This is a genomic window from Streptomyces sp. DSM 120436 (assembly GCF_055778765.1).
The window spans coordinates 1,290,265-1,346,297 of the sequence record NZ_JBSKBS010000002.1; the positions used below are offsets into that span (position 1 = coordinate 1,290,265).

53 protein-coding genes and 3 pseudogenes (2 of these 56 only partly in view) are annotated in these 56,033 nt (G+C 73.6%); 20 read left to right on the forward strand and 36 right to left on the reverse strand.

All coding sequences use genetic code 11. From position 1 onward, the window contains the following. The 3 genes from ACWH4W_RS27895 to ACWH4W_RS27905 all read right to left on the reverse strand — a co-directional run. On the reverse strand, nt 1–169 hold the start of the coding sequence (locus ACWH4W_RS27895; protein ID WP_473078580.1) for a molybdopterin oxidoreductase family protein. 2,096 nt of this gene lie to the left of the window's left edge; only the first 169 of its 2,265 coding nucleotides appear in the window; its start codon is at nt 167–169; its stop codon lies off the left edge, out of view. 89 nt (nt 170–258) lie between these two features. Continuing rightward, nucleotides 259–876 (reverse strand): TetR/AcrR family transcriptional regulator, encoded by a 618-nt coding sequence (locus tag ACWH4W_RS27900; protein WP_473078581.1) that lies wholly within the window; start codon nt 874–876, stop codon nt 259–261. After that, entirely contained in the window at nt 873–1,448 is a 576-nt protein-coding gene (locus ACWH4W_RS27905) for a hypothetical protein (RefSeq protein ID WP_473078582.1), read from the reverse strand. Before ACWH4W_RS27905 ends, ACWH4W_RS27900 begins: the two co-directional genes overlap by 4 nt. A 181-nt stretch (nt 1,449–1,629) precedes the next feature. On the opposite strand from ACWH4W_RS27905, the gene hmgA reads away from it, so the two are divergent. Genes hmgA through ACWH4W_RS27920 form a run of 3 tightly spaced genes read left to right on the forward strand, consistent with a single transcriptional unit; the run spans nt 1,630 to nt 4,954 of the window. Further along, nucleotides 1,630–2,982, forward strand: a complete 1,353-nt coding sequence (hmgA, locus tag ACWH4W_RS27910; RefSeq protein ID WP_473078583.1) for a homogentisate 1,2-dioxygenase — start codon at nt 1,630–1,632, stop codon at nt 2,980–2,982. Between the two features lie 27 nt (nt 2,983–3,009). Beyond that, a complete protein-coding gene (locus ACWH4W_RS27915; RefSeq protein ID WP_473078584.1) occupies nt 3,010–3,759 on the forward strand; it encodes a GntR family transcriptional regulator in 750 nt (249 codons plus the stop codon). A gap of 25 nt (nt 3,760–3,784) precedes the next feature. Next, nucleotides 3,785–4,954: a type ISP restriction/modification enzyme gene (locus tag ACWH4W_RS27920; protein WP_473078585.1), complete on the forward strand. Its 1,170-nt coding sequence runs from the start codon at nt 3,785–3,787 to the stop codon at nt 4,952–4,954. Nucleotides 4,955–5,485: 531 nt separating this feature from the next. Here ACWH4W_RS27920 and ACWH4W_RS27925 read toward each other — a convergent pair. Continuing rightward, the gene (locus ACWH4W_RS27925; protein ID WP_365416591.1) at nt 5,486–5,755 is read right to left on the reverse strand and encodes a hypothetical protein; all 270 of its coding nucleotides are present in this window, start codon (nt 5,753–5,755) and stop codon (nt 5,486–5,488) included. A 126-nt stretch (nt 5,756–5,881) separates the two neighbouring features. Next, a pseudogene (locus ACWH4W_RS27930) lies at nt 5,882–6,262 on the reverse strand (anti-sigma factor); the annotation flags it as partial. Between the two features lie 186 nt (nt 6,263–6,448). On the opposite strand from ACWH4W_RS27930, the gene ACWH4W_RS27935 reads away from it, so the two are divergent. Beyond that, nucleotides 6,449–6,622 (forward strand): hypothetical protein, encoded by a 174-nt coding sequence (locus tag ACWH4W_RS27935; protein WP_473078586.1) that lies wholly within the window; start codon nt 6,449–6,451, stop codon nt 6,620–6,622. A gap of 10 nt (nt 6,623–6,632) precedes the next feature. Here the strand turns inward: ACWH4W_RS27935 and ACWH4W_RS27940 are convergent, their stop codons facing one another. Further along, a complete protein-coding gene (locus tag ACWH4W_RS27940; protein WP_473078587.1) occupies nt 6,633–7,439 on the reverse strand; it encodes an SGNH/GDSL hydrolase family protein in 807 nt (268 codons plus the stop codon). A 236-nt stretch (nt 7,440–7,675) separates the two neighbouring features. Here ACWH4W_RS27940 and ACWH4W_RS27945 point away from each other — a divergent pair, with 236 nt between their 5' ends. Continuing rightward, the gene (locus ACWH4W_RS27945; protein WP_473078588.1) at nt 7,676–8,770 is read left to right on the forward strand and encodes a DUF5925 domain-containing protein; all 1,095 of its coding nucleotides are present in this window, start codon (nt 7,676–7,678) and stop codon (nt 8,768–8,770) included. 192 nt (nt 8,771–8,962) lie between these two features. Here the strand turns inward: ACWH4W_RS27945 and ACWH4W_RS27950 are convergent, their stop codons facing one another. After that, entirely contained in the window at nt 8,963–9,331 is a 369-nt protein-coding gene (locus ACWH4W_RS27950) for a GntR family transcriptional regulator (protein WP_473078589.1), read from the reverse strand. A 125-nt stretch (nt 9,332–9,456) separates the two neighbouring features. Between ACWH4W_RS27950 and ACWH4W_RS27955 the strand changes: the two genes are divergently transcribed. Further along, entirely contained in the window at nt 9,457–10,389 is a 933-nt protein-coding gene (locus ACWH4W_RS27955; protein WP_473078590.1) for a GNAT family N-acetyltransferase, read from the forward strand. Continuing rightward, nucleotides 10,370–10,870: a ribonuclease FAU-1 family protein gene (locus tag ACWH4W_RS27960; protein ID WP_473078591.1), complete on the forward strand. Its 501-nt coding sequence runs from the start codon at nt 10,370–10,372 to the stop codon at nt 10,868–10,870. Before ACWH4W_RS27955 ends, ACWH4W_RS27960 begins: the two co-directional genes overlap by 20 nt. A gap of 23 nt (nt 10,871–10,893) precedes the next feature. On the opposite strand, the gene ACWH4W_RS27965 is transcribed toward ACWH4W_RS27960, so the two are convergent. Beyond that, on the reverse strand, nt 10,894–11,514 hold the full coding sequence (locus tag ACWH4W_RS27965) for a class I SAM-dependent methyltransferase (RefSeq protein WP_473078592.1): 621 nt from the start codon (nt 11,512–11,514) through the stop codon (nt 10,894–10,896). A gap of 98 nt (nt 11,515–11,612) precedes the next feature. On the opposite strand from ACWH4W_RS27965, the gene ACWH4W_RS27970 reads away from it, so the two are divergent. After that, on the forward strand, nt 11,613–11,786 hold the full coding sequence (locus ACWH4W_RS27970) for a hypothetical protein (RefSeq protein ID WP_473079304.1): 174 nt from the start codon (nt 11,613–11,615) through the stop codon (nt 11,784–11,786). Between the two features lie 14 nt (nt 11,787–11,800). Here ACWH4W_RS27970 and ACWH4W_RS27975 read toward each other — a convergent pair whose 3' ends face one another. Then, nucleotides 11,801–12,229 (reverse strand): GNAT family N-acetyltransferase, encoded by a 429-nt coding sequence (locus ACWH4W_RS27975; protein ID WP_473078593.1) that lies wholly within the window; start codon nt 12,227–12,229, stop codon nt 11,801–11,803. A 230-nt stretch (nt 12,230–12,459) separates the two neighbouring features. Between ACWH4W_RS27975 and ACWH4W_RS27980 the strand changes: the two genes are divergently transcribed. Beyond that, nucleotides 12,460–13,500 carry a lytic polysaccharide monooxygenase auxiliary activity family 9 protein gene (locus ACWH4W_RS27980; protein ID WP_473078594.1) on the forward strand — a complete coding sequence of 347 codons (1,041 nt, stop codon included), beginning with the start codon at nt 12,460–12,462 and terminating at the stop codon, nt 13,498–13,500. Between the two features lie 115 nt (nt 13,501–13,615). On the opposite strand, the gene ACWH4W_RS27985 is transcribed toward ACWH4W_RS27980, so the two are convergent. Continuing rightward, nucleotides 13,616–14,479 carry an esterase/lipase family protein gene (locus ACWH4W_RS27985; protein WP_473078595.1) on the reverse strand — a complete coding sequence of 288 codons (864 nt, stop codon included), beginning with the start codon at nt 14,477–14,479 and terminating at the stop codon, nt 13,616–13,618. Between the two features lie 174 nt (nt 14,480–14,653). After that, nucleotides 14,654–15,100: a MarR family winged helix-turn-helix transcriptional regulator gene (locus ACWH4W_RS27990; protein WP_473078596.1), complete on the reverse strand. Its 447-nt coding sequence runs from the start codon at nt 15,098–15,100 to the stop codon at nt 14,654–14,656. An 83-nt stretch (nt 15,101–15,183) separates the two neighbouring features. Here ACWH4W_RS27990 and ACWH4W_RS27995 point away from each other — a divergent pair, with 83 nt between their 5' ends. Beyond that, complete coding sequence (locus tag ACWH4W_RS27995; RefSeq protein WP_473078597.1) at nt 15,184–15,558, forward strand: cupin domain-containing protein; 375 nt, start codon at nt 15,184–15,186, stop codon at nt 15,556–15,558. 257 nt (nt 15,559–15,815) lie between these two features. Then, nucleotides 15,816–16,871 carry a DUF3533 domain-containing protein gene (locus tag ACWH4W_RS28000; protein ID WP_473078598.1) on the forward strand — a complete coding sequence of 352 codons (1,056 nt, stop codon included), beginning with the start codon at nt 15,816–15,818 and terminating at the stop codon, nt 16,869–16,871. 77 nt (nt 16,872–16,948) lie between these two features. Here the strand turns inward: ACWH4W_RS28000 and ACWH4W_RS28005 are convergent, their stop codons facing one another. The 3 genes from ACWH4W_RS28005 to ACWH4W_RS28015 all read right to left on the reverse strand — a co-directional run bounded on the left by ACWH4W_RS28005 (nt 16,949) and on the right by ACWH4W_RS28015 (nt 20,864). Then, nucleotides 16,949–18,031 (reverse strand): S1 family peptidase, encoded by a 1,083-nt coding sequence (locus tag ACWH4W_RS28005; protein ID WP_473078599.1) that lies wholly within the window; start codon nt 18,029–18,031, stop codon nt 16,949–16,951. Nucleotides 18,032–18,483: 452 nt separating this feature from the next. Beyond that, entirely contained in the window at nt 18,484–19,389 is a 906-nt protein-coding gene (locus tag ACWH4W_RS28010) for a S1 family peptidase (protein ID WP_473078600.1), read from the reverse strand. A gap of 314 nt (nt 19,390–19,703) precedes the next feature. Continuing rightward, nucleotides 19,704–20,864 (reverse strand): DUF5685 family protein, encoded by a 1,161-nt coding sequence (locus ACWH4W_RS28015; RefSeq protein WP_473078601.1) that lies wholly within the window; start codon nt 20,862–20,864, stop codon nt 19,704–19,706. A 291-nt stretch (nt 20,865–21,155) separates the two neighbouring features. Between ACWH4W_RS28015 and ACWH4W_RS28020 the strand changes: the two genes are divergently transcribed. Then, a complete protein-coding gene (locus ACWH4W_RS28020) occupies nt 21,156–21,593 on the forward strand; it encodes a cell division protein SepF (protein ID WP_473078602.1) in 438 nt (145 codons plus the stop codon). A gap of 40 nt (nt 21,594–21,633) precedes the next feature. Here ACWH4W_RS28020 and ACWH4W_RS28025 read toward each other — a convergent pair. Beyond that, nucleotides 21,634–22,825: pseudogene (locus tag ACWH4W_RS28025) on the reverse strand (acyl-CoA dehydrogenase family protein). 115 nt (nt 22,826–22,940) lie between these two features. Continuing rightward, complete coding sequence (locus tag ACWH4W_RS28030; RefSeq protein ID WP_473078603.1) at nt 22,941–24,713, reverse strand: MFS transporter; 1,773 nt, start codon at nt 24,711–24,713, stop codon at nt 22,941–22,943. Nucleotides 24,714–24,989: 276 nt separating this feature from the next. Between ACWH4W_RS28030 and ACWH4W_RS28035 the strand changes: the two genes are divergently transcribed. Both ACWH4W_RS28035 and ACWH4W_RS28040 read left to right on the forward strand, forming a co-directional pair. Then, nucleotides 24,990–26,270, forward strand: coding sequence for a glycosyltransferase family 39 protein (locus ACWH4W_RS28035; RefSeq protein ID WP_473078604.1), 1,281 nt, complete (start codon nt 24,990–24,992; stop codon nt 26,268–26,270). Nucleotides 26,271–26,499: 229 nt separating this feature from the next. Then, complete coding sequence (locus tag ACWH4W_RS28040) at nt 26,500–27,504, forward strand: phosphatase PAP2 family protein (protein ID WP_473078605.1); 1,005 nt, start codon at nt 26,500–26,502, stop codon at nt 27,502–27,504. Nucleotides 27,505–27,565: 61 nt separating this feature from the next. Here the strand turns inward: ACWH4W_RS28040 and ACWH4W_RS28045 are convergent, their stop codons facing one another. After that, entirely contained in the window at nt 27,566–27,781 is a 216-nt protein-coding gene (locus ACWH4W_RS28045; RefSeq protein WP_290008236.1) for an I78 family peptidase inhibitor, read from the reverse strand. A 746-nt stretch (nt 27,782–28,527) separates the two neighbouring features. Between ACWH4W_RS28045 and ACWH4W_RS28050 the strand changes: the two genes are divergently transcribed. Both ACWH4W_RS28050 and ACWH4W_RS28055 read left to right on the forward strand, forming a co-directional pair. After that, nucleotides 28,528–29,385 (forward strand): hypothetical protein, encoded by an 858-nt coding sequence (locus tag ACWH4W_RS28050; RefSeq protein ID WP_473078606.1) that lies wholly within the window; start codon nt 28,528–28,530, stop codon nt 29,383–29,385. Between the two features lie 160 nt (nt 29,386–29,545). Continuing rightward, complete coding sequence (locus ACWH4W_RS28055; protein ID WP_473078607.1) at nt 29,546–29,920, forward strand: hypothetical protein; 375 nt, start codon at nt 29,546–29,548, stop codon at nt 29,918–29,920. Between the two features lie 71 nt (nt 29,921–29,991). On the opposite strand, the gene der is transcribed toward ACWH4W_RS28055, so the two are convergent. The 5 genes from der to aroH form a co-directional block, all read right to left on the reverse strand. Continuing rightward, nucleotides 29,992–31,482 carry a ribosome biogenesis GTPase Der gene (der, locus tag ACWH4W_RS28060; protein WP_473078608.1) on the reverse strand — a complete coding sequence of 497 codons (1,491 nt, stop codon included), beginning with the start codon at nt 31,480–31,482 and terminating at the stop codon, nt 29,992–29,994. 75 nt (nt 31,483–31,557) lie between these two features. Next, a complete protein-coding gene (locus ACWH4W_RS28065; RefSeq protein WP_473078609.1) occupies nt 31,558–32,205 on the reverse strand; it encodes a lysophospholipid acyltransferase family protein in 648 nt (215 codons plus the stop codon). Beyond that, nucleotides 32,202–32,888 carry a (d)CMP kinase gene (gene cmk, locus ACWH4W_RS28070; RefSeq protein WP_473078610.1) on the reverse strand — a complete coding sequence of 229 codons (687 nt, stop codon included), beginning with the start codon at nt 32,886–32,888 and terminating at the stop codon, nt 32,202–32,204. The genes ACWH4W_RS28065 and cmk overlap by 4 nt, the downstream gene beginning before the upstream one ends. A 159-nt stretch (nt 32,889–33,047) precedes the next feature. After that, nucleotides 33,048–34,133: a prephenate dehydrogenase gene (locus ACWH4W_RS28075; RefSeq protein WP_473078611.1), complete on the reverse strand. Its 1,086-nt coding sequence runs from the start codon at nt 34,131–34,133 to the stop codon at nt 33,048–33,050. Then, on the reverse strand, nt 34,130–34,492 hold the full coding sequence (gene aroH, locus ACWH4W_RS28080) for a chorismate mutase (RefSeq protein ID WP_473078612.1): 363 nt from the start codon (nt 34,490–34,492) through the stop codon (nt 34,130–34,132). The genes ACWH4W_RS28075 and aroH overlap by 4 nt, the downstream gene beginning before the upstream one ends. A gap of 192 nt (nt 34,493–34,684) precedes the next feature. Between aroH and ACWH4W_RS28085 the strand changes: the two genes are divergently transcribed. Further along, nucleotides 34,685–35,104, forward strand: a complete 420-nt coding sequence (locus tag ACWH4W_RS28085; protein WP_473078613.1) for a Rieske (2Fe-2S) protein — start codon at nt 34,685–34,687, stop codon at nt 35,102–35,104. 22 nt (nt 35,105–35,126) lie between these two features. Beyond that, nucleotides 35,127–35,870 carry a nucleotidyltransferase domain-containing protein gene (locus ACWH4W_RS28090; RefSeq protein ID WP_473078614.1) on the forward strand — a complete coding sequence of 248 codons (744 nt, stop codon included), beginning with the start codon at nt 35,127–35,129 and terminating at the stop codon, nt 35,868–35,870. On the opposite strand, the pseudogene ACWH4W_RS28095 reads toward ACWH4W_RS28090, so the two are convergent. The 12 genes and pseudogenes from ACWH4W_RS28095 to ACWH4W_RS28150 form a co-directional block, all read right to left on the reverse strand. Then, nucleotides 35,796–36,549, reverse strand: a pseudogene (locus tag ACWH4W_RS28095) (nucleotidyltransferase domain-containing protein). The gene ACWH4W_RS28090 and the pseudogene ACWH4W_RS28095 overlap by 75 nt on opposite strands. A 3-nt stretch (nt 36,550–36,552) precedes the next feature. Continuing rightward, on the reverse strand, nt 36,553–37,575 hold the full coding sequence (locus ACWH4W_RS28100; protein WP_473078615.1) for an ADP-ribosylglycohydrolase family protein: 1,023 nt from the start codon (nt 37,573–37,575) through the stop codon (nt 36,553–36,555). Then, a complete protein-coding gene (locus ACWH4W_RS28105; protein ID WP_473078616.1) occupies nt 37,572–38,303 on the reverse strand; it encodes an NUDIX hydrolase in 732 nt (243 codons plus the stop codon). The genes ACWH4W_RS28100 and ACWH4W_RS28105 overlap by 4 nt, the downstream gene beginning before the upstream one ends. Nucleotides 38,304–38,400: 97 nt before the next feature. Then, entirely contained in the window at nt 38,401–39,516 is a 1,116-nt protein-coding gene (locus ACWH4W_RS28110) for a pseudouridine synthase (RefSeq protein WP_473078617.1), read from the reverse strand. Next, nucleotides 39,516–40,169, reverse strand: coding sequence for an SMC-Scp complex subunit ScpB (gene scpB, locus ACWH4W_RS28115; protein WP_473078618.1), 654 nt, complete (start codon nt 40,167–40,169; stop codon nt 39,516–39,518). Before scpB ends, ACWH4W_RS28110 begins: the two co-directional genes overlap by 1 nt. Further along, nucleotides 40,166–41,386: a segregation and condensation protein A gene (locus ACWH4W_RS28120; RefSeq protein ID WP_473079279.1), complete on the reverse strand. Its 1,221-nt coding sequence runs from the start codon at nt 41,384–41,386 to the stop codon at nt 40,166–40,168. Before ACWH4W_RS28120 ends, scpB begins: the two co-directional genes overlap by 4 nt. 597 nt (nt 41,387–41,983) lie before the next feature. Further along, nucleotides 41,984–42,487 (reverse strand): hypothetical protein, encoded by a 504-nt coding sequence (locus tag ACWH4W_RS28125; protein WP_473078619.1) that lies wholly within the window; start codon nt 42,485–42,487, stop codon nt 41,984–41,986. 41 nt (nt 42,488–42,528) lie between these two features. Continuing rightward, nucleotides 42,529–43,665 (reverse strand): ParA family protein, encoded by a 1,137-nt coding sequence (locus tag ACWH4W_RS28130; protein WP_473078620.1) that lies wholly within the window; start codon nt 43,663–43,665, stop codon nt 42,529–42,531. A 412-nt stretch (nt 43,666–44,077) separates the two neighbouring features. Next, nucleotides 44,078–45,202, reverse strand: coding sequence for an alanine dehydrogenase (gene ald, locus ACWH4W_RS28135; RefSeq protein WP_473078621.1), 1,125 nt, complete (start codon nt 45,200–45,202; stop codon nt 44,078–44,080). Nucleotides 45,203–45,338: 136 nt separating this feature from the next. Beyond that, nucleotides 45,339–47,396, reverse strand: coding sequence for a tetratricopeptide repeat protein (locus ACWH4W_RS28140; RefSeq protein WP_473078622.1), 2,058 nt, complete (start codon nt 47,394–47,396; stop codon nt 45,339–45,341). Nucleotides 47,397–47,611: 215 nt separating this feature from the next. Further along, nucleotides 47,612–48,238, reverse strand: coding sequence for an NUDIX domain-containing protein (locus ACWH4W_RS28145; RefSeq protein WP_473078623.1), 627 nt, complete (start codon nt 48,236–48,238; stop codon nt 47,612–47,614). 107 nt (nt 48,239–48,345) lie between these two features. After that, nucleotides 48,346–50,013: a CTP synthase gene (locus ACWH4W_RS28150; protein WP_473078624.1), complete on the reverse strand. Its 1,668-nt coding sequence runs from the start codon at nt 50,011–50,013 to the stop codon at nt 48,346–48,348. 464 nt (nt 50,014–50,477) lie between these two features. Here ACWH4W_RS28150 and ACWH4W_RS28155 point away from each other — a divergent pair, with 464 nt between their 5' ends. Both ACWH4W_RS28155 and ACWH4W_RS28160 read left to right on the forward strand, forming a co-directional pair. Beyond that, nucleotides 50,478–52,277 carry a glycoside hydrolase family 15 protein gene (locus ACWH4W_RS28155; RefSeq protein WP_473079280.1) on the forward strand — a complete coding sequence of 600 codons (1,800 nt, stop codon included), beginning with the start codon at nt 50,478–50,480 and terminating at the stop codon, nt 52,275–52,277. 87 nt (nt 52,278–52,364) lie between these two features. Next, nucleotides 52,365–53,996: a PucR family transcriptional regulator gene (locus ACWH4W_RS28160; protein WP_473078625.1), complete on the forward strand. Its 1,632-nt coding sequence runs from the start codon at nt 52,365–52,367 to the stop codon at nt 53,994–53,996. A 25-nt stretch (nt 53,997–54,021) separates the two neighbouring features. Here ACWH4W_RS28160 and ACWH4W_RS28165 read toward each other — a convergent pair whose 3' ends face one another. Both ACWH4W_RS28165 and recN read right to left on the reverse strand, forming a co-directional pair. Then, nucleotides 54,022–55,161 carry a glycosyltransferase family 4 protein gene (locus ACWH4W_RS28165; protein WP_473078626.1) on the reverse strand — a complete coding sequence of 380 codons (1,140 nt, stop codon included), beginning with the start codon at nt 55,159–55,161 and terminating at the stop codon, nt 54,022–54,024. Between the two features lie 207 nt (nt 55,162–55,368). Beyond that, on the reverse strand, nt 55,369–56,033 hold the final stretch of the coding sequence (recN, locus tag ACWH4W_RS28170; protein WP_473078627.1) for a DNA repair protein RecN. The gene runs 1,078 nt beyond the window's last position; the window shows 665 of its 1,743 coding nt (coding positions 1,079–1,743); its start codon lies beyond the right edge, outside the window — the gene reads right to left on this strand; the stop codon is at nt 55,369–55,371.

Genomic DNA, 56,033 nt, shown 5'->3' on the forward strand with positions numbered 1-56,033 from the left:
GGTCGGAGTCCAGCTCCGCGAAGGCGGCGCCCTTGGGGCAGATGAACCCCTTGCTGAACACGTCGTCGCGGTCACCGCGGGCGCCGGTGACCTTGCCGTCGTCGACGGTGAGGACCAGGCCGCAGGTGGCCTCGCACAGGGGGCAGATACGCAGGGCGGTGCGGGACACGGGTCCTCCCCGGGACGGCGGCGGTGGCGCACGGACGGGCCGAGCATACCGACCGGTACGCATGGAGGGGAGGGCGTGCGGGGGACGGGTCAGTCGAGCACTCGGGCCAGGTACGCCCTCAGCAGCGCGCGCAGTTCGGCGATGATCTTCTCGTCCCCCTCGGGCGCCGTCCGGAACGCCAGGCCGACCAGGGTGTCGGCGGTCTCCACGGCGACCAGGAAGGTACGGCGCAGGCCGTCGTCGGCCGGGCGGCCCAGGTAGCCGGAGAGCAGCGCGGTGAGCCGGTCGGCGACCCGGTGGTTGGGCTCGGCGCGCCGCGCCCCGACGGGGATCTGGTTGCCGAACTCGACGAGGGAGAAGCCGGGGGCGGTGCGCTTCATGTCCAGGTACGTGTCGAGCACGACGTCCATGGCGTGCCGCCAGCCGCGGTCGCCGGCGACGGCCAGCCGTTCGGTGACGCGTTCGGTGAAGCGCTCCAGGTTGCGCCGGGCGAGCGCGTCGGCCATCTGGCGTTTGTCGGTGAAGAAGCGGTAGACGGAGCCGACGGGCACCCCGGCGCGCTCGGCGACCGCGCGGGTGCTCAGGTCGTCGTAGCCGACCTCGTCGAGGAGGCCGGCACAGGCGTCGAGGATCCTGGCCAGCCGTTCGGCGCTGCGCCGCTGCACGGGCGCCCGGCGGAGCGATGCCGTGGAGGACACGGGTCTCATCCCGCCCGCCCGGGGCCGTCCGGCGCACCCGACCCTTCCGCGACCGGTCCCGCGCTCGGCCCGGCGCTCGGCTCCTGCTCCGAGACGGTGATGTCGGCGGTGCTCTCCACGGGCTCTCCGTCGACGGCCCACACCGAGCCGTCGTCGGCGTACAGGCGCGCGGTGACCTGGTGGGTGCCGCGCGGGAAGGCGCCGGGGGCGAGGTGGTGCTCGGGGCCGCGCAGCACGGCGACGCGGCGGCCGTTCACCTCCAGGTGCGCCACGCCCCGGCCGGCCCGGGCGCGGCGGCCCGTCCCGTCGGGCGAGAAGCGGAAGTCGCGCACCCGCAGCCGTACGTCCCAGCCGCCCTCGGCGTCGGGCGTGACCTCCACGCCGACCTGGGGCGCGTCCTGCTCGTCCACCTCCCGGTAGGGGCGGCCCTCCGCGTCGCGCTCGTCGAGGAGCCGGCCCACGGGTGAGGACGACACCTCGTCCCGCCCCTGGCCGCCCGGGGTGTCGCAGCCCGCGGATCCGGCCAGCACGACGACACAGACCACGAGCGCGGGGATGATCGGCCTCCGCGTCCACGTCATGCCGGGGAGCGTAGAACAGCGCTTCGAACGTGCGAATCCTCCTGGAGTCTGGTTCCGGGTACTCCGTGGAGGGGACGGGAGGGCCGGCCCGGGTACGGGACCGCGCGGCGCCCTTGCGCCGGGGTAACCGCAATCCTACGGTGTCCTATAGGAATCGGCTCGGTGCAAGGGAGCAGCGGACATGAGCGACGGGGCCACCGCCCGCGGGAGCGCGACGGAGCGCGAGCAGGCGCGCAAGACCGCCGAGGGTCTGGAACACCTCTCCGGCTTCGGCAACGAGCACAGCTCGGAGGCGGTGCCGGGGGCCCTGCCCGTCGGCCGCAACTCCCCGCAGCGCGCGCCGCTCGGGCTGTACGCGGAGCAGCTGAGCGGGTCGGCCTTCACCGAGCCGCGGGCGGTCAACCGCCGCTCGTGGCTGTACCGGATCCGTCCGTCCGCCGCGCACCCGGCGTTCACCCGCACGGGCAACGGGGCGCTGCGCTCGGCGCCGTTCACCCAGACGGTGCCCGACCCCAACCGGCTGCGCTGGAACCCGCTGCCGGAGCCGGCGGAGGGCACCGACTTCCTGGCCGGCCTGTGGACCCTGGGCGGCAACGGCGACGTGACCCGGCGCAGCGGCATGGCGGTGCACCTGTACCACGCCGACGTCTCCATGCAGCGGGTGTTCAGCGACGCCGACGGTGAGCTGCTGATCGTGCCGGAGCGCGGCGGACTGCTGCTGCGCACGGAGTTCGGTCTGCTGCATGTGGAGCCCGGACACATCGCGCTGATCCCCCGTGGGGTGCGGTTCCGTGTGGAGCTGCTGGACGAGACGGCCCGCGGTTATGTGTGCGAGAACTACGGGGCGCCGTTCCGGCTGCCCGACCTCGGCCCGATCGGCGCCAACGGCCTGGCGAACGCCCGTGACTTCCGCGCCCCGGTCGCCGCGTACGAGGACGTGGAGGGCCCGGTGGAGGTGGTGAACAAGTTCTGCGGCAACCTGTGGGCCGCCACCTACGACCACTCCCCGCTGGATGTCGTCGCCTGGCACGGCAACCATGTGCCGTACGCCTACGACCTGCGCCGCTTCAACGTGATGGGCACCATCTCGTACGACCACCCGGACCCGTCGGTCTTCACGGTGCTGACCTCGCCGAGCGACACGCCCGGCCTGGCGGGTGTGGACTTCGTGGTGTTCGCCCCGCGCTGGCTGGTCGGCGAGGACACCTTCCGGCCGCCGTACTTCCACCGGAACGTGATGAGCGAGTACATGGGCCTGATCGAGGGCGCGTACGACGCGAAGGCGGAGGGGTTCGTGCCGGGCGGCGGCTCGCTGCACAACATGATGTCGGCGCACGGCCCGGACCGGGAGACGTTCGACCGCGCCAGTGCGGCGGAGCTGCGCCCGCAGAAGGTCGACGACGGCCTCGCCTTCATGTTCGAGACCCGCTGGCCGGTGTCCCTCACCCCCCAGGCGGCGCGGGCGGAGCACCTGCAGCAGGGGTACGACGACGTGTGGCAGGGACTCGAGCGTCACTTCCGGCCATTGCACTGACCGTTCTCCGACCGGTACGGATAGCGCGTGACCTCCTTCGCCCCGGACTCGATCGTCCTCAACCGCAAGCTGCCGCTCTGGTACCAGGTGTCGCAGTCGCTGCGCGCCTCGATCCTCGGCCGCTCGCCCCACGACCCGCTGCGCCTGCCCACCGAGGAGCAGCTGGCCGGACACTACGGGGTGAGCGTGCTGACCATGCGGCAGGCGCTGAAGGAGCTGGAGGACGAGGGGCTGATCACCCGGCACCGGCGGCGCGGCACGTTCATCGAGCCGGACGCGCGGCGGGGCGCCCCGGTGCGGCTGCTGGGCTCGGTCGACGCGATCGTGGCCCAGCAGTCCGGCATGACGACGGACCTGCTGGAGCACGGGGTCGCGCCGGTCCCGGCCGAACTGGCCGAGCACTTCCCGGACCTGGCGGAGACGGCCGCCTTCCACCGGCTGCGCAGCGACGAGAAGACCGGCGAGCCGACCAACCACGCCCGCAACTACGTGCGTCCGGAACTGGCCGAGCGGATCGATCCGCAGGACCTGGTGCGCTGGCCGATGACGAAGGTGCTGCGGGACGTCGTCGGCGCGGACATCAGCCGCATCACGGACACCGTGGAGGCGCGGCTCGCGGCCCCGGAGACGGCGCGGCTGCTCCGGGTCCCGCTGCTCAGCCCGATCCTGCACTACACCGGCGTCACCTACGACTCCGCCGGACGGGTCCTGGACGTGGCCGTGATCCACTACCGGGGCGACCGCTTCTCCTTCACGGTGACCCTGGACGCCACCTGATCCGGCCCCGCCGGCACGTCGTACGATGCCCGGCGTGACGCACGACGACGCTCCGCTGCTGGCGGACCTCATGCCGTGGTCCGTCGCACCGCCGCGGCTCGGCCGGGGGTGGCCGGCGGCCCCCGACGCGGCGTCCCTGAAGGCCCGTTGGGACGCCCTGGTCAAGGCCGAGGGCCCGGACCGCGAGGCCCTGTTCCGGTCCACCCGGTCCCGCACCCCGCACACGGCGGTCGGGCAGCTCCCCGGGCGGGACGGCGGCACGGAGCGGCTGGCCCGCGCCACGGGACCGTGCCCGGAGCCGGTACGGGTGCTGCACGGCCCGTTCGACGAGCAGTGGCTGATCCCCGACCAGCGGCTGATCGACGCCCCCCGGCCGGAGTTGTGGCGGGTGGCGGACGAGCGCCAGATCTTCGCCGTCGAGACGGCCGGCGGCATCCCGCCGCTGCTCGTCACGTCCCTCTTCCCCGTCCTGCGCACGGGCCGGATCCGCCCGCTGTACCGCCGTCCGGGCGCCGCCGAGCCCAACCTGGCCCCGGGGCTGACGGACCACCTCGCCGACCGGCTGGGGCTGGAGGTCTCCCCCGTCGACGTCCTCGCCTGGGCGGCGGCCGTGGCCCGTCCCGCTCCGGGCGGGCTCGCCGTGCCGCTCACCGGCGACCCGGACGCCTGGCGGCGGGGCGTGGCGCTGGGCCGCCGGACGCTGTGGCTCATGCGCCGGGACGGTGAGCGCCCCAGACTGCCGGGCGGCCGCCGCCCCTACGTCCGCGCCCCGCTGCCGTCCCGGCCGCCCGCCCCGGCCTACGACCGGGACGAGGAGGCGTTGCTGCTCGGTGACGGCCGCATCTCCCCGGTGCCGCCGCAGGCGTGGGAGTTCGAGGCCGGCGGGGTGCGGGTGCTGGAGGAGTGGTGCGCGTCCCGCACGCGCCCGGCCGAACCGGGCGCCCTGGAGGCGATCCGCCCGGCCGCCTGGCCGCAGGCCTGGACCTCGGAACTGCTGGAACTGGTCACGGTCCTCGCCCTCCTCGCCGAACTGCGTCCGCTCCGCGAGGACGTGGCGGACTCCCTGCCCGCACCGATCACCCCCGCCGACCTGCGCACCGCAGGCGTCCTGCCCGTGCCCGCGTCCGCCCGCCGACCGGCCTCGGTGCTGGACGCACGCGAGGAGGGACCGGAGGGCCAGCTCGCGCTGATCTGAGAGGACGCGGGGCGGAGCGCCCGGCGGGGGCGGTGCGACGGGACGGGCGCCGTCCAGTACGCGGGTGAGCACCCGCTCGAACCGCACTTGAGGCCGGTCGGGCCGGGGTCCTTCATGAACGCCGTCGCCCTCGGGGACGCGCCGGGCGCGGTGCGCGACGGGAGGCGGGCGGTGCGGACCGCGTTCCCCCGCCCCTGCGGCCAGGGCAGCGAGCGGGTGCGCCCGGCGGTGACCGGTTCGTCGCTGTCGAACGTCGTCACGACGCCGTTCGGCAGCGCGGTCGGCTCCGGCTTGCGCAGAAGGGATGGAGCCGTAGGCGGGTGACATCAACAGGCGGGTGACATCGAACGGCAGCCGCACGTGCTCGCGGACGGACCGCGAACGGTGGAGGAGTCCTGCGGTCGCCGCCGGGTGGGATCGGGGTCGGCAGGATGAAGACCGATGTCGTGTGGCCGGCGCAGTGGGGCCGTGTGCCGCGGGACGACGGGCGCCGTGCCGCGCCGGGACGGGTGGGACCGTCCGGCGCGGACGCTAGCGGCTGCCGAACAGGGAGCGGCGCAGTCGCCGCAGCGGGGCGAAGAGCGAGACGCGGCTCGCGCGGGCCCGTGCGCCCTTGGTGCCACGGGTGCTGTCACGCGCGGTCAGCTCACGCATGAGTGACGTCGCCTCGGCCGTCTCCCGCTGCGGGACGGCCGGTCCCGCGAGGACCGAGAGATGGCGGTCCAGACGCGTACTGCTCGCGCCGCTGCCGCAGGTGATCGCAGGGACCCTGGCCCTGCTGCGCACTGTTATCTGTTCCATGTCACTCCCCACCCGTACGACTCCACCCGGCCCGGGCAGGGTAACCCTATCGCCCCGTACGGGCACCCGTGTATCGAGGTCACAGGATTCACCTTCCCCGTAAGGGGGTTGACGAACACTCGACGATTACTCTCCGAATCCGACCGTTTTCAGGGCGAGTTGGACGACGGGCTGGCCGGTGGGTTGCGGAAGGCTGCCGTCCGGTTCGGCGGTTACCGCGAGTGACGTCACCGTGGGGCGGGGGCCGGACGCGACCGAGGGCGTGTCGCGCTCGAGGAGCGCGAGGGAGCGGGGCCGGCCGTCCCGGTCCGTGAGCCGGAGCCGGCACACCCGGCCGTCCGACGGGCCGTCACGTCCGCCCAGAGTGACGACCGCCCCGCCGGTCGATACGGAAGCAACCATTCCGATCGTGCGGCCGCGGGCTTCCCGGCCGCTGCCCGTGCGGGCGTCCGGGGCGGCGGGAACGTGGGCGATCTCACGTGCCCGGTCGCGCGCGGCGACGAGCCGGCACGCACACGGAGCACTCCGGGACCCGCCCGCCCCCGGAGGACGGGGCACCGGCGTTCACGGTGAACCGGCCGCCCGCCGAGGTGCGGTACCGCCGGGCGGCCGAGGACGGTTCGGCGGTGGACCGGGGCCGGCGCGCCCCGTCGCTCCCCCGAGGACGGCGGGCGGACCCGGCGGGACGCGGTGGTGGTGACCGCGTACGCGGAGAGCGGGGAGCTCCACAGCCGGATCGGCGTGGAGGTGCGTGAGCCGGTGCGCACGACGCCGGGGAGCGTGCCGTTCTCGGTGGTGTGCGCGGCGGAGGCCCCGTCGGGCGGGGCCTCCGCTTCGGCGTCCGGCGGGGACGACGACGGCTGCTGAGCCGCAGGGGTCAGGCCGCCGAGGCGAGCACCGGGAGGTAGCCGCCCGACTGTCCGGCGGCCTTCGGGTGGTACGAGTTGCCGATGTTCAGCCAGTCCACGCTGTGCAGCCAGGAGTTCCCGGAGCAGATCTCGTGGCCGCTGAACGTGGTGCGGACGTCGCCGAACGCGTAGCCGTACGCCCGGGCGCGCTGGGCGATGGCGTTGTTGAGGTGGTCGGAGGCGTCGTTGATGGCCTTCCGCTTGGTCTCGGAGAGGCCGATGCAGCTGGTGCCGAGCTGGTAGAAGCGGGGGTAACCGAGGACCACCACACGGGCGTTGGGCGCCCGGTCCCGGATCGCGGTGTAGACGCCGTCGAGCCTGCCGGGCAGCGTCGAGTCGACGAAGGCCCGGGCGGTGGCGATGCGGGAGAGGCAGGAGCTGTCGGACTGGAGCACACAGGTCGTCATGACGTCGGCGAATCCCGCGTCGTTGCCGCCGACGCTGATCGAGACGAGGGCGGTGCTCGCGGAGAGCGGGCCGAGCTGACCGGAGAGGACATCACCCGTACGGGCGCCCGAGCAGGCCGTGAAGGAGAAGGACGACGGTGAGTTCGCGGCCGCCCAGAGGTACGGGTGGGCCTTCGTGCTGCGCTTGCAGTCGCCGCTGGAGGAGATGTAGCTGCCGGCGCCGACGCCCGAGGAGTAGGAGTCGCCCAGGGCCACGTACGGACCGGGGGCCGCCTGTGAGGTCGCGTGCGCCGCGGTCGTACCGGTGAGGGCGGCGGTGGCGGCGAGGAAGAGGGCGGTGAGGAAGAGGACGAGTCGGGAACGTCTCATGGAACCTCCCTTTAGCAGGATCTCTGCCTCAACCGTCGTACCAACGACGCGTGTTGAAAGGAAGCGTTCATGTCAAAACTATTACCGTCGAGTACCGGACGGACACCGGGGCGGCGCGGCTTTCCGGCACCGCGCGGGGAGGAACTCGTCGCCGACGGACCGGGAGCGACGCGCCGTGCGCGGGCGCGCCCGACAATCCAGGTGCACGGGGAGCCCCCGTGACCGATCATGGCGGCATGTCCGCGCACCCGCACGACGCCCTGCCGATCCGGCTCAACGTCGACGACAACGACTCCCCGTCCGATGTCGTCGACGCGCTGTTCCTCGGCCGTTTCGCGACGGGCGAGCAGCCCTGCTCGCACGCCGTCACCCTCGAACGCGTCCGGTCCGGCGCGACCCTCCTGCCCGCGGACGCGCGGCTGCTGCGGCTCGCCAAGGACGACGACCGCAGCGCCACCCTGGCCGAGGGGGACGGCTGGACGCTGCTGATCTCCCGCTGGAGCCGGGGCGCCGACGTCACGGTGACCGCGACCAGCGCCGACCTGGCGAAGCGGATCCTGGAGGAGGCCACCGACGGCGCGGCCGACGAGCCGGAACCGCAGCCGGAGCACGTCACCATGGGGTTCTGGTACGTCTCCCCGCGGCGCGGCCCGCACCGCACCACCCGGCAGATCACGGCCGGCACGTGGGAGGAGATCCGGCCCAACTACACCGCCCCGGTGGCGAACGCGATGGACCGGCTGATGAAGACCACCCCCGAGGACATCTCGGGGCGGCTGCTCCTGCTGCACGGCCCGCCGGGCACCGGCAAGACGTCCGCGCTGCGCACCCTCGCCCGGTCCTGGCGGGACTGGTGCCAGGTGGACTGCGTCCTGGACCCCGAGCGGCTGTTCTCCGACGTCGGCTACCTGATGGACATCGCGATCGGCGAGGAGGACGCGTCCGGCAGGAACCGCTGGCGGCTGCTGCTCCTGGAGGACTGTGACGAACTGATCCGCGGCGAGGCCAAGCACACGGCGGGCCAGGCGCTGTCCCGGCTGCTGAACCTCACCGACGGTCTGCTCGGCCAGGGCCGCAACGTCCTGGTGGGCGTCACCACCAACGAGGACCTGGAGCGGCTGCACCCGGCCGTGGTGCGTCCGGGCCGCTGCCTGGCCCGGATCGAGGTGGGGCCGCTGACCCGCACGGAGGCGGTGAACTGGCTGGGCCGCGAGGAGGGCGTCGGACGCGAGGGGGCGACCCTGGCCGAGCTGTACGCCCTGCGCCGGGGCACCTCCCCGACCGCCCTGCCGGAGCCGCGCGGCGACGCGGACGCGGGCCTGTACCTGTAGGAGCGGAGAAGGCCACACGCCGCTGCCGGCCGGGACCTCGCCCCCGACACCCTCAGGGGCGCGGGGACCTGCGCGCTCAGCCCGGACGAACCCGCGGACGTCCTTGAACGTCCCCCACCCCCGGGGACGCGGGGGACTGCGCACCCGCCCCACGCACCCGCGGTGGCCGCTGCCCCACGACCCCCGCGGCGCCTACGCCCGGTAGACCGCCCGCAGCGCGTCCCGGACCGCGGCCGTCGCCGCCTCCTCCCCCAGCCCCAGTCGCCGGACCCTCTCGGCGAACGCCTGCGCCGCAGCCGCGGCCTCCCTCTCCGCCGCCGCCCCCGCGGCAGCGATCACCGTTCCGTTCCGCCCCCGCGTCTCGATCACCCCGTCCGCCTCGAGCGCCCGGTACGCCTTGGCGACCGTGTTCGCCGCGAGCCCGAGCGTCTCGGCCAGCCCCCGCACCGTCGGCAGCCGGTGCCCCACCGGCAGTTCCCCCGACCGCGCCTGCTCGGCGATCTGCGCCCGCACCTGCTCGTACGGCGGTGTTCCGTCCTGGATGTGGATCCGTACACTCACGCCGCGATTCTCGCGCATCCCCCGGACGCCCCACACCCCCGCCCGCCGGCACCCCGGCGCACCCGCGCGGCGTCCCGGGAAAATAAGAGGCGCCCCCGCCTCACCGCCTCGTAGCGTGCGCTCACATGACAGTGACCGTCCGCGATCTGCGCCCCGACGCCCCGGCCGACCTGGAGGGCTTCGCCCGCGTACGGCAGGCCGCCCTGCCGTTCATCCTGGTCACCCCGGAGTCCCTGGCCCACGACCTCACCCAGCTGCACCCCGACGCCCACTACCGCCCGCTCGTCGCGGTGGACGACGACGGGGAGGTGATCGGCACGGCCCAGGTGCATCTGGTGCACGACAGCGCCGTGCCCGGCCAGGGCAACCTCAACGTCTACGTGCACCCCCGGCACACACGCCGGGGCGCGGGCACGCTGCTGGTGCGCGCCGCCGAGGAGCACCTCGCCGCGCACGGCGCGACCCGGCTGCTCGCCTGGGTGCTGGACGAGCCCGGCAACCGCGCCTTCGCCGAGCTGCGCGGCTACCGGGCGAGCCGCTCCGCGCACTTCCTCCGCCTGGACCTGGCGCACCGCGAACTGCCCCCGCCGCAGGACCCGCCGCCCGGGGTGGAGCTGCGCCCGGGCTCCGCGTACGCCGACGACCCGCGCCCGCTGTTCGAGCTGGACGCGGAGACCACGGCGGACGAGCCGAGCGACGTGGACACGGAGTTCACCGACTACGAGGCGTGGCTGAGGGAGACCTGGCAGCACCCGCTGTTCGACGCCGAGCTGACCACGGTGGCCGTGGTCGACGGCCGGCCCGCCGCGTTCACCGCGGCCCGCACGGACGGCGGTACCCGGTACGCGACCGGCATGACCGGCACGGCACGCGCCCACCGCGGCCGGGGCCTGGCGAAGCTCGCGAAGAACGACTCGCTGCACCGGGCCCGCGCGGCCGGGTACACGGAGGCCTTCACCGGCAACGACACCGGGAACGGCCCGATGATCGCGATCAACGAGTGGTTCGGCTACGAACTGTGCGGAACGGAGGTGCGGTATGTCCGCGAACTCGGCTGACGGACCCGCGACGGTCGAGGTGGTCCTGGTCAAGGCGGGCCGCACGAAGATCCGCTACCCGGCGGAGCTGCTCGCCGACGACGGCGCCCGGATCAGCGTGCGCGCCCCGTGGGCGGGCGAGGGCGCACGCGACTTCGGCTTCGTCCGCTTCGAGCCCGGGGACGTCTTCACGGAGCACTACTGGCGGGACCGCTGGTACTCCGTGAAGGAGGTGCGCGCCTCCGGGGGCGCGCTCAAGGGCCACTACTGCGACATCACCCGCCCGGCCGAGCTGTCCGGGGGCCGCCTGGTCGTCGAGGACCTCGACCTGGACCTGTGGGTCTCCGCCGACGGCACGGACGTACGGCGGCTGGACGAGGACGAGTTCGCGGAGAGCGGTCTGGCTGCCAGGGACCCCGGCGCGGCGGCGGCCGCGGTGGCCGCCCTCGACGAGCTGGACGCCCTGGCCCGCGGGGCCGGCCTGGGCGCGCTGCTCGACTGAGACACGCCCCGGGGGCCGTGGGGTCAGTCGCGGGAGGCCACCACCGCGTAGCGCTCGTCGTCGACCTCCCGCCCCCACAACGCCGGGTCCCCGGACAGCCGCTCCACGCGCACCCGCGCGGTGAGCGGGGCGAGGAGGGAGGTGAGCCGGTCCGCCGGTATGCCGACCGGGCTCACCGTCCCCCACACCCCTTCGACCAGCACCAGCCGGCCGCCCGGCCGCAGCAGGTCGCGCCAGTGCCGCAGCGCCCGGTCCGGCTCGGGCAGCGTCCACAGCACGTGCCGGACCAGGACGGCGTCGTACCGCTCGCCGTCGACCGGCGGGCGCGCCGCGTCGCCGGTGAGGAACACCGCGTGCCGCCCGGCGAGCTTCCGCCGGGCCAGCGCCACCATGGCCGGGGACCGGTCCACCCCGGTGACCCGGTGGCCCTGCTCGGCGGCGAGGAGGGAGAGGCTGCCGGTGCCGCAGCCGAGGTCCAGGACGTCACCCGGTCGGCCGGGCAGCCAGGCCCGCAGCCGCGCGGCCCAGGCGGCGCGCACTCGCGGGTCGCGCAGCCCGTGGTCCGGCTCCTCGTCGAACGTGGCCGCCCGCTCGTCCCGGTCGACACCGTCCGTGCCTGCCCCGTCACCGCGATGTGTGGTCATGGGCTCAGGGTGAAGCCTGCCACTGACAGTCGATTCGTGACCGCGGCCACAGACAGGGCGGGGCGGATGAGGAACTCTCCCCCGAAAGGTTCACCGCCGTGCGAACGGGCAACCCGGTGGACTTCGAGGAGGCAGCCATGCGCCGAGTCACCGTGCAGAAGCCCCCGAGGAAGACGGACACCCGCCGCGTCCGCGAAGAGGCCGGCCGGCGTCCCGCGGAGCGCCCCGAGATCCGCGAGGACATCGCCCGCACCTGGTGGCCCGACGGCTGAGCGCCCGGCCGGGGTCAGTCCAGCCGCCTGCGGTAGTGGATCCGGTCGTAGGGCCCGGTGACCCGGCGCTCCACGGCCTCGTAGCCGAGCCGCCGGTAGATCCTCCGGTTCTCCCGCATCAGGGCGTTCGTGAAGAGCCGGATCTCGGGCCGTTCCAGCTCCCGCGCCCGGGTCTCCGCGAACTGCGGCAGCAGCCGTCCCAGCCCGGCGCCCTGTGCGTCGGGGCGGACGGTGACGATGTCCAGGTACAGGTGGTCGGGGCGGGTCTCCAGGACGACCAGTCCGGCCGCCCGTACGGGCACGGCCCCGCCCTCGTCCGGCATTTCCGCGACGAAGACGCGGCCCGCCGCCACGTTCGCCGCGTGGTCCGCCTCCATGGGCACCGGCACCACCCCGGTCCGGGCGATGCAGGGCCGGAAGGCCGCGTCGATCACCGCCTTCACGGCCGGTACGTCGGCGGCGGCGGCCGGCCTGATCCGCGCGTTCGTCCTGCGCGCACGGCACCTACCTGATCCCAGCCTGAGCGCTTCCTTAAAGCGACCATAAGGATCTCTCCGCACCGCCCTCACCGGGCGATTTCCGGGTTTCGCGGGGCTAGTTTCTGAGCCACCCCCACGGGATCCCCCGGGATCGCCCCCACGAGATCCGCTGTTCGTCGAGGAGTTGCTGCCCCATGTCCGCACGCCGCAAGGCCGCTGTCGCCGCCGTCGGTCTCGCCCCGCTCGCCCTGACCGGGCTGTCCGCCGCGCCGGCCGCCGCCCACGGTTCGATGGGCGACCCGGTCAGCCGGGTCTTCCAGTGCTTCGCCGAGGGCCCGGAGAACCCCACGTCGGAGGCGTGCAAGGCCGCCGTCGCGGCCGGCGGCACCCAGGCGCTGTACGACTGGAACGGCATCCGCATCGGTGACGCGGGCGGGCGCCACCAGGAGCTGATCCCGGACGGCAAGCTGTGCAGCGCGGGGAACGAGGCGTTCAAGGGCCTCGACCTGGCCCGCGCCGACTGGCCGGCGACCGGCGTGTCCAGCGGCGAGCACACCTTCAAGTACCGGGTGACGGCCCCGCACAAGGGCACCTTCACGGTGTACATCACCAAGCCCGGCTACGACCCGGGCAAGCCGCTGGCCTGGGACGACCTGGACCTGGCCAACCCGGTGGCGACCTCCACCGACCCGGCCGCTTCGGGCGGCTTCTACACCTTCTCCGGCACCCTCCCGGAGCGCTCCGGCCAGCAGCTGCTGTACGCCGTCTGGCAGCGGTCGGACAGCCCGGAGGCCTTCTACTCCTGCTCGGACGTCACCTTCGGCGGCGCCCAGGCGGACGGGGGCGCGGCCGGCGGCGACACGGCGGAAGGCGGCGGGAAGACGGACGGCGGTGAGGCCGCCTCGGGCGACACGCCGAAGGAGGCGCCCGCCCCGGCGCCGGCGGCCTCCGCCCCGTCCGAGGAGCAGATCGAGGCCGGTGCCGAGAAGTCGACGGTCGAGAACCACGGGCACGGCGACGACGACCCCGCCACCACGGCCGACCCGGTCACGGCGGACGACGGCACGGGCAACCGGCCGAAAGCGGCCGGCGGCGGTCGGAACCTGGCGGAGACCGGCGGTGACGACAGCACGCCGTACCTGATGGTCGGCGGCGCCGCGGCGCTGGCGCTCGGCTCGGCCGCGCTGTTCGTCTCCGCGCGGCGGCGCACGGCGACCGGACGCCACGGCCGCTGAACCGGCGGCGGGTCCCTGTCCGGCGGCTCAGGCCGGACAGGGACCCGCCACTGTTCTCCTCGAAGCTCGAAGCTCGAAGCCTCGAAAGGCTCTGAAGGCTTCGAGGCGACACGTGTCAGCCGACCACGGAGGCGCAGGTGGTCGGCCTGGCGCGGGCCGGGTCGAGGGCGTTCGCCACCTCGTGGAAGGCGATCCGGTCGACCAGTCCGATCGCCAGGTGCTCGGACAGGTCGACCGCGCAGAGGTCCTGGAGGACCACGTTGCGGACGTTCGGCCCGGTCAGGAAGGCGCTGCGGTACGGGGTGACGACCTGGTCGTACCTGGTGGCGATGACGGTGTAGCGGACGCCGGGCACGGTGTCGCCGCCCGCGTTGAGCTTGGTGAGGAAGGCGGAGCCGGCGACCTGGTCGGCGAGGGCGGGGGTGGCCTCGCTCAGCAGGTCCTCGGCGCCGGGGAAGTACGGCAGGAGCGCGGTGAGGCCGTTCAGGGTGGTGCCGTGGTTGCTGGGGGCGATGCCGACCAGGGCGTTCACCTCGTCGGCGCCGCCGAGGAACTTGAGGTAGTAGCGGGGCATCATGCCGCCCTGGGAGTGGCCGACGATGTCGGCCTTCGCGGCGCCGGTCGCGGCGAGCACCCGGTCGACGTAGGCGTCGAGCTGTTCGGCGGACTTCTCGACGGGGCCGAGGCCGTGGAAGAAGGGGACGCCGGGGAGCCGGCCGTAGTCCAGGGAGAAGACGCAGTAGCCGCGGTGCTTCAAGTAGGGCGCGAGGCCCAGCCAGTTGTCGACGGAGTTGCCGAAGGTGCCGTGGACCAGGACGACGGGGCGGGGGTGGGCGGCGGAGGGCTTGCAGGCGAAGTCGTTCCAGCCGGAGCTGGGTGCGGAGGCGGCCTGCGCGCTCGACGCGGCGGGGGCGGTGACGGCGGCCGCGGCCAGCAGGAACGCGGCCAGCGGCCTGATCACCCGCTTCCAGGGCAGCATCGTGTGATCTCCTTGCGGCTCAAGGGGGAAGGGTGGGGTCCTACGCCCTGTGATCCGGATCACGGGATGCTGTTCACTCATCAAGTTACGGGCGAGTAGAAAAAGCAGGAGGTCACGGGCGGGTAAAAACTTCGCCCGTCACCGCACGATCGACTGCGACCGCCTGATAAGGCGTCACCAAGCGGGACGCATCGCCCCGTCGGGCGCGATGCGCAGCAACTGCGCCCGCAGCGTGCGCAGTTGCTCCTCCCCCAGCACCTCGCTCCAGGTCCGCACGGCCTCCGCCGCCGCCTCCTCGGCCGCCCGGGTGCAGGCCCATCCCGCATCGGTCATCACCACCAGCCGCGCCCGCGCGTCCGCGGGGTGAGAACGGCGCTCGACGTACCCCTTGCGCACCAGCTCGTCGACGAGCTGACTCGCGGCCTGCTTGGTCACCCCGAGGTGGACCGCGAGATCGGTGACTGTCGCGCCGTCCGGGGCGAGCCGGGCGAAGGCGAAGCCGTGCGCGGGCCGCAGATCCTCGAACCCGCGCGCGGCCACACCGTCATGGATGCGCCGGGTGAGCTCTCCGGCGACGGCGAGCAGGGCAGCGGACAGCGTCATGGCCTCGGAGTTCTGCACGGGAACATTCAAGCACCTTGACGAATTGGTCAAGGTGCTTGACCATGTGGTCAAGCACCTTGACCATTCACCGGAGGCTCCACATGTCCGTCGTCCGCCCGTCCGAAGCCGTCGTCCACGAGATGCACGGCGCCCGCTTCGTCTCGTACGCCGCCACCGCCACCGGCAGCAAGGAGCTGTGTGCCTGGCGGGGCGAGATTCCCGCCGGCACTCGTGCGCCCGCGCACACCGTCAGCCGCGAGGAAATCCTCCATCTGCTCACGGGCGAACTGCTGATCACCCTCAATGGCGCCGCGCACCGGGTCACCGCCGGCGACACCGTGATCGTCAACGCCGGCGCGACCCTCGCCGTCGAGAACCCGACCGCCGAGACCGCCGTCTCCTGGGTGACCACCTCCCACGGCCTGGAGGCGACGCTGGCCGACGGCACGCGCATCGTGCCGCCGTGGGCCAACTGAGCCCGCCCTCTCAGGCGGCCGGCGCCCCCGGCATCACCGTGCGGGCCGCACTCGGCCCGCACGCGGTCCGCCCCCCGATCCCCGCGCCTTCTCGTCCACCGGGTCGAAGGCGAGCCCGCGGGAGGCCTGCTCGGCCGGGCCGGGACCCTCCGTGCGCGGCACCCTCACACACTCGGGCCGGTTTCCGAATAAGCGTGCGTCATCCGTTCAGCCCTGCCCCGCCTGCGCGAACACCCGCTCCCCCGGACCGTGGGGACATGGCACAGAGCACCGGCCCCGGGACCCGCCCGCGCTCGTTCCTCGGTGAGGTGCGCGACGCCGTCACCCCGCGGGCCACCCTGCTCGTGCTCGGCGTGATCGCGCTGATGCTCCTGTTCATCACCTCGTACGTGGGCGCCCTGCACCACCCGAAGCTGCGGGACGCGCCCTTCGGGGTCGCCGCGCCCCCGCCGGCGGCCGAGCGGACGGTGGCCCGGCTGAAGGAGCTGCCCGGCTCGCCGCTCGACCCGCGGGCGGTGGCCGACGAGGAGAGCGCCCGCCGGCAGATCGAGGACCGGGACATCGCCGGGGCGCTGGTGGTCGACCCCGAGGGGGCCGCCGACACCCTGCTGGTCGCCACCGGCGGCGGCACCGCGCTGGCCACCGCCCTGGAGCGGCTCCTCGCCGAGGTGGAGCGGGACGAGCGGCGCACCCTGCGGACCGAGGACGTCGCCCCGGCCTCCGCCCAGGACGCCAACGGGCTGTCGTCGTTCTACGTGGTGGTCGGCTGGTGCGTGGGCGGCTACCTGTGCGCGTCGATCCTGGCGATCAGCGCGGGCGCGCGGGCGTCCACCCCGCACCGGGCGCTGATCCGGCTCGGCGCCATGGCCGCGGTCGCGGTCCTCGGCGGGCTCGGCGGCGCGCTCATCGCCGGGCCGGCCCTGGACGCGCTGCCGGACGGCTTCGCGGGGCTGTGGGGACTGGGCGCGCTGATCATCTTCGCCGTGGGCGCCGCCACGCTCGCGCTGCAGGCCGCTCTCGGGGTCATCGGGATCGGCGTGGCGATCCTGCTCGTGGTGATCCTGGGCAACCCCAGCTCGGGCGGCGCCCTGCCGACGCCGCTGCTGCCGCCGTTCTGGGCGGCGCTCGGGCCGGTGCTGCCGCCGGGCGCGGGCACCTGGGCGGCCCGCTCGATCGTGTACTTCCGGGGCAACGACGTGACCGTCCCGCTGCTGGTCCTGTCCGCCTGGGCGGTGGCGGGGACCGCCGTCACCGTGCTGATGTCGGCGCTGCGGCGCCCGGAGCCGGAACCGGGGCGTCCGGCCGGGATCTAGGACCCACGGCGCCTTGATGCGCGGACGTCCCGCCCCTCCGTGCGGGAGGAACGGGACGCCGTGCCGCCGGAGCGGGCTCAGCCGATCTGCGTACCGGTGGCCGACAGGGCCTCGGTCACGGGCTGGAAGAAGGTCGTGCCGCCCGAGGCGCAGTCGCCGCTGCCGCCGGAGGTCAGGCCGACCGCCTTGTCGCCCGAGAAGAGCGAACCGCCGCTGTCGCCGGGCTCGGCGCACACGTCGGTCTCGATCAGACCGTCGACGATGTCGCCGTTGCCGTAGTTCACGGTGGCGTCCAGGCCGGTGACCGTGCCGGAGTGGACCTGGGTGGTGGAGCCGCTGCGGGTCACCTGCATGCCGACGGTGGCCTCGGCGGCGCCGGAGATCGGCTGCGAGGAGCCGTCGTACAGGTTCACCCCGCTCGGGTGCGCCACGTCGGCCGTGTACGTGACCAGGCCGTAGTCGTCGCCCGGGAAGCTGGACACGGCGGTCTCCCCGATGACGTTCCCCGAGGAGTCCGACCAGGTCGGGACGGACTCGGTGCAGTGGCCCGCGGTGAGGAAGTGCGGTTCGCCGTCCTTGGTCACGTTGAAGCCCAGCGAGCAGCGCCCGCCGTTGCCGGTGATGGCGTCGCCGCCCGCGATGAGGGGCTTGAACTCCCCCTTGGTGCGCTGGAGTTCCACGGTGTCGCCGAGCCTCTCGGCGACCTCGGTCAGCTTGGCCCACTCGGTCTCGGAGACCGTGCGGTCCGCCGTGACGACGACCTTGTTGGAGACCGGGTCGGTCACCCAGGACGTGCCCGGGATGGTGGCGTCCTGCCGGAGCGTGGTGCGCGCGTTCTTCAGGTCGGCGAGCGAGTTCGCCACGACTCTGGCCTTCGCGCCGGCCGACTCGGCGGTCTCGGCCGCGGCCTCGTCGAGCACGTTCACCACGAGGCTCTTGGTCTTCGCGTCGTAGTACGTCCCCGCCGCGTCGGCGCCCAGGTTCTGGAGCAGCGTCGAGGCGAGGTTTCCGGCCGCCTGGACCGAGAGGGTGCGGGGTGCGGCGTCGGCCGGAACCTCACTGGCGTTCGCAGTCTGGAAGGTGACCGCGCCCGCGGCCAGTGCGGCGACGCCCGCACCCGCCATGACGGCACGGCGCCCGGGTATGCGTCGGTGCTTCAACTCACGTCCTCCTGTGGGGGGACGGCCCGGAGGGGTTGTGGGGACCTCGCCGGACCGGAAGGCGTACGGCCACGGGGGTGGAGCACAGCAGAAGCCACGCCCGCGCCGGGTGATCGCCGCCCACTCTTCCGAACGCCCCAGGGAGCACACAAGGCCGACTTCAGGACGCGCACACGACAACGACCGCGCGCCCTCTATGTCCTGACAGTTCAGGGAGACCCGGGACGGTTCACACTGCAAACGTCACGCGGGGATCGCCCTTGGCGCGTACTGACCGCTCGACAGGTGGCTGAAAACCGACCCCCCGCGGCCGGGATCCGTCCGGCGCGCGACGGGCGCTCGGCCGGTCCCGGAACAGGGACGAGCCCCCGCACGCGGGTCGCGTGCGGGGGCTCGTGGGGCCGCCGGCTCCTCGGGGAGCCGTACGGGACCGGCCGGGCGCCGGGGGCGTCCTAGTAGAGGCTGACCCCGTAGGCGCTCAGGGCCTCGGTCACCGGCTGGAAGAAGGTCGTGCCACCGGTCCGGCAGTTGCCGCTGCCGCCGGAGGTCAGACCGTACGCGACGCCGTTGCTGCCGTAGAGCGAGCCGCCGGAGTCGCCGGGCTCGGCGCAGACCGTGGTCTGGATGAGGCCGGAGACGATGTCACCGCCGCCGTAGTTCACGGTCGCGTTGAGCGCGGTCACCCGGCCGCTGCGCGTGCCCGTGGTGGAGCCGTCGCGGATGACCGTGGTGCCCACGCTCGGGGTGGCCGCGCGGGTGATGTCCACGCCGTTCGCGGTGCCGGGCCGGCTGACGGAACCGGTGTACCGGACGATGCCGTAGTCGTTGCCCGGGAAGCTGGTGCCGGCGGTCGAGCCGAGGACCTGGGTCCGGCTGGAGTTGCCGTACCACGTGGTTGAGCCCTGGGTGCAGTGGCCGGCCGTCAGGAAGTACTCGGCGCCGCTGCTGGAGCGGACGTTGAAGCCGAGGGAGCAGCGGCCGGTGCCCGAGTAGATGGCGTCGCCGCCCTGGATGAGCTTGGTGAACTTGCCCGGGGTGCGCTTGACGGTGATCGCCTCGGCGTTCTCCCCGGCCTGCTGCTTGATCTCGTTGATCTCGGCCTGGGAGACGGTGCTGTCGACGGTCACGACGACCCGGTTGGTCTTGCTGTCGACGGCCCAGGCGGTGCCCGGGACGTCGGCCTTCATGACCGAGCTGCTCGCGCTCTTGAGCTCGGAGGAGCTGAAGGTGGTGGGGGCGTCGGCCGCGTTCGCGCTGGGGACCGCGATCGCGGCGGCGGCCACGAGGCCGGTGGAGACGGCGATCAGCCGAGTCCGTCTCGAGATGCCGCTGCGGGGGGTGGTGCGCTTGATCCTCACGTTTCGTTCCTCCACAAAGGAAGTTGGGGGCCCTCGTGGGGTTGTGGGCCCGGTGAGGCGCAGCCAGAGGCCGGCGGGCCGGATTCCGACCCGACGTGCCCCTGACAATCGCTGTGGCGAGTATTCGGCCGACCGACCGTTCGGCGCAAGGGTGCCTTTTGGCCTACGGATTAGGGACGAGTAGTCGACTTGCTCCCCTCCTGGCACCGCATCACCGGTCGTCACACCCAGGTGACGACCGGTCGAACAGTGATCGGGATGGCTGGATTCCGCTTATCGGCCGGACCGTGCGCACCCGCACGCCCGGTCCCCGCTCAGCAGTTGCAGCCGCAGTCGCACCCGCTGCAGCAGCAGTCCTCCCCGCAGCAGTTGCAGCATTCACAGCACTCGCAGCAATTACCGTCGCAGTTTCCGGCGCATCCTTCCTTGCGCTCCCGCGTCCACGGATCCTCGTAGGTCCCGCAGCAGAGCTGGCAGGTGCAGGCGAGTCCCAGCCACACGGCGCACCCCGCCAGCAGTCCCCGCCGTTCCCGGCGCGGCGGTTCGGGCGGCGTCGGCGCGCCCGGCGCACCGGGAGCGTTCGGAGGGGCGTACGGATGCGAACCGTGGGCACAGGAGGGCGTACCGAAAGCGCGTCGGACGGAATCGGGGAGTTCATGCACGAGAAGCCGGTGGGCGAGACCGCCGTCCGTGAACTCGACCTCACGCAGCGCCAGCCGGATGCCGTGCACCGCGTCGTCGGCGAGCCGGCGGGCCTCCGTGAGCGAGGTGCCCGTGGCGGTGAGCGGGTTCCAGGCGCCGGAGGCGGCGTCGGCCTCCCGGTCCTCCACGGCGTCCAGCAGATGCGCGAGCCGCCCGAAGAGACGCCCGGCCTCCGCGAGCGGTCCGGCGTTGTGCGGCCGCCCGGCGAGCACCGCGGTGTGCGCGAAGGCCGCCGCGGTCGCCGTCTCGGTCGGTTCGGTCACGGCGAGGATCGGGGTGCCGGGTCCGGCCAGCGACTCGATGCCGGTCTGCCGGTCCACCGCGTCGACCAGGACCGCGGTGTCGAACCCGACGTCGGAGCCGGTCCGGGCGCCCGCGCGGTCCCAGCTCGCCGCGACCCGGCGCGCGGCGAGCGCGACGGGACGGCGGGCCAGCAGTCCGTCCCCGTCGGCGACATGGTCGCGCACCTTGGCGGAGGCGAGCACGAGGGAGACGGCGGCGGCCAGCCGCGCGCCCTCGCCGTGGGCGACGGACGCGGTGCGCATGCCGCGCAGCGGACAGGGGCCGGCGGTACGGCGGCCCGCGCTGCCGCCAGGGCCCGACTGAGCCTCCGTCAGGACGGATATCAGCAGTCCGTCGTAGTTGGTGACGATCCGCGCGAGCTGCCCGTGGTCCCCGCGCAGGGCCAGGCACAGCCCGCAGAGATGGGCGGTCCACTGGGCGGTGAGCTTCTCGCCCAGCCGGTGACGGCAGGGCCTGACGATCCCGAACACGACGTTCCCCCGTGCATGCGTACGACGTTCAGCTGCGGCATCGTACCGGTCGCGGCGTTCACCCGGATGCGCCCTTCATCACCCGTACGCCGCGTAGAATCATATTTCACTCACAGTCAGCATCCGTTTGCGTCAAGGCCCTTGGGAAACCAGGACTCTCGACGGATCCGCTGTGCACCAGTACCGTCACAAACCCCCCGCGCGGCGTCTATCCACTTGGCGCACCCTCCGCATCATGGACGACCATAGGGATGCGGAAAGCACGAAAGACCGCTGTGAGAGGAGGCGTCCATGGGATCGGTACGCAAGGCGAGTGCCTGGCTTGGCCTCGTCGACGACAACGAAGACGAGCGTTACTACGACGACGACTACTCCGACGGGAACGAGCCCGGGGACGCCTGGGTCACCGACCCGCGGGTCAAGGTGGCCGCGGACGCCGCCGAGGAGCGGGGCCGCCGGATCGGCACGGTCACCCCGGACAGCTTCCGGGACGCCCGCGCCATCGGTGAGCTGTTCCGCGAGGGCGTGCCGGTCATCATCAACCTCACGGCCATGGACGCCGGCGACGCCAAGCGCGTCGTCGACTTCGCGGCGGGTCTGATCTTCGGCCTGCGCGGCACCATCGAGCGGGTCTCCCACCGGGTGTTCCTGCTCAGCCCCGCCGACACCGAGGTGGTCAGCGGCGAGCCGGCCGCGCACCGCACCGACGGTTTCTTCAACCAGAGCTGAGGCGGGGCCGCTCAGCCGGCCCCGCCCCCCACGGGCCGGCCTACCGGAACGCGTCGATTCCGGTGAACGCCTTGCCCAGCACGAAGCTGGTGCATCTCCACGGTGCCCTCGTAGGTGAGCACCGACTCCAGGTTCGTCGCGTGCCGCATCACCGGGTACTCCAGTGAGATCCCGTTGGCCCCGAGAACGGTCCGGGCCGTACGGCAGATCTCGATCGCCTCGCGCACGTTGTTGAGCTTGCCGAAGCTGACCTGCTCGGGGCGCAGGCGGCCGGCGTCCATCCGCCGCCCCAGGTGATGGGCGAGCAGAATCCCCTTGTGCAGTTCCACCGCCATGTCGGCGAGTTTGGCCTGGGTGAGCTGGAAGCCGCCGATGGGCCGCCCGAACTGCTCCCGTGACTTCGCGTAGTCGACCGCCGCCTCGAAGCAGCTGCGCGCCGCGCCCATCGCGCCCCACACGATGCCGTACCGGGCGTGCGACAGACAGCTCAGCGGCCCCTTGAGCCCGGTCACCCCCGGCAGCACCGCGTCGGCGGGCAGCCGTACGTCGTCCATGACGAGTTCGCTGGTGACGGAGGCGCGCAGGGACCACTTGTGCGTGATCTCCGGCGCCGAGAAACCCGGGGTGCCGGCGGGCACGGCGAAGCCGCGGATGCCCTCGTCGGTCTGCGCCCACACCACGGCGACCCCGGCCACGGACCCGTTGGTGATCCACATCTTCCGGCCGTTCAGCACCCAGTCGGCGCCGTCCTTCTTGGCGTAGGTGCGCATCGACCCCGGGTCGGAGCCGTGGTCGGGCTCGGTCAGCCCGAAGCAGCCGATGACCTCGCCGGACGCCATCCGCGGCAGCCAGTGCCGCTTCTGCTCCTCGCTGCCGAAGCGGTGGATGGCGTACATGGCGAGGGAGCCCTGCACGGAGACCAGGGAGCGGATGCCGGAGTCGGCCGCCTCCAGCTCCAGACAGGCCAGCCCGTACTGGACGGCGCTCGCGCCCGCGCACCCGTAGCCGTCGAGGGACATGCCGAGCGCGCCGATACCGCCGAGTTCCCGGGCGAGCTCCCGGATGCCCGGCAGCTCGCCCTTCTCGTACCAGTCCGCCACGTACGGCAGCACGCGGTCCGCCGCCCATCCGCGCACCGTGTCCCGGATCGCCAGGTCCTCCGGCTCCAGCAGGTCGTCGAGGCCGAGCGGGTCGGCGGGGTCGAACGCGGGCGGCTTCGCGGACGCGGCCATGGGGGCACCCTCCGGGGGCTGGTCATCCGGTACGTCGACTAGCACTGCCAGTCAGGCTCGGGCCGACGTTACGACGCGGTTCCTCCGCCGTCCACCCCGGCCCGTGGTGCGTGCCTCACACCCGCACGCCGGGCCCGCGGGACTCCCGCTGCGCGGGCATGTGCACGGGTCCGCTCCCGGCACCGGCACCGGGAGCCGCCTCGGGGTCGGCTCCGGGGCCCGCTCCGTCGGCGGCCTCGGGAACGACGCCGGGTCCGGTCCCGGAGGGAACGTCGGGGGCAGCACCGGACGCGACCTCGGGGGTGGCCGACAAGGCGGGTCCGGGTCCGGTCCCGGAGGGGGTTTCCGGGGTGGGGTCGCAGTGCATCAGGCGGGGCAGGCGCAGGGCCATCGCCGCGCCGGCCAGCAGCAGGCCCGCGCTGACCAGGAGCGTCACGTGCAGGCCGTGCACGAAGGCGTGGCGCGCGGCGTGGCGCAGCGTCTCCCCCGCGGGGCCGCCGAGCCGTGCCGCCACCTCGTACGCCTCGCCCAGCGAGTGCGCCGCCGCGGCGGACGCCGCGGCGGGGACCCCGGGGACCTGGGAGAGGCCGGGCGCGTAGGCCGCGTTCATCACGCTGCCGAGCAGCGCGATGCCGATGCCCGCGCCGAGCTGGTAGGACGTCTCGCCGATCGCCGCCGCCCCGCCGGCCTGTTCCTGCGGCGCCTCGCTGAGCATCGACTCGTACGCGCCGAACAGGGTGGTCTCCAGGCCGAAGCCGAGCAGCACGAACCCGCAGAGCAGCAGCGGGGCGTTGTCCTGGCCGCCCATCGCCGTCAGCAGCAGCACCGCCCCGGCCGTGAGGCAGAAGCCGTACGAGACCATGCGCCGGGGGCCGAACCGGCGCAGCATCCGCGCGCCCGCCAGCCCCGCGGCCATCGCCGCGAAGGTGAGCGGCACCAGCCGCAGTCCGGTCTCCAGCGGGGACAGCCCCAGCACGAGCTGGAGGTACTGCGCGGCGATCAGTTCGAGGCCCACCAGGGCGAGCATGGCCAGCACGATGCAGCCGACCGAGGTGCTGAACGCGGGCCGGGAGAACATCCGCAGGTCGAGCAGCGGATGCTCGCGGCGTCGCTGCCGGCGGACGAACAGCACCAGCAGCGCGCCCCCGGCGGCCAGCGGCACGAGCGTGCCCGGGCCGAGTTCGCCGGTGCCGAGCCGCTTCACGCCGAGGACCACCGCGAAGAGTCCGGCGGCGGCCGTCAGCGCACCGGCCACGTCCCAGGGGCCGTCGCCGTCGCCCTTCGACTCGGGCAGCAGGATCCGCCCGACGGGCAGGCTGACCAGCATCAGCGGGATGTTGACCAGGAAGACCGAGCCCCACCAGAAGTGCTCCAGCAGGAAGCCGCCGAGCAGCGGTCCGACCGCGGCGCCCACGGCGGCGACGGCGCTCCAGACGCCGATGGCGAGCGCCCGCTCGCGGCGGTCGGGGAAGACCTGGCGCAGGATCGACAGCGTGGCCGGCATGATCATCGCGCCGCCGACACCGAGCAGCACCCGCGCCGCGATCAGCAGGGGGGCGGTGTCCGCGAAGGCCGCCATGGCCGAGGCGACGCCGAACAGGGCGTAGCCGAGGAGGAGGACGCGTCTGCGGCCGACCCGGTCGCCCAGGGTGCCGAACAGGATGAGCAGCGAGGCGCAGACCAGCGGATAGGCGTCGACGATCCAGAGCAGTTCCACCGCGCCGGGCTTGAGGTCCTCGGTGACGGCGGGGACGGCCACGTGCAGCACGGTGGCGTCGACGGCGACCAGCAGCAGGCTGACGCAGAGGACGACGAGCACCACCCACCGGTTGGCACCGGCCCCGGCCGCCCTACGGCGCAGCGCGGCGGCCGTGGTCGTCCCGGACATGTACGTACCTCCCAGAAGTTCCCTCGCGGTGCCGCGGGCGCACGGGGTGGGGGACTTCCCCGTGTCTCGGCCGGAGAGGAGCGGTCGCCTCCGGCCCGCGCGGCGAACGGCGAGTGACACGTCAGAGTACGCGAGTGAACGCTGAGGTCGAGTGGCGGACCTCTCAACCTCGCGGCCGATCGGTGTGGCGTACACCACTCCCCCGCCCGCTCCTTCCCGCCCGGTGCGCGCACCGTCGCGGGCGGGCCGGTTCCGGGCCGGGTCGATAATCGGCGCGTGACCGATCTCGAGACGCGTGCCGCCGCGGCCCGCCCCGGAGTTCTGCGCCGGGCCGCCCCGGCGCTCCTCGGGTACGCCGCCGTGCGCGCCCTGGGCCTGGCCGTCCTGGCCCTGTGGAGCGAGGCGCGCGGCAAGAGCGCGTACACCTTGCTGACCGCCCGCTGGGACTCCCTCTGGTACACGAGGGTGGCCGAGCTGGGGTACGGCTACGAGGTGCGGCTGCCAGGCGGCTACGTGCACTCCAACCTGGCCTTCTTCCCGCTGCTGCCGTGGCTGGAGCGGCTGGCCGCGGCGGTGTCCCCGCTGTCGTACGCCGACGGCGGGTTCGTGGTGAGCCTGCTCGCCTCGCTCGCCGCGGCCTGGGGGATCTTCGCCGTGGCCGACCATCTGTACGGACGGCGGGCCGGGGTGTGCGCGGTGCTGCTGTGGGCGGTGCTGCCGGTCGGGGTCGTGCAGTCGATGGCGTACAGCGAGTCGCTGTTCACGGCGCTGGCGGCCTGGGCGCTGTACGCGGTGCTGACGGGACGCTGGGTGACGGCGGGCCTGCTGGCGGGGCTGGCGGGGCTGACCCGGCCGGTGGGGCTCGCGGTGGTCGCGGCGGTGTGGGCGGCCGGCGCCGTCGCCTTCCTGCGGGAGCGCTCCGGTTCCCCCTTCGTGGGGGACGGCAGTGCGGTACCGGCGGGCGGCGCACGCGGCGGCGGCCGCGCCGGCCCGCCGCCGGACGCCCCGCGTACGGGCGCACCGGACAGCGCCCTGCCAAGGCCGCACGCCCCCGGTGTGCGCCTGCGCCGGGTGTTCGGGATGCTGCTCGCGCCCCTCGGAGCCGCCGGTTACGTGCTGTGGGTCGGACAGCGGACCGGGGACGGCCCGCTGGGCTATCTGGACGTGCAGGCCGGCTGGCGCAACGGCTTCGACGGCGGCTACGCCTTCGCCCGGTTCGTCGCCGGCAGGTTCACGTCGTTCCCGTCGGTCCTCGCCGGGATCGCGCTGGTGCTCGGCGTGGCCCTGGTGATCCGGCTCCACGTCCTCTGCGTACGGCAGCGCCAGCCGCTCCCGCTCCTGGTGTACGCCGGCACGGTGACCGCGCTCGCCCTGTGCGCGTCGAGCTACTTCGGGTCGAAACCGCGGCTGCTGATGCCGGCCTTCCCGCTGCTCCTGCCGCTCGCCCTGGCCCTGGCCCGGGCGCGGACGCGCCCGCTCGCGGCGGGGCTGGGGGCGGTCGCGGCGGCTTCAGCGGCGTACGGCGCCTTCTGGCTCAACGGGTCGGGACCGCCCTGACCCCACGCGCGGCCGGCCGGTGAGCGGCGGGAGAATTGCGCACGAGCCCCGGGTGAACCATTTCGGAAGGCCGATAAACCCGGCGCACGGCATGACCAAAACAATTGCGCGCGGGAGTTCGGATTCGCCGGAAATAAAGGCCCGGCTGAGAGGAATGCCACATCACATCGTCATCACAAAGCCGCTGAATCGTCGGGGTTGCGCACTCACTCGCTGTAACGTCGATTGGGTGCGTACCGATCGGAGTCACACCCGTCTGGACCGGGTGTTCGCGAGGCTGGACCGTGAGCCGGAGCGACCGGCCCACGTCGGCATGCCGCGAATGAGCCGGCACCGGATCGTGCTCCTCGGCGCGACCCTGGCCTTCTACGTGGCGATCGTGTGGGCCGTGGTGGTCACCTCCTGGCTGGTCCGTCTGGACTGGCAGCTCATGTTCTTCCGCCCCTACCAGCAGTGGCCGGAGCTGCACGCCTTCGTCGACTACTACGTGGTGCTGGGCCAGCGCGGCCCCACCGCCGTGATGGTCGCCGCCTGGCTGGGCTGGCGCTCCTGGCGGCAGCACACCCTGCGCCCGCTGCTCGCCCTCGGCGTCTCCCTGCTGCTGCTCAACGTCACGGTGGGGGCCGCGAAGTACGGCATGGGGCGCCTCGGACCGCATTACGCGACCGAGATCGGCTCGAACGAGATGTGGCTCGGCGGCGATATATTTCCCAGCGGCCACACCGCGAACGCCGTGGTGACCTGGGGCATCCTGGCCTACATGGCCTCCACGCCACGGGCTCGCCGATGGCTGTCGGCGCTGTCCGCGGTGACGTCCCTGGGCGTCGGCCTGTCCACCGTGTACATCGGCACCCACTGGCTGAGCGACGTGCTGCTGGGCTGGGCGGCGGGCCTGCTGATCCTGCTGGCGCTGCCCTGGTTCGAGCCGCTGATCGCGCGGACCGAGGCACGGATCCTCGCCCTGCGGGACCGGCTGCTCGACCGCCGCGAGGCCAAGGCGCCTGCGCCCGCTCCGGCCGGCCGGCCCGTCGTGGTCCGGCCGCTCGCCGAGCGCGCCGCCGACACGGTGCACGAGGCGGTCCCGGCCGGACGCGCGCCCCGGTCACCGGTCTACCTCGCGCCCGGCCCGCACACCAGCCGATCCGAGCGCTCCCCGGTGACTCCCGCGGGCAGCAGGCGGCCGCAGCACACCGACCGCCACCCGCGCGGGACGACGTCGGCGCCACGCCCCTGACGGCCCCCGGACGTGTCGACGGCCCCGGACCTCCGCGGAGGTCCGGGGCCGTCGACACGTCTCAGCCCTTCCAGGCCCGCGCCACCCGGCCGCCCTTCACCTCGAAGTTCAGCCGGCCCACGCGGTACTCCATGGTGACGATCGTCCCCGGTTCCAGGGCCCGCACCGAGGACCAGCCGCGCTCACGCGCGAGGTGCTCGGCCCGGTCGGCGGCGAGGCCGACATAGGCGTCCGGATCGTCGCGGGGCTCCGTGGGGGGTGTCGGAATGGGTGCCATGCGACCACGCTATGCCCTGGCCCCGCAACGGGGAAGTCCGCGCCGGAGGCCGGGGGCCAGGGGCGTGCGCGGTCACACTTGTGTCACAGGATCACGACGGCTCCGTACGGGCGGCGGTCACCCGAAAGGGCGGTTCCGCCCCTCCGCCCACAGGCATTCGGAGGGAATTCCCGGTACCGGTTCGCCGTCCCGACAAACCTCGTGAGAAATGCGTCGCGTGAGGTATTCCGGCGCGTCTTCGCGGCGCATTCCCGGCCGGGCCCGGTCGGTCCGTGAAGCCGATGTGTGCAAAACGTGTCCCATTCCGTCACATGGTGCGCCACCCCCTCGGCGGCAGCGGTCGCGGCACGGGCGTCGCGCCGACGGGCGCTGTCGGCAGATGCGGACACGGAGGTCCTGCCCGAGGGCCGGGGCCCATGTCCGGCCCGCTGGGAGCATCCGAAGCACCGGCGATTTTCGGCCACCCATTTAATTGCGTGATTTCCGGATTTGTCGACCACGCCTCCGGGTGGGGCGTGAGCCGCTTCACTCCGCCAAACCCCCTGTCCATGTGGCCAGTTGACGCTGAATGCCGCGTCCCGCACCGGCTGTGGTCCTGTGCGCTGGATGGTTCGATTCCGTTCGTCACAAGGCGTGACTCCCGCCACGGATCGCCCGTTGTCTTCTTCATGAGCCGGGGACCCACCCGGACCACGGGCCGGGAGCCACCCGGCCTCGCCACGCACCGCATCCCGAGGGAGCCACCCGTGCCGCGCATGCTCGACGTCAGCGACGAGGTACGCGCCGAGATCGGCGACGAAGAAGCAGCCCGCCTGCTCGCCGGAGAGTCCGCTCCGGGCAGTTACGACTGCACCTCCTGCCGTACCCCGGGCGACTCGGAGCAGGAGCGCACCAGCACCGTCCTGTTCGTCGGCGACGAGACCGCCGTGCTCGCCTTCGCCCACGCCACCTGTCTGCCCTCGCAGGTCGTCCAGGTCACCGAGGAACAGCTCCAGGGCGCCGTACGGGCCATCGACGGCGCCGGGGCGGAGCCGCAGCAACAGTTTCAGCAGCCGGTCCAGCAGCAGGTCCCGCAGCCGCATCAGACCCAGCAGCCTCAGCAACCCCAGCAGTCCCCGAACCTCGTGCCCGAGCAGGCGGTGCTCGGGGTGACCAGCGGACTGGTGCTCATCCAGGACGAGCTGCACCCGGCCCTGGTGGTCGAGCCGACCGCCCCGGTCGCCCGGCCCGGCACGCTCGGCCCCGGCGACGACTTCCTGCCGCTGCTGATCGAGCAGGGCTTCATGCCGCTGACCGAGCTGACGGTCGTGCCGCCGGTGCTGCACGGGTGGTCGGTGCTGCTCGCCGCGGGGCAGCTGCACGCCGTGCTCCAGCCGAACCCGAACGGCGGCCGTCCGGTGGCCTGGTGGCAGGCGCACCAGCCGCTTCAGGTCACCGACGGGTGGCGGGCGGCGGCGAACAAGCACCAGCAGGTGCTGATGTTCGCCGCTCCCGTCGGCTCCATCGGGCGACAGCCCCGTGAGGACCTGATGCGCGATGCGTTGGACAAGGCCGCGGCCAACGGGAAGCTGGTGACTGCGGCGTTGCCGCTCGCGGGGATCTGACGCGGCGATTCGGCGGGGGCGCTCCTCGAAGCACGTCGGCTGACGGCGCGCGGGGGCCGGTCGCGCGGTTCCCCGCGCCCCTGAGGAGCCGATCGGGGTGCGGCCTGCGAAAACTCGGGGCGGGCCGCATCCCTTGTGGCACGGGGTCGTTTGGACATACGTGCACGCATATGACGCTCCCCACCGCCAGTCCCTCGCCTCGGTCCCCGCCCCCGTGCGCCCGGCGCGGGACACCCGGAGCGGCCACTCGGCCACGCCGATCTACGACGCTCTCTACGCCGAGTACGTCAAGTCCTTCCGCACGCTGCCGGGCGACCGCAGCGGCGAGGAGGACTGGGGCTTCACCGCCTTCGGGAACATCCCGCACAGTACGGGCGCGTACCGGGACCACAGCCCCGGATCGTTCACCGCCTCCCTCAGCCGGCCCGCCGTGGCACCGCCCCAGTGGCAGCGCGTGGGCACGGTCGGTCACGGGGCGAACGAGATGCACCACGTACCGGCCGGGCTGCCCCCGGCCCCCCGCAGCGGGGTCTGACGCAGCGCGACGGACAGACCGAGGGGGCGGTCCCGCGGGACCGCCCCCTCGTCACGTCCAGCGGCAGGCGGCTACTTCTTCCGCCCGCGCTTCTCCCGCACCCGCACCGAGATGTGGATCGGCGTCCCCTCGAAGCCGAACTCCTCGCGCAGCCGGCGCTCGATGAAGCGCCGGTAGCCCGCCTCGATGAAGCCGGAGGCGAACAGCACGAACCGCGGCGGCTTGGTGCCGGCCTGGGTGCCGAACAGGATGCGCGGCTGCTTGCCGCCCCGCACCGGGTGCGGGTGGGCGGCGACCAGCTCGCCGAGGAAGGCGTTCAGGCGGCCCGTCGGGACGCGGGTCTCCCAGCCCGCCAGCGCGCTCTCGATCGCCGGGACCAGCTTCTCCATGTGGCGGCCGGTGCGTGCCGAGACGTTGACCCGCGGCGCCCACGCCACCTGGCCGAGCTCCGTCTCGATCTCCCGCTCCAGGTAGTAGCGGCGCTCCTCGTCGAGGGTGTCCCACTTGTTGAAGGCGAGGACGAGCGCGCGGCCCGCCTCGACGGCCATGGTGACGATGCGCTGGTCCTGCACCGAGATGGACTCGGAGGCGTCGATGAGGACCACGGCCACCTCCGCCTTCTCGACGGCCGCGGCGGTGCGCAGCGAGGCGTAGTAGTCGGCGCCCTGCTGGAGGTGGACCCGCTTGCGGATGCCCGCCGTGTCGACGAACTTCCAGGTCTTGCCGCCCAGTTCGATCATCTCGTCGACCGGGTCGCGGGTGGTGCCGGCGAGTTCGTTGACGACGACCCGCTCCTCCCCCGCGACCTTGTTCAGCAGCGAGGACTTGCCGACGTTGGGCCGGCCGATCAGGGCGACGCGGCGCGGGCCGCCGACGGCCGTGCCGAAGGTCTGCGCGGGGGCCTCGGGCAGCGCCTCGAGGACCTGGTCCAGCATGTCGCCGGTGCCCCGGCCGTGCAGCGCGGAGACCGGGTACGGCTCGCCCAGGCCCAGGGACCACAGGTAGGCCGCGTCGGCCTCGCCGCTCGGGCCGTCCACCTTGTTGGCGCACAGCACGACCGGCTTGCCCGCCTTGCGCAGCAGGCGGACGACGGCCTCGTCGGTGTCCGTGGCGCCGACCTTGGCGTCCACCACGAAGACGACCGCGTCGGCCGCCTCGATGGCGTACTCGGCCTGCGCGGCGACGGAGGCGTCGATGCCGAGGACGTCCTGCTCCCAGCCGCCGGTGTCGACGACCTTGAAGCGGCGGCCCGCCCACTCGGCCTCGTAGGTGACCCGGTCGCGGGTGACGCCCGGCTTGTCCTCGACGACCGCCTCACGGCGGCCGATGATGCGGTTCACCAGGGTCGACTTGCCGACATTGGGGCGGCCGACGACGGCGAGCACCGGGAGCGGGCCGTGGCCCGCCGCCTCGAGGGCGCCCTCGACGTCCTCGAGGTCGAAGCCCTCCTCCGCGGCGAGCTCCATGAACTCCGCGAACTCGGCATCGCCCAGCGCCCCGTGATCGTGCTCGTGCGCAGCGTCGTGCGCGTCCGAGCCGCCGGGCTCGATGTGGTCGTTCATGAAGTCCGTACCTCGTCGTTCATCGTGGTGATCGGTGGAACCCCGCGGGACGGAGATCCACTACTCAAGTGTCGCTCAGCGGCCGGTGAGACGCCTGGCGTTCTCCAGGTGGGCCGTGAGCTGCTTCTGGATGCGTTCCGTGGCCTCGTCCAGCGCCTTGCGCGTACGTCTCCCGCTGCCGTCGCCCGCGTCGAACGGGTCGCCGAAGACGACGTCGACGCGGGAGCGCAACGGGGGCAGTGCCCTTATCAACCGGCCGGGCCGGTCGGAACTTCCCAGGACGGCGACCGGCACGATCGGCGCTCCACCGCGCACCGCGAAGTACGCGAGGCCGGCGCGGATCGAGGCGAAGTCGCCCTCACCGCGGGTGCCCTCGGGGAAGATGCCGAGGACGCCGCCCTGTTCCAGCACGCCCAGCGCCCGCGCGATCGCGGTGCGGTCGGTGGTGTCCCGGTCGACCTTCACCTGGCCGATGCCGGTCAGGAACGGGTCGAGCGGGCCGACGAACGCCTCCTTCTTGATCAGGAAGTGCGTCGGCCGGGGCGCCACGCCCATGACCATGGGCCCGTCGATGTTGTGCGCGTGGTTGACGGCGAGGATCAGCGGGCCGGCCGCGGGGACCCGCCAGGAGCCCAGCACGCGCGGCCTCCACAGCCCGTACATCAGGCCGACGCCGATGCGTCGCCCGACCTCGGCGCCCCGCGGTGAGGGAACGTCGGTCACTTCCCCGCCCGCTTCTCCTCGACGAGGGTGACGACGCACTCGATGACCTGCTGCAGGGTCAGGTCGGTGGTGTCCACCTCGACGGCGTCGTCGGCCTTGGCCAGCGGGGAGGTCTTGCGGCTGGAGTCGGCCGCGTCCCGCTTGATCAGGGCCTCGCGGGTGCTGTGCAGGTCGGCGCCCTCGAGCTCGCCGCTGCGGCGGGCGGCGCGGGCCTCCGGGGAGGCCGTGAGGAAGATCTTCAGGTCGGCGTCGGGGAGCACCGTGGTGCCGATGTCGCGGCCCTCGACGACGATGCCGGTGACGGCGGACGCGGCGATGGCGCGCTGCAGCTCGGTGATCCGGGCGCGCACCTCGGGCACCGCGCTGACCGCGCTGACCTTGGAGGTGACGTCCTGCTCGCGGATCGGTCCGGCCACGTCCACGCCGTCGACGGTGATCGTCGGCTCCGTGGGGTCGGTGCCGGAGAGGATGTCGGGCTTGGCGGCCGCGGCGGCGACCGCGGCCGCGTCCGCTATGTCGATGTTGTTGTTCACCATCCACCAGGTGATCGCCCGGTACTGGGCGCCGGTGTCCAGGTAGCTCAGGCCGAGCTGCGCCGCCACGGCCTTCGACGTGCTCGACTTGCCCGTGCCGGAGGGACCGTCGATGGCGACGATCACGGGCTTGGCGGCGCCGTTTTCCACGGAGGAACACCTTCCTGGTGCGGTGGGGTGGGGTGTGCGGGGCGCGGACACGCCCCGCACCAGATTACTGGCTCCCGGGAACCCCTCCGACATGCGGACACCCTCCCCCTCCCTGGGAGACGGGCGGGAGGGACGGGGAGAGGTGCGGGGAGAGGGGCGTCACTGCCGGATCGCCCAGCCCCGCTCCCGCAGCGCGGCCGTGAGGACCGGGGCGGCCTTGGGCTCGACCATGAGCTGGATGAGGCCGGCCTGCTGTCCGGTGGCGTGCTCGATGCGGACGTCCTCGATGTTGACCCCGGCGCGCTCGGCGTCGGCGAAGATGCGGGCGAGCTGGCCCGGCTGGTCGTCGATGAGCACGGCGACGGTCTCGTAGACGCGCGGGGCGGAGCCGTGCTTGCCGGGGACGCGGACCTGACCGGCGTTGCCGCGGCGCAGCACGTCCTCGATTCCGGTGGCGCCCTCGCGGCGCTTGTGCTCGTCGGAGGACTCCAGCGCGCGCAGGGCGCGGACGGTCTCCTCCAGGTCGGCGGCGACGTCGGCGAGCAGGTCGGCGACCGGTCCGGGGTTGGCGGAGAGGATGTCGATCCACATGCGCGGGTCGGAGGCGGCGATCCGGGTCACGTCCCGGATGCCCTGCCCGCACAGCCGTACGGCGGCCTCGTCGGCGTGTTCCAGGCGGGCGGCGACCATGCTGGACACCAGGTGCGGCATGTGGGAGACGAGGGCCACGGCGCGGTCGTGGGCGTCGGCGTCCATGACGACCGGCACGGCCCGGCAGTGCGAGACCAGTTCCAGGGCGAGGTTGAGGACCTCGGTGTCGGTGTCGCGGGTGGGGGTGAGCACCCAGGGGCGGCCCTCGAAGAGGTCGCCGGTGGCGGCCAGCGGGCCGGACTTCTCCCGCCCGGACATGGGGTGGGTGCCGAGGTACGGGGTGAGGTCGAGCCCGCGCGCCTGGAGCTCGCGGCGCGGTCCGCCCTTGACGCTGGCGACGTCGACGTAGCCGCGTGCCAGGCCGCGCCGCATGGCGTCGGCGAGCACGTCGGCCACGTGCGCGGGCGGGGCGGCGACGACGGCGAGGTCCACCGGCCCGTCGGGCGCCTCGTCGGTGCCGGCGCCGAGGGCGGCGGCGGTACGGGCCTGCCCGGGGTCGTGGTCGGCGAGGTGGACGGCGACGCCCCGCCGGGACAGGGCGAGGGCGGCGGACGTGCCGATCAGTCCGGTGCCGATGACGAGGGCGGTTCTCACTGGGCGATGTCCTTGCGGAGGGCGGCCGCGGCGCCGAGGTAGACGTGGGTGATCCCGGAGCGGGGCTTGTCGGACTCGACGTGCGCGAGGAGGCGGACGACGCGGGGCATGGCGCCCTCGACGGCGAGTTCCTGGGCGCAGATGAGGGGCACGTCGACGATGCCCAGCTTGCGGGCGGCGGCGGCCGGGAAGTCGCAGCGCAGGTCGGGCGTGGCCGTGAACCAGATGCTGATCAGGTCGTCCGTGTGCAGCTCGTTGCGCTCCAGCACCGCGGTGAGCAGGGCTGAGACCCGCTCCTCCATGTGACCGGCCTCGTCCCGCTCCAACTGGACGGCCCCCCGGACCGCGCGTACCGCCACGACGATGCTCCTTGCTGACGTGCGTAAAGGCTGTTCGGTCGTCCAGCGTAGTCAGGGGCGGTCCGGACCGGCGCGGGGCGACCGCCCGCTGAGACGGGCGGTGTGCGCCGCGGGTGACGTTTCGCCGGTATCGCTTCTCCTGTGCCGTATCCGGTGTCAGGATGCGGCGACGGCGATCTCGGGAGCGACGACATGACCCCACACACTTCACGCCGCACCGTCCTGCTCGCGTCGGGCGCGGCCGCGCTGGCGGCGGGCTGCGGCTCGGACGACGGCGGCGGGGGCGGCGCGTCCCCGGACACGGCGGCGCCGGACGGGTCCGCCGGGCAGGAGCTGCTGCCGGCCGCCGACGTCCCGGTGGGCGGTGGCAGGATCCTCGGCGCGGAGAAGATCGTGGTCACCCAGCCCGAGCAGGGGGTCTTCAAGGCGTTCTCGGCGGTCTGCACCCATCAGAACTGCCTGGTCTCCGACGTCTCGGACGGCACGGTCAACTGCGCCTGCCACAACAGCCGCTTCAGCATCACGGACGGCTCGGTGGAGCGGGGCCCGGCGACCGAGCCGCTGCCCGAGGAACGGATCACGGTGGACGGACATACGGTTCGCCGGGCGTGATCCGCCGCGTACGCTCCCGGGCATGCGCCCCGAGAGCCTGGTCACGGACCACACGATCTACGCCTGTGTGATGGGCTCCCGTGCCTTCGGTCTGGCCACGGAGGGCAGCGACACCGACCGGCGGGGCGTGTTCCTCGCGCCCACTCCCCTGTTCTGGGGCTTCGAGAAGCCGCCCCCGCACGTGGAGGGGCCGGCCGAGGAGCAGTTCAGCTGGGAGCTGGAGCGCTTCTGCGAGCTGGCCCTGCGCGGCAACCCGAACATCCTGGAGTGCCTGCACTCCCCGCTGGTGGAGCACGCCGACGCCACCGGCCGCGAGCTGCTGTCGCTGCGCGGCGCGTTCCTCTCCCGCACGGTCCACGACACGTTCGTCCGGTACGCCCACGGCCAGCGCCGCAAACTGGACGCCGACCTCCGCTCCCACGGCGCCCCGCGCTGGAAGCACGCGATGCACCTGCTCCGCCTGCTGATGACCGCCCGTGACCTGCTGCGCACGGGCGTCCTCACGGTCGACGTGGGCGAGCGGCGCGAGGAACTGCTCGCGGTGAAGCGCGGCGAGGTGCCGTGGCCCGAGGTCGAGGCCCGCATGAACCGCCTGGTCCGCGAGGCCGAGGAGGCGGCGGCGCGCAGCCCCCTCCCGGCGGAACCGGACCGCCGCCGGGTCGAGGCCTTCCTGGTCCGCGCCCGCCGCGCCTCAGCCCTCCAGCCGTACCCGCGCGAGGAGGTCGTGCAGGGCGTCGTGCCCGCCGGGGGCGCCGGGGAGGGCTGACGCGGCCTGCGCGGCGTCCAGCACCCCGTGCAGCCGCTCCACGTCGGCCCGCACCCGGTCCCGGTCGACGCCCGCGTCCCCGTGCTCCCGCTCCGCCTTGGCGGCGATCAGCTCCGCCAGGTACCCGGGCGCCTCGGTCACCTCCTCGGCGAGGGTGGGCAGGTGCGCCCGCACCTGGCCGGCCCGCATGAGGCGGATGCCGGTGAGCAGCACCCGGAAGGTGGGGAGCAGCGGTTTCAGCTCGCCGTTCTTCTCGAACAGCCGCCACTGCGTGCCCGCGAAGCCCCGGTAGTGGTGGGCGTGGTGGCTGGTGAGCACCCCGGGGGGCGAGCCCGGTCAGCTCCTGGTGCGCCCCGGCGGTGTGCACGACCAGCGGGGACAGCAGGTGCTCGAGGACGTAACCGTTGCGGCGCAGCATCAGGCGGACGAACGTGCGCAGGGCGTGGGTGACCAGGTCCATCTCGACGCCGTCGCGGTCCCACATCCGGGACCGGGTCTCCTCCGGTTCCCGCAGTCCGACGAGGGCGGCGGCCGGGAGGAGGTGGGCGCCGCGCAGGTCCACGTCGGAGTCGCGGGACGGGAAGCCGTGGAGGTGCGCGCCGCAGACCGTGGCGAACAGCACCGGGTCGGGCTGCTGCCCGATCACCGGGCGCAGGTCGAGGCCGCGGGCGTCGGTCATCGCTCAGGCGTCCCAGAGGGCGCCGAGGGACAGCAGCTCGTCCCGGTACTCGATGCGGGCCGTCCAGTCGGCGGGCCAGGCGTCCGCGCCGAGGTACGCGCCGGCGAAGGCGCCGGCCAGGCAGGCGATCGAGTCGGAGTCGCCGGAGGTGCAGGCGGCCCGGCGCAGGGCCGTCAGCGGCTCGTCGACGAAGAGGAGGAAGCAGAGCAGGCCGGTCGCCAGGGCCTCCTCGGCGATCCAGCCCTCGCCGGTGGCCCGGCACGGGTCGGTCTCCGGGGAGACGGTCCGCGCGGCCTCCTGGAGACGGCCCAGGATCTCCAGGCACTCGTCCCAGCCGCGCGCGATGAAGTGCTCCGGGGAGGGGTCCTGGGAGCGGGTCCACAGGTCGCCGAGCCAGGGCTCGTGGTAGCGGGTGCGGTTCTCGTAGGCGTAGGAGCGCAGCAGCCCGATCAGGCCGGTCGGTTCGGCGCCCTGGGCGAGCAGCCGTACGGCGTGGGCGGTGAGGTCGGAGGCGGCGAGCGCGGTGGGGTGCCCGTGGGTGAGGGCGGACTGCAACTGGGCGGCGCCGGCGCGCTGTTCGTCGGTGAGGCCGGGGGCCAGCCCGAGGGGGGCGACGCGCATGTTGGCGCCGCAGCCCTTGGAGTGGATCCGGCTGGCGTCCTGCCAGGGCCGGTCCTCGCGGGACAGCAGCCGGCAGGCCTCGAGGCAGGTGTTGCCGGGGGCGCGGTTGTTCTCCGGTGAGCGCCACCACTCCACGAACTCCTCGCGCACCGGCCGCTCCAGGTGCTCGGGGGTGAGCGTCCCCCGGTCCATGGCGGTGCGCAGGCCCCGTCCGAGCGCGAGCGTCATCTGCGTGTCGTCGGTGACGACCGCCGGCTTCGGCAGCTCCGTCCCCCGCCAGTCGCCGTACGCGGCGAGGATCGAGGGGACGTCCTTGAACTCGGTGGGGAAGCCGAGGGCGTCCCCGAGGGCGAGTCCGGTGAGCGCTCCGGTCGCGGCGCGCTTGGTGACGGTGGTCGTGGTCATGCGGGACGTCCTTCCGGGGTGGGCCGGAGCAGCGGCGGGTGGAGGGCGGCGGCGGCGCCCGCGCGGTACAGCGCGGCGGGCTTGCCCCGGCCGCCGGTGAGACGCGCGGCGCCGGGGACGGCCTCGACGAAGCCGGGGGTGGCGAGGACCTTGCGCCGGAAGTTGGGGCGGTCCAGGGTCGTGCCCCAGACGGTCTCGTAGACCTGCTGGAGCTCCCCGAGGGTGAACTGGGGCGGGCAGAACGCGGTCGCGAGGCCGGTGTACTCGAGCTTGGCGCCGATCCGGTCCCGCGCGTCGGCGAGGATCCGGTCGTGGTCGAAGGCGAGGTCCCGCGCCGCGTCGTACGGCGTCCAGCGGGCCTGGGCCGCGTCGCCGCCGCCGTGCGCCTCGGGGGCGTCGGGCAGCAGCGCGGCGAAGGCGACGGAGACCACGCGCATCCGGGGGTCCCGGTCCGGTTCGCTGTAGGTGCGCAGCTGCTCCAGGTGCGGTCCGGTGACGTCCGTCAGGCCGGTCTCCTCGCCCAGTTCGCGCCGGGCGGCGCGCTCCGCGGACTCGTCGGGCCGCAGAAAGCCCCCGGGCAGCGCCCAGCGCCCCGCGTACGGCTCCTGGCCGCGTTCGACGAGCAGGACGTGCAGGGCGCCCTCGCGGATCGTGAACACGGCGAGGTCGACGGTCACGGCGAAGGGCTCGAAGGCGTGCTTGTCGTAGCCGTCCACGACGACCTCCACCCCCTTTAATAGTCAGTGCGACTATTAAAGGGGGTGGAGGCGCGGAAGCACAAGCCCTCGCAGGGCGAACCGTGCGGCCCGGAGGCCGGCCGGCCGACTAGAGGTCGACCTCCTGCATCAGCATGCCGACCTCGGTGTTCGACAGCCGCCGCAGCCAGCCCGACTTCTGGTCGCCCAGGGTGACCGGACCGAACGCGGTGCGCACCAGCTTGTCCACCGGGAAGCCGGCCTCCGCGAGCATGCGGCGCACGATGTGCTTGCGGCCCTCGTGCAGGGTCACCTCGACGAGGTAGTTCTTGCCGGTCTGCTCCACCACCCGGAAGTGGTCGGCGCGGGCGTAGCCGTCCTCGAGCTGGATGCCGTCCTTGAGCCGCTTGCCCAGGTCGCGCGGGATCGGCCCGACGATGTGCGCGAGGTAGGTCTTCTTCACCCCGTACCTCGGGTGGGTCAGCCGGTGCGCCAGCTCGCCGTGGTTGGTGAGCAGGATCACGCCCTCGGTCTCGGTGTCGAGCCGCCCGACGTGGAAGAGCCGGGTCTCGCGGTTGGTGACGTAGTCACCGAGGCACTGCCGCCCCTCCGGGTCCTCCATGGTGGAGACGACCCCGGCGGGCTTGTTCAGCGAGAAGAACTGGTACGACTGCGTGGCCACGGTCAGGCCGTCGACCTTGACCTCGTCCTTCTCCGGGTCGACCCGCTTGCCCTGCTCCAGCACGATCTCGCCGTTGACCTCGACCCGCGCCTGGTCGATCAGCTCCTCGCAGGCGCGCCGCGAGCCGTAGCCGGCCCGGGCGAGCACCTTCTGCAGCCGCTCGCCCTCCTGCTCGGCGCCCGGGAAGGTCTTGGGCAGCTTGACGTCCTTCCTGCCCGCGTACCGCTCCCGGTTGCGCTCCTCGGCCCGCGCCTCGTACTCGCGGGACGTCGCCGGGACCGAGCGGCCCCGCTGCAGGGGCTTCTTCGGCCCGCCCTTGGCGCCTCCGCGCGCCGCGGGGCCACGGCCCGACTTGGGTCCCTCCTGGGAGGCGCCGGGGCCCACGTCGTAGCGCCGCTCCTCCGGGCGCGGCTTCTTCGGACGACCGCCCTGCCGGTCGTCGCGGTTGTTGCCGGCACCGCGGTGGTTACCGCGGCCACCGCCGCTCCCGCCGCGGCCGCCGCTGTTGCCACCACGGCTCCCGCCGTTGTTTCCGCTGCTGTTCCTGCCGCTGCTGCTTCGCATCAAAGTTCCGTCTTGTCGTCTGCGTCCTCGGAATCCGGGGCGTCCGGATCGAACGACGGGACCCCTTCCAGCGTCTCGGCCTCGATCGCGTCCGCCTCCGGGAGGAAGGGCGCGAGCTCCGGGAGCTCGTCCAGGCCGCGCAGGCCCATCCGCTCCAGGAAGTAGTTCGTCGTCGTGTACAGGATCGCACCTGTTCCGGGTTCCGTGCCCGCCTCCGCGATCAGACCCCGCTGCAGGAGGGTGCGCATCACGCCGTCGCAGTTGACCCCGCGCACCGCGGAGACCCTGCTGCGGCTGACCGGCTGCCGGTACGCGACGACCGCGAGGGTCTCCAGCGCGGCCTGGGTGAGGCGGGCCTGCCGGCCGTCCAGGACGAAGCCCTCGACGGCGGCGGCGTACTCGGGGCGGGTGTAGAAACGCCAGCCGCCCGCGACCCGGCGCAGCTCGAAGCCGCGGCCCTGGACGGTGTACTCGTCGGCCAGCTCGGCCAGCGCGTCGGCGACCTGGCGCCTCGGGCGTTCCAGGATCTTCGCCAGGTGCTCCTCGGTCGCGGGCTCGTCCACGACCATCAGCACGGCCTCCAGGGCCGGCTTCAGGTCGAGCTCCGCCACCGCGTGCGCCCCGGCCGGGGCCCCGCTCGTCTCCTCGCTCACGGTGTCCTCTCCTCCTGGGGCTGCTCGGGCGGCCGGTCGAACTCGTCGGTGACCGCGGGTACGGCGTCCCCGTCGCCGCCGGTCCAGCGGACGGTCAGCTCCCCCAGCGCGCTCTCCTGGTCGAGGGCGACGGCCTTCTCCCGGTACAGCTCCAGCAGGGCGAGGAAGCGGGCCACGACGGTCAGGGTGTCGTCGGTGTCCTCGACGAGCGCCCGGAAGCTCGCCTCGCCCAGCTCCTTGAGCCGCGCGACGACGATCCCGGCCTGCTCCTGCACGCTGACCAGCGGGGCGTGGATGTGGTCGACGTACACCTGCGGCTCGGGCCTGGGCTGCACGGCCTTGACGGCGAGCTCGGCGAGGCCCCGGGGGCCGATGCTGAGGACCACGTCCGGCAGCAGCTCCGCGTGGTGCGGCTCCAGCCCGACGGTACGGGGAAAACGGCGGGCCTCGTCGTCCAGCCGCCGGCTGAAGATCTCGGCGACCTGCTTGTACGCGCGGTACTGCAGCAGCCGCGCGAACAGCAGGTCGCGGGCCTCCAGCAGGGCGAGGTCGGCCTCGTCCTCCACCTCGGCGGCAGGGAGCAGCCGGGCCGCCTTCAGATCCAGCAGGGTGGCCGCGACGACCAGGAACTCGGTCGTCTCGTCCAGGTCCCAGTCCGGCCCGAGCGCCCGGATGTACGCCATGAACTCGTCCGTCACCCTGGACAACGCGACCTCGGTGACGTCCAGCTTGTGCTTGGCGATCAACTGCAGCAGCAGATCGAACGGCCCCTCGAAGTTCGCCAGCCGAACCGTGAACCGCCCGTCCCCGCCGGCGCCCTCCCCCTCGGACACGGAACCGGACGAGCCCGCCCCGCTGGAGACACCGTCCGGTGCCCGCAGCACGTCAGCAGCGGCGGACCCGACCGGCACGTGCGGCTGCGCGCCGGTGGGGGGCGCCTCCGGCTCACCGGCGGCCGGCGCGGCCGGACCCTGCCCGTCAGCAGCGGCATACCGCCCAGCGGGCGGCGCGCCGGCACCACCGGGACGCGCCACCGTGCCGTCAGCCCCCGGCCGCCTCTCCCCACCGTCACCCCTCCCCTCAAACGCGCCGCCCGGCGGGCTCGCCTCACCCGGCGCGCCGACGTCGTCGGCGGGCGCACCCCGCCCTGCCGTGGACCCGGCCGGCGCGGGCGCCGTCACGGACGGCCGCACGTCGGCGTGGAGCGGCGCGACCATGCCCTGCCCACCGGCCCCGGCACGCGGCGCGGTGAGCGGCGTGCCGCTGCTGCCGTGCCCCCGGGCCACGCCGTCGGACACCCGCCGCTCCTCGGCGGGCGCACCCTGCCCGGCGGCCGGCTCGGACTGCGCGACCGCCTGCCCGGCGGACATGGCCGGATCCGGCGAGGACCGGCACGACGAGGCCCCGCCGTCGGAAGCACGCCCCGCGTCGGTGGACGCGGCCGACGCGGCCGTCGGCGCAGGCGGCCGCACGGCGTCGGACGCCTCCCGCCCCTCCCCGGCCGGGCCCTGCCCGTCCGTGCCGGCGCGCGGCGCGCCGGCACTGCCGGGACGCACCACCGGGTCATCGGATGCCCACCGCGCGTCACCAGCGGCCCCCCGCTCATCGGCGGGCGCACCCTGCCCGGCGGCCGGCTCGGGCCGCGTGACCGTGCCCTCGGGAACGGGAGCCACCGCAGCGGTGGAGGCGCCGGCGTCCGCGGACGACCGTCCGGCCGCCGCGGGCCCGCGGCCCAGGGGCCGACGGCGGGGCGGGCCGGCGCCGGGCGCGGGGGCGGCTGCGTCGTTCGAGGTCATGGCCCCCGCAGGCTACCGCTACCGTCCCCGCAGGCGTCGCACGAGGATGCTGGCGTCCCCACGGCTCTCCAGGTCCGCGAGGACCACGGCGACCGCCTCGCGGACGATCCGGCCGCGGTCGACGGCGAGACCGTGCTCGCCGCGCAGCACGAGGCGGGCGTGCTCCAGGTCCATCAGCTCCTCCGCGGACACGTACACGGTGATCTTCTCGTCGTGCCGCTCGCGACCGCTGGGCCGCCGTGCCGCGGGCCGCCCGCGCTTGCGCGGGGGCGCGGCCGCACCGTCGGCCGTCACCGCCGCACGCCGTCCGACGCCCGCGGCGCCCCGGCCGCGGGACTCCCCGGCCCCGGCCGGTTCCACGTCCGCCGCGGCGTGCTCCGCGCCCTCGCCGTCGCCGCCCTGCACGGGCACCGACTGCGGCGCGTCCTCGTGGGCGGCCGCGGCCGCGTCGCCCTCCCCCGCGGGAGCGGGGACCCGGGCGTCGCCGCCGGCGCGCCGGGGGGTGGACGCCTGGAGCGCCATCCCCCCTGTCGTACGGAAGAGTTCGTCGGCCCCCGGCAGACTCACTCGGCGTGACACCGGGCGAGCACCTCCCTGGCGAGCTGGCGGTAGGCGGCGGCGCCGACGGAGTTGGACGCGTACGTGGTGATCGGCTCACCGGCGACCGTGGTCTCCGGGAAGCGGACCGTGCGTCCGATGACCGTGTGGTAGACGTGGTCGTCGAACGCCTCGACCACCCGCGCGAGCACCTCACGGCTGTGCACCGTGCGCGAGTCGTACATGGTGGCGAGGATGCCGTCGAGCTCCAGTTCCGGGTTGAGCCGCTCCTGCACCTTCTCGATGGTCTCGGTCAGCAGGGCCACACCGCGCAGCGCGAAGAACTCGCACTCGAGCGGCACGATCACCTTGTGCGCCGCGGTGAGCGCGTTGACCGTGAGCAGACCCAGCGAGGGCTGGCAGTCGATGACGATGTAGTCGTAGTCGTCCATGAGCGGCTTCAGCGCCCGCTGCAGCGTCGACTCGCGCGCGACCTCGCTCACCAGCTGCACCTCGGCCGCCGACAGGTCGATGTTGCTGGGCAGCAGGTCCATGTTGGGGACCGCGGTCTTCAGCAGCACCTCGTCGGCCGCCATGCCCCGCTCCATGAGCAGGTTGTAGACGGTGAGGTCGAGCTCCATCGGGTTGACGCCGAGTCCGACCGACAGCGCGCCCTGCGGGTCGAAGTCGACGAGCAGCACCCGGCGTCCGTACTCCGCGAGCGCGGCGCCCAGGTTGATGGTCGACGTGGTCTTGCCGACGCCGCCCTTCTGGTTGCACATCGCGATGATCTTCGCGGGTCCGTGGTCGGTCAGCGGGCCCGGGATCGGGAAGTACGGCAGCGGGCGCCCGGTCGGGCCGATGCGCTCACGGCGCTGGCGTGCCGCGTCGGGCGCGAGCGTGGCCGCGTACTCCGGGTCGGGCTCGTACTCGGCGTCGGGGTCGTAGAAGTGCCCCTCGGGCAGTTCGTCGTAGTCGGCGAGATGGTTGTGGGGCGCGCCACTTCCGTCGCCGGCCATGGCGTTCACGTGATGGCCATCCATGCTCTGGTGTGCTGGGTGAGTCACTCCTGGAGTTCCGTGACTCTGATGGGCTGCGAAGGTGCGCACAGCGACGGAGCCGACAGCAGCGAATCCCGCGGACCCCTGGCCCGGCGCAGGCATTCCTGGTTGACCACCCCCGGGAGTAAATGTCGACTCATTCACAAGTCGTCTTACCTCCTTGGTGACCAGGAAACTTCTAGACAGGTCAGCGTGGCACCATGCCGACGGTTGGCGACTCTATGGCGTGTCGGCCGTCCGCAGCAACACAATCCGCCGGACCCGGCCCGATGTGTCGGCATTGGAACACCCCTCTGTCAAGGGCGTACGGCCGTCGCACGGCAGGATTCACGGGTGTACGAATCGGTAGAACGGTTACGTTCGAGGCGAGTTGCCCTCGAACCAGGACGTGACCATACACACATCCGGCCGGACCTTGGCGCGCAAGGTCCGGCCCGGTGCGAGGCGTTGACGTCCCGAGTTGACGTATCGCCTTTGCGGATCCGTGACTTGGTCGACTTACCGCCCGTGCGGATCAGCCGAGCAGCGAGGCGAGTTCCACGTGCTCCAGCCCGTGCGCCTCGGCGACCTCCTTGTAAACGACCTTGCCGTCATGGGTGTTGAGGCCCTTGGCGAGCGCCGGGTCCCGGCGCAGCGCCTCCACCCAGCCGCGGTCGGCGAGTTCGACGATGTACGGCAGCGTGGCGTTGGTGAGCGCGTAGGTCGAGGTGTTGGGCACCGCGCCGGGCATGTTGGCGACGCAGTAGAAGACCGACTCGTGGACCGTGAAGGTCGGTTCGGCGTGCGTGGTCGGGCGCGAGTCCTCGAAGCAGCCGCCCTGGTCGATCGCGATGTCGACAAGGACACTTCCGGCCTTCATCCGGGAGACCAGCTCGTTGGTGACCAGCTTCGGCGCCTTGGCGCCGGGGACCAGCACGGCGCCGATCACGAGGTCGGCCTCCAGGCAGGCCTTCTCCAGCTCGAAGGCGTTGGAGACGACGGTCTGGACGCGCGTGCCGAAGACCTTGTCGGCCTCCTTGAGCTTGTTGATGTCCTTGTCGAGCAGGGTCACGTGGAAACCCATGCCGACGGCTATCTGCGCGGCGTTCCAGCCGGAGACGCCGGCGCCGATGACGACCGCGCGGCCGGCCAGCACGCCGGGGACGCCGCCGGGCAGCACGCCGCGGCCGCCGTGGGCGCGCATGAGGTGGTAGGCGCCGACCTGGGTGGAGAGGCGGCCCGCGACCTCGGACATCGGGGCGAGCAGCGGCAGCGCGCGGCTGGGCAGCTCGACGGTCTCGTAGGCGATGGCGGTGGTGCCGGACTCCAGCAGGGCGTCCGTGCACTCCTTGGACGCGGCCAGGTGCAGGTAGGTGAAGAGGGTCTGGTCCTTGCGCAGGCGGTGGTACTCCTCCGCGACCGGCTCCTTGACCTTGAGCAGCAGGTCGGCGGCGGCCCAGACCTCGTCGGCGGTGTCCAGGATCCGACCGCCCGCGGCGACGTACTCGCCGTCCGGGATCGAGGAGCCGGCGCCGGCGCCGCGCTCGATGACGACCTGGTGGCCGTGGCGCACGAGCTCGTGCACGCCGGCAGGGGTGATGGCCACCCGGAACTCGTTGTTCTTGACCTCGCGGGGGATGCCGACCTTCACGTGGATCACGGTCCTTGGCTCAGAGGGTGTGGGGATATCACTACACATACCCGGGCACGCGCGGGCACACCGGGAGAGACCGCAGGAGATGGTGCGGCAGAGCCAGTCTAATGAAGGTGTTCCTGCTGTCTAGCCTTCCATTGCATCAATCTTCAGTGGAAGCGATGCGGATTTCGCAGGCGTTAGCTCCGCATTCCGGCTCGGAGTCGTCCTCCGCGGCCTCCTCGGCCAGCATGCGCTCGGCCGTGCTCCGGTGCAGCGCGGCGGACGCGGGGTCGCCCAGACGCGCGAAGGAGTCGGCCAGCCGCAGGTGCAGCGCGGCCTGCAGCCGGGTGTCCTCGGCCCGGCGCGCCCACTCCACGGCCTCCCGGCAGGTGTGCAGCGACTCCTCCAGCCGCCCCGCGTACTCCTGCACCCGCCCCAGTTCGCTCAACGCCCGCGCCTGCGCGGCCACGTCGCCCTCCCGTCGGTGCCCGGCGACGGCCGCGCGCCAGTTGCGCAGCGCCTCGCCGTAGCGGCCCGCGTAGGTGTGGGCGGCGCCGATGCGGCCGTAGAGCCGGGCCGCCTCGGGGCGCTCGTCGCGGGCCAGCCGCTCGGCCAGGGCGCGGCCGAACCAGTCCGCCGCCCGGTCGTAGTCCCCCAGCTCCAGGTGCGCGCCGCCCACGGATTCCATCGCCCGCCCGGTGGCGTACGGGTCGTTCGCCTCGCGCCCGGCGTCCAACGCGGCCCGGTAACGCACCAGCGCCTTCGCGGTGCGGCCGGTACGGGCGTCGAGGTCGCCGAGGTTGAGCAGGGCGGCGGCCCGTTCGCGGGACAGGTTCCGGCGCTCGGCGACGCCCAGGACGAGGTGGTGGATGTCGTAGAGGTCGCTCGCGGCGGCACGGGTGCCGACGTGGGCGACCATGGCCCGCACCAGCTGGGACATGAGCCGCCGGGCCAGGGTGTCCAGCTCCCCGTCGGCGACCGCGAGCCGGGCGGCGGCCAGCAGGGCGGGCCTGCGCAGGCGCAGCCAGTCGGCGGCGGCGCGGGGCGTGGGGAAGCGCAGGGGGCGCGGCAGGGCGAGGAGCTTCGCCCGGGCCTCGGGGCTGTCGGTCTCGGTGATCGCACGGCAGGACTGGAGCAGCCGCACGGTCCGCTCCAGCATGCGGGCGCGGGCGAGCTGGAGCTCGGCGGGCCGCTCGTGCTCCTCGGCGAGCCGGCGCAGCTCGCGGTGGAGGCAGCCCGGCACCCGGTACTGCGGCAGGGCGGAGCCCACCGAGTGCAGCAGGCCGTGGGCGGCGAAGTCGTCGAGGGTGGTGTGCGCGGCCTCCACCGAGCATCCGGTGAGCGCGGCGGCGGTGTGCGGGTCGACGAGTCCGGCCGGGGCGAGGGCGAGCAGGCGCAGGGTGCGGGCGGCGGTCTGCGGCAACGCGTCGTGCACCAGCCGCAGCAGCCGGGCGGTCACGGGTTCGGCGCCGGCGTCCGTGTGCAGTTGCCTGGCGAGATCGGCGACGGCGGCCTTGGGGCGTGCGGCGAGCCAGCCGCCGGCCAGCACCAGCGCGGCCGGCTGGCCCTGGCACTGCTCGGCGAGGCGCTCGGCGGCCCGGGGGTCGACGGTGACGCGCACGGATCCGGTGAACCGGGACAGCAGCTCCACCCCGGACTTGGTGTCGAGGCCGCCGAGGGTGCAGGGGCGGACGTCGGCGATGCCGGTGAGCGGGCCGGAGGAGACGGTGACGGCCAGGCAGCCGGGGTTGTCCGGGAGCAGGGCGTCGACCTGCTCGGGGTCGGCGGCGTCGTCGAGCAGGAGGACCGCGCGGCGCTCGGCGAGGGCGGTGCGCAGCGCCTCGCCGAGCTCGTCCTCGGGGGCGCCGGCGGGAGCGGGCTCGCCGAGCGCGTCGAGCAGGTCGCGGGCGGCGGACCCGACGGGCACGGGGGTGCCGTCGGGCTCGCTCAGCCGGGTGCGCAGCACCCCGTCGGGGTAGGCGCCGGCGACCTGGCGGACGAGTTCCTCGGCGAGCGCGGAGCGTCCGGATCCGGGGCGTCCCGCGATGAGCAGCACACGGGCGCGGGGGGCCTTGCGGCCGGAGAGGGTGTCGAGCCCGGCGCGCTCGATGTCGGCGCGCAGTTCCTTCAGCTCCCTGGTACGGCCCAGGAATCGACCTTCCGGGTGGGCGTCCCGAGGGAGCCGCACACCGTTCGGGTCCACTGCCTGATCCGTCACGGGCCACACTCCCGTCCCACCGCACGCGCCGGCCCGCCGGATCCCCGGTACGGGCGTTCTCCAGAGCCTAGTTCACGCTCTGCGACGTTCCGTGAGGAGCGCGGCGCGGTGGGCGAGACTCCCTCGATCGGATCAACAGATCGTAGGATTCACGCCCCTGACGGGCGCCCCGTACGCCGACGGGCTTCACGTCCCGGGCGGCCTCAACCGCCGGCTCACGCCTCGAACGGCCGGGCCGGCCACGGCGCCTCCGCCGGACGCAGCGCGTCCAGGCCGTCGCCGGAGCGGGCGGCGACCAGCGACAGCACGCCCACCACCAGGCAGTTGTTGTGCAGGTCACCGGCGAGCACCCCGCGCACCAGCTCGTCGACGGGGACCCGGGCCAGCTCCATGTCGGCCTCCTCGTCCTCCACCGTGAAGCGGTCGCCCTCGGCCTCGGACAGTCCCCGGGCCAGGAAGATCCGCACGGCCTCGTCGCAGCCGCCGGGCGTGGTGTAGACGTCGGTCAGCACCCGCCAGTCCTCCGCCTTGACGTGCGCCTCCTCGTACAGCTCGCGCTGGGCGGCGTGCAGCGGGTTCTCGCCGGGGACGTCGAGCAGGCCGGCCGGGATCTCCCACAGCTTCTGGCGCACCGGGTGCCGGTACTGGCGCAGCACCACGGCCCGGTCCGCGTCGTCGAGGGCGAGGACGGCCACGGACCCCGGGTGGACCTGGTAGTCGCGGCCGACCACGGCGCCCCCCGGCATGACGACCTCGTCGGTGCGCACGGAGGTCTTCTTGCCCACGAAGGGGGTCCGCGTCCCGCGGATCTCCCACTCCTCCGCGGTGTCCTTGATCGTCATGCCTGTCCTTCCGAACCGAAGCGGTGGTACCCGGCCCGCCCGCGACGACGCGGCCGGGGCGCGGACCGTTGAAGGTCCGCACCCCGGCAACCGTACAACTGGGCGTGCTACTTCGAGATCTTCCGCTCGACCGCGGCCTTCACCAGCCCGGCGAAGAGCGGGTGCGGGCGGGTCGGACGCGACCGCAGCTCCGGGTGCGCCTGGGTGGCGACCAGATAGGGGTGGACGTCACGCGGGTACTCGACGTACTCGACGAGCTTGCCGTCGGGCGAGGTGCCGGAGAACACCAGGCCCGCCTTCTTCTCCAGCTCCGCGCGGTAGGCGTTGTTCACCTCGTAGCGGTGCCGGTGGCGCTCCTCGACGTACTCCTTGCCGTCGTAGACCTCGCGGACGACGGACCCCTCGGCCAGCTTGGCCGGGTACATGCCGAGCCGCATGGTGCCGCCCATGTCGCCCTCACCGGCGACGATGTCGAGCTGCTCCGCCATGGTGGAGATCACCGGGTGGGCGGTGGCCGGGTCGAACTCGGTGGAGTTGGCGTCGGAGATGTCCGCCAGGTTCCGCGCGGCCTCGATCACGATGCACTGCAGGCCGAGGCACAGGCCCAGCAGCGGGATCCGGTTCTCGCGGGCGTACTTGATCGCGCCGACCTTGCCGAGCACACCGCGGTCGCCGAAGCCGCCGGGGATGCAGATGCCGTCGACGTCGGCGAGCTGCGCCTGGGCGCCCGCCGGGGTCTTGCAGTCGTCGGACGTGACCCACTTGATCTTGACGCGGGCCCTGTTGGCGAAACCGCCGGCGCGCAGCGCCTCGGTGACCGACAGGTAGGCGTCCGGCAGGTCGATGTACTTGCCGACCAGGGCCAGGGTGATCTCGTGGTCGGGGTTGTGCACCCGGTCCAGCAGGTCGTCCCAGGTGGTCCAGTCGACGTCACGGAAGGGCAGGTCCAGCTTGCGGACCACGTAGGCGTCCAGACCCTCGCCGTGCACGGTCTTCGGGATGTCGTAGATCGAGCGGGCGTCGGGGCAGGCGACCACGGCGGCCTCGTCGACGTCGCACATCAGCGAGATCTTCCGCTTGATGGCGGTGGGCACCTCGCGGTCGCAGCGCAGCACGATCGCGTCGGGCTGGATGCCGATGTTGCGCAGCGCCGCCACCGAGTGCTGGGTCGGCTTGGTCTTCAGCTCACCGGAGGGGCCGATGTAGGGAAGGAGGGAGATGTGGACCACGAACACGTTGTCACGGCCGACCTCGTGCCGCACCTGGCGGACCGTCTCCAGGAACGGGAGCGACTCGATGTCGCCGACCGTGCCGCCCACCTCCGTGATCACGACGTCGACCTCGTCGGTCGCCATGCGCCGGATGCGGTGCTTGATCTCGTTGGTGATGTGCGGGATGACCTGGACGGTGTCGCCCAGGTACTCGCCGCGCCGCTCCTTGGCGATCACCGTGGAGTAGACCTGACCCGTGGTGACGTTGGCGGAGCCGTCGAGGTCGCGGTCGAGGAAGCGCTCGTAGTGGCCGATGTCCAGGTCGGTCTCTGCGCCGTCGTTGGTGACGAACACCTCACCGTGCTGGAAGGGGTTCATCGTGCCCGGGTCGACGTTGAGGTACGGGTCGAGCTTCTGCATCACGACGCGCAGACCGCGGGCCTTGAGCAGCATGCCGAGGCTGGAGGCGGTCAGCCCCTTGCCGAGAGAGGAGGCGACACCCCCGGTGACGAAGATGTGCTTGGTCGTCGAAGCTGTGCTGTTTCGGAAAGCAGCGGGCGGCATGGCCAAGAGGGGGCTCCCGTGGTCGCGGTCTGTGGGTGCGGTTCCGGGGTTTCTCGCCCACCGGTCCACGGGCTACCAGCGTAACAGCGCCGCGGGGGAACGGCTCACGACCACGCTCCGCGCACGGGGGGCCACGCAGCATGTACCACACACGGGGCCCTCACTCGAGGCTCACTCGTTCGGCGGGGTCGCGTTGCCGCGAGCGGCATACAGATCATCTACGTGCGTCGTATCCTGCTCGGACACTCGCTGCCGAGCCCGGCCGGCCGAACGGCACCACCCCCCGCCCGTAAGTCCCGGAACAACGTGGGCTCGTCAGTTCGTTGAGCAGAGATCGGCGCTTTGCACATACGGCGGGGCGACTGCTTTGCTTCACAGCTCAACGACATTTTGCAAGACCCCCCTTGACCGCACTAGCGACAGCCCCCTCGCGGGGTGACGTGGCCGTTCGACTGGAGATGCACGTGGCCGGGCGCATCGAAGACTACGCACTCATCGGAGACATGCAGACCGCGGCGCTGGTCTGCCGGGACGGCACGGTCGACTGGCTGTGCCTGCCGCGCTTCGACTCGCACGCCATCTTCGCCGGGCTGCTGGGAACCGAGGAACACGGATTCTGGCGGCTGGGCCCCGCACACCCGGACGCGGAGCCGCCCGCGGCGACCCGGCGCCGTTACCGGGGCGACTCCCTGATCCTGGAATCCGAGTGGGACACCCCCCGCGGCACGGTCCGCGTGACGGATTTCATGCCCCCGCGCGACGGCGCCCCCCAGCTCATCCGCATCGTGGAAGGCGTCTCGGGCCGGGTCCCCGTGCGCTCGGCGCTGCGCATGCGCTTCTCCTACGGCCGGGTGGTGCCGTGGGTGCGCCGGCACGAGGGCCGCACGGTCGCCGTCGCCGGCCCCGACTCCGTGTGGTTCGACACCGGCGTCGAGACCTACGGCGAGGACCTGACCACGTACTCGGACTTCACCGTGGCGCCCGGCGACCGGGTGGCGTTCACCCTCTCCTGGGAGCCGTCGCACAAGCAGCCCCCGGCGCTGCCCGAGCCCGAGCAGGCCCTCGGGGCCACCGAGGACTTCTGGAGCGAGTGGGTCGAGCACTGTACGTACCACGGCCCCTACCGCGAGGCCGTGATCCGCTCCCTGATCACGCTGAAGGCCCTCACCTACGCCCCGACCGGCGGCATCGTCGCCGCGCCCACCACCTCCCTGCCCGAGGACATCGGCGGCGTCCGCAACTGGGACTACCGCTACACCTGGCTGCGGGACGCGGCGATCACCCTGTCCTCGCTGCTGCGCACCGGCTACCGCGAGGAGGCCCGCGCCTGGCGCGAGTGGCTGCTGCGCGCGGTGGCGGGCGACCCGGAGAACCTGCAGATCATGTACGGCATCGCCGGCGAGCGCGAACTCGGCGAGGCGGAGCTGGACTGGCTGCCCGGCTACGAGAACTCCGCCCCCGTCCGGGTGGGCAACGGCGCGGCCCACCAGCTCCAGCTCGACGTGTACGGCGAGGTCACCGAGGCCCTGCACCTGGCCCACATGACCGGCCTCGCGCGCAACGACTACGCCTCGCTGCTCCAGCTCAAGCTGATCCAGTACCTGGAGAAGCACTGGCAGGAGCCGGACGAGGGCATCTGGGAGGTGCGCGGCCCGCGCCGCCACTTCGTGCACTCCAAGGTGATGGCCTGGGTGGCCGTCGACCGCACCATCAAGCTCATCGAGTCCGGCGACGCCCACGGCCCGCTGGAGGAGTGGAAGCGGCTGCGCGACGACATCCACCGGGACGTGTGCGAGAAGGGCTACGACGAGGAGCGCAACACCTTCACCCAGTCGTACGGCTCCCAGGAGCTGGACGCGGCTCTGCTGCTGATCCCGCAGGTGGGCTTCCTGCCGCCGGACGACAAGCGGGTGATCGGCACCGTCGAGGCGATCCAGCGCGAGCTGTCCACCTCCGACGGCTTCATCCTGCGCTACCCGACGGAGGGCAAGGACGAGGGCGTCGACGGCCTGCCCGGCGACGAGGGGGCGTTCCTCGCCTGCTCGTTCTGGATGGCCGACGACCTGGCCATGATCGGGCGCGTGGACGAGGCGCGGAAGCTGTTCGAGAAGCTGCTGTCGCTGCGCAACGACCTCGGTCTGCTGGCGGAGGAGTGGGATCCGCGCCTGCAGCGCCAGGTGGGCAACTTCCCGCAGGCGTTCAGCCACGTCCCGCTGATCGACACGGCCCTGCGCCTGACGGCGTCGGGGGCGTACGGAGGCTGACGGCGCCGCCCCGCCCCCGGCCGGTCCGGGGGCGGCGGCGCGGGCCGGACGTGTGACGGGGACGCGCCTGCGGGTAGCGTCCGCTGCATGAGCACCGCCGGCACACCCCCGCCCACGGGCATCACCGTGCGGCGCGCCCTGGAACTGCCCGGACTGCGCGGCGGCCTCCCCGAGGTCCTCTCCGGCGCCGAGCGGCTGGGGCGCACGGTGCGCTGGGTGCACGCGGGCGAGGTGCCCCACATCGCCTCCCTGCTCAAGGGCGGCGAACTGCTGCTCACCACCGGCTACGGGCTCGGCGCCCGCCCGGCGGACCAGCGGGCGTTCGTGCGCACGCTGGCCGACCGGGGCATCGCGGCCCTGGTGGTCGAACTCGGTCCGCGCTTCCCCCGGCTGCCCGCCGCCCTGGTCGACGCGGCCCGCGCCGCCGGGCTGCCGCTGGTCCAGCTCCACCGCGAGGTGCCGTTCGTCACGGTCACCGAGGAGATCCACACCGAGATCGTCAACGGGCACTACGCGCTGCTCCAGCGCGCGGAGGAGGTGCACCGGCGCTGCACCGAGGCGCTGCTCGCCGGCGGGGGCGTGCCGCGGGTCCTGGAGATCCTCGCCGGGTTCACCGGCGATCCCGTGTTCCTGGAGGCCGCCGACGGCCGGCTGCTGTACGCGGCCGGGGAGGGACCCGAGGGCGCGGACCCGCTTCAGGTGTGGGAGGGGCTGCGCGACCGTCGGCGGGACGATCCGCCGGCCGGCACGGTCCTGGTGGACGTGCCCGGCGGGGGGCCCGGCAGCGGCGGCGTCCGGGCGCGGCTGGTGCTGCTGCCGGTGCGCTGCGCGCCGGAGCCGGTGCACCGGATGGCCACCGAGCGGGCCGCGGGCCTCCTCGCCGTGGTGCTGATGCAGGCCCGCCAGGAGGAGGAGCTGGCGGCGCGCGGCCGCGGCGACTTCCTCACCGACCTCGCCGAGGGCCGGATCAGCGCCCGGGACGCGCCCGCCCAGGCCGGGGTGCTGGGCTTCAAGCCGGGCCGGGGGCCGCTGCTGCCGGTGGTCATGCGGCTCGGCGACGCGCTGCCCCCGCAGGACGGCGGCTGGGCGGTGCTGGCCCGCGCGGTGGGCGAGGAGCTGTCCTCGCTCGGTGTGCCGGTGCTGCTCGGGGTGCGGCCGGTCGAGGGGCGGGTGCCGCTGCTGCTCGCGCTGCGCGCGGACACGGACCGGCCGTCCGTCGCGGACCGGGTGGCGGCCGCGCTGCGCGCCGGGGCGGAGCGCGCGGGGACGCTGCGGCCGGGCGGACGGCCGCCCGTGGTGGTGGTCGGGCCGGCCGGTGACTGGGCGGCGGTGCCGGCGGGGCTGCGGCACACGGTGGAGACGGCCACGGCGGCGCAGGGGCTGCCCGAGCGCCCCTGGTACGACGCCCGGCGGCTGGACATCGACCTGCTGCTGTGGCGGCTGCGCGACCATCCGGACCTGGCGGACTTCGTGGACCGGGCGATCGGCCCGGTGCTGGACCACGACCGCCGCTCCCGGCCCGCGCTGCTGCCCACCCTGGAGACGTATCTGGCGCATGCCGGGCGCAAGGCGGAGACCGCGCGGGAGCTGCATCTGAACCGGCAGACGCTCTACAACCGGCTCGCCCGCATCGGGGAGTTGCTGGGCGCCGATCTCGACGACCCCCAGGCGGTGCTGACACTGAGCCTGGCCCTGCGGGCACGGCGGCACGTGCCCTGACCGGCGGGCGGGACCCGCGGAGGGTTCAGATCAGTGGCCGGAGCCGGGTCAGCTCGTCGTAGACGCTGAGGACCTGGGCGACCGTCTGGTCCTCGGTCGGCCAGGTCGCGGCCTGCCGTACCCCCCGCCGCACGAGCGACTCCCGGTGCTCCGGGTCCGTCAGCAGCCGGATCACGGCGTCGGCGAGCGCCCGCGCGTCGCCGCGCGGCACGAGTTCGGCGGCGTCGCCGACGAGTTCGGGGATGCCGCCCACCCGGGTCGCGACGAGCGGCACACGCGCGTGGAGCGCCTCCTGGGCGAACAGGGAGCGCCCCTCCTCCCTGCGGCTCGGCAGCACGGCCACGTCGGCCGCGGCCAGCAGGTCGGAGGCGTCCTCACGGCGGCCGAGCAGCCGCACCGGGAGGTCCTGGGCCTCGACGGCGCGCCGCAGTTCGCCGTGCAGCGGCCCCTCTCCCGCGACCACCACCAGCGGCGCCGGGTCGAGGCGCTGCCAGGCGTGCGTGGCGTCCAGCAGGACGTCGTGGCCCCGGTGCCGCTCCAGGGAACCGACGGCCACGATCAACGGACGGTCCACGGCGCCGAGTTCGGCGCGCACCTTGGGCGTGCGCCGCTCGGCCTCCTCCGGCGCCGGCGCGCTGCGGGGTCCGGGCAGGGAGACCGCGGCCAGCCGGGCGTCGCGCGCCCCGCTGCGGCGCGCCCGGTCCACCAGCGCGGAGGTCGTCCCCAGCACCACGCCGGCCGCCCGCACGACCCGTCGCTCCAGCACGCGCAGGAAGTGCGCGCGGGGGCCTTCGGCGTGCGCCCGGTCGTGCCAGGTGACGACGAACGGGGTGCTGCGCCCGCTGAGCGCCAGGGACGTGCGGAACGAGGCGTGCAGACCGTGCGCGTGCACCAGGTCCGCGCCCGAGCAGGCGGCGCGCAGCGCGGCCACCGACCCCGGGTCGCTGCTGCGCGGCACGCGCACGTGCTCCGCCCCGGCCCCGGTGAAGTCGTAGGCGCGGTCCGCCTCCTCGGGGGCGCACACCGTGACCCGCACGCCCCTCGCCACGAGCCCCGCGGCCAGCGAGCGCACGTGCGCGCCGCTCGCGGCGTTGCCGCCGCCCAGCACCTGCACAGTGCGCAGCGGCGACTGGCCGTGCCGTGCGTGGCTGCTCACGGGGGTCACGTGGCCGGGCTCCTGGTTCGGGTCGGACGGTCACGACGAACGTACCGAAGGATCCCGCGCAGGGGTGGCCCGCGCGGCTTCCTCCGCGTACACCGTCAAGCATGCCAGCACGCCCGGCAGTTCCGGGAAACGCTCCGGCGTACGCCGGGGTCCACACCTGATGACACATCACCCGTACGGATGACGGAAGATCTCCTTCCGGCCGGGTCAGGCGTCCACCCGCGCCGCCGCCAGCAGCTCCTCCGCGTGCGCCCGCGCCGTCTCGGAGTCCTCCTGGCCGGCCAGCATCCGCGACAGCTCCCGTACGCGGTCCTCGCCCTCCAGCACCTTCACGCCGGACCGGGTGACCGAGCCGTCGCTGGTCTTCTCCACCAGCAGCTGCCGGTCGGCGAACGCGGCCACCTGCGGCAGGTGCGTGACGACCACGACCTGCGCCTTCTTCGCCAGACGGGCGAGACGCCGCCCGATCTCCACCGCCGCCTTGCCGCCGACGCCGGCGTCCACCTCGTCGAACAGGTACGTCGGCACCGGGTCGGTCCCGGCGAACACGACCTCCACGGCCAGCATCACGCGCGACAGCTCACCGCCCGAGGCGCCCTTGGCGATCGGCCGGGGCGGCGCCCCGGGGTGCGGAGCCAGCAGCAGCTCGACCTCGTCCACACCCGACGGCCCGTACGCCACCGTGCGCCCGTTCACCTCGACGCCGTCGGGGTCCTCGGTCTGCCGGATGTCGAACGACACGCGTGCGTGCGGCATGGCGAGCGACGCCAGCTCCTCCGTCACGGCCGCCGCGAACCGCTCCGCGGCCTCCGCCCGTGCCTCCGACAACTCCTGTGCCAGCGCGCCCAGTTCGGCGCGGAGCGCATCACGCT

What these genes read in the sequence shown, in the direction of transcription:
- ACWH4W_RS28110 (WP_473078617.1), bottom strand. Translation starts at nt 39,516, where the DNA reads ATGCGAAGCAGCAGCGGCAGGAACAGCAGCGGAAACAACGGCGGGAGC.
- ACWH4W_RS27925 (WP_365416591.1), bottom strand. Translation starts at nt 5,755, where the DNA reads ATGGAACAGATAACAGTGCGCAGCAGGGCCAGGGTCCCTGCGATCACC.
- ACWH4W_RS28090 (WP_473078614.1), top strand. Translation starts at nt 35,127, where the DNA reads ATGCGCCCCGAGAGCCTGGTCACGGACCACACGATCTACGCCTGTGTG.
- ACWH4W_RS27985 (WP_473078595.1), bottom strand. Translation starts at nt 14,479, where the DNA reads ATGCTGCCCTGGAAGCGGGTGATCAGGCCGCTGGCCGCGTTCCTGCTG.
- ACWH4W_RS27995 (WP_473078597.1), top strand. Translation starts at nt 15,184, where the DNA reads ATGTCCGTCGTCCGCCCGTCCGAAGCCGTCGTCCACGAGATGCACGGC.
- ACWH4W_RS27900 (WP_473078581.1), bottom strand. Translation starts at nt 876, where the DNA reads ATGAGACCCGTGTCCTCCACGGCATCGCTCCGCCGGGCGCCCGTGCAG.
- ACWH4W_RS28030 (WP_473078603.1), bottom strand. Translation starts at nt 24,713, where the DNA reads ATGTCCGGGACGACCACGGCCGCCGCGCTGCGCCGTAGGGCGGCCGGG.
- ACWH4W_RS27905 (WP_473078582.1), bottom strand. Translation starts at nt 1,448, where the DNA reads ATGACGTGGACGCGGAGGCCGATCATCCCCGCGCTCGTGGTCTGTGTC.
- ACWH4W_RS28125 (WP_473078619.1), bottom strand. Translation starts at nt 42,487, where the DNA reads ATGGCGCTCCAGGCGTCCACCCCCCGGCGCGCCGGCGGCGACGCCCGG.
- ACWH4W_RS28130 (WP_473078620.1), bottom strand. Translation starts at nt 43,665, where the DNA reads ATGCCTGCGCCGGGCCAGGGGTCCGCGGGATTCGCTGCTGTCGGCTCC.
- hmgA (WP_473078583.1), top strand. Translation starts at nt 1,630, where the DNA reads ATGAGCGACGGGGCCACCGCCCGCGGGAGCGCGACGGAGCGCGAGCAG.
- ACWH4W_RS28020 (WP_473078602.1), top strand. Translation starts at nt 21,156, where the DNA reads ATGGGATCGGTACGCAAGGCGAGTGCCTGGCTTGGCCTCGTCGACGAC.
- der (WP_473078608.1), bottom strand. Translation starts at nt 31,482, where the DNA reads ATGAACGACCACATCGAGCCCGGCGGCTCGGACGCGCACGACGCTGCG.
- ACWH4W_RS28085 (WP_473078613.1), top strand. Translation starts at nt 34,685, where the DNA reads ATGACCCCACACACTTCACGCCGCACCGTCCTGCTCGCGTCGGGCGCG.
- ACWH4W_RS27920 (WP_473078585.1), top strand. Translation starts at nt 3,785, where the DNA reads ATGCCCGGCGTGACGCACGACGACGCTCCGCTGCTGGCGGACCTCATG.
- ACWH4W_RS28120 (WP_473079279.1), bottom strand. Translation starts at nt 41,386, where the DNA reads ATGGTCGCGCCGCTCCACGCCGACGTGCGGCCGTCCGTGACGGCGCCC.
- ACWH4W_RS28145 (WP_473078623.1), bottom strand. Translation starts at nt 48,238, where the DNA reads ATGACGATCAAGGACACCGCGGAGGAGTGGGAGATCCGCGGGACGCGG.
- ACWH4W_RS27955 (WP_473078590.1), top strand. Translation starts at nt 9,457, where the DNA reads ATGACAGTGACCGTCCGCGATCTGCGCCCCGACGCCCCGGCCGACCTG.
- ACWH4W_RS28100 (WP_473078615.1), bottom strand. Translation starts at nt 37,575, where the DNA reads ATGACCACGACCACCGTCACCAAGCGCGCCGCGACCGGAGCGCTCACC.
- ACWH4W_RS28045 (WP_290008236.1), bottom strand. Translation starts at nt 27,781, where the DNA reads ATGGCACCCATTCCGACACCCCCCACGGAGCCCCGCGACGATCCGGAC.
- ACWH4W_RS27980 (WP_473078594.1), top strand. Translation starts at nt 12,460, where the DNA reads ATGTCCGCACGCCGCAAGGCCGCTGTCGCCGCCGTCGGTCTCGCCCCG.
- ACWH4W_RS27940 (WP_473078587.1), bottom strand. Translation starts at nt 7,439, where the DNA reads ATGAGACGTTCCCGACTCGTCCTCTTCCTCACCGCCCTCTTCCTCGCC.
- ACWH4W_RS28160 (WP_473078625.1), top strand. Translation starts at nt 52,365, where the DNA reads ATGAGCACCGCCGGCACACCCCCGCCCACGGGCATCACCGTGCGGCGC.
- ACWH4W_RS28000 (WP_473078598.1), top strand. Translation starts at nt 15,816, where the DNA reads ATGGCACAGAGCACCGGCCCCGGGACCCGCCCGCGCTCGTTCCTCGGT.
- ACWH4W_RS28150 (WP_473078624.1), bottom strand. Translation starts at nt 50,013, where the DNA reads ATGCCGCCCGCTGCTTTCCGAAACAGCACAGCTTCGACGACCAAGCAC.
- ACWH4W_RS27960 (WP_473078591.1), top strand. Translation starts at nt 10,370, where the DNA reads ATGTCCGCGAACTCGGCTGACGGACCCGCGACGGTCGAGGTGGTCCTG.
- ACWH4W_RS27965 (WP_473078592.1), bottom strand. Translation starts at nt 11,514, where the DNA reads ATGACCACACATCGCGGTGACGGGGCAGGCACGGACGGTGTCGACCGG.
- ACWH4W_RS27945 (WP_473078588.1), top strand. Translation starts at nt 7,676, where the DNA reads ATGTCCGCGCACCCGCACGACGCCCTGCCGATCCGGCTCAACGTCGAC.